This window comes from Embleya sp. NPDC050493 (genome assembly GCF_044458105.1).
Taxonomy (GTDB): domain Bacteria; phylum Actinomycetota; class Actinomycetes; order Streptomycetales; family Streptomycetaceae; genus Embleya.
Window position 1 is genome coordinate 344,566 of record NZ_JBITHP010000006.1, and the last position, 52,986, is coordinate 397,551.

Genomic DNA, 52,986 nt, shown 5'->3' on the forward strand with positions numbered 1-52,986 from the left:
CAGGGCCAGATCGACAAGGTCAGGTCCCAACTCGGCGGCTGACCCGCTCCGTACGGCCGGAGTCGGGTCGGGGGGGGGGGGGGGGCCGGGCCCCCCCCCCCCCCCCCCCCCCCCCCCCCCCCCCCGGGCCCGGGTCGTGTCCGGCGGGACACCCCTTGCGGTGCGTCGACTCAGGGTTTGCCGAGGGCCTTTCCGTGCCGTGCGGTGAGCCACGAGACCAGGTCGGCGGTGCGGTTCGTGATGATTCCGTCCACTCCGGCGTCGTCGAGTGCGGCCCACTCCTTGGGGTCGTCCGGCGTCCAGGCCAGTACCGCGATCCCGGCCGCGTGCAACTGGGCCACCAGCTGCGGGCGTTGCCGCAGGCCCTGGTAGGAGGGGTTGTAGGAGGCGAGGCGCAGCTCCCTGGCCAACGCGACCGGATCGGCGTCGAGGTGCTCCCGGAGCAGTCCGAGCGGCAGTTCGGGGGCGAGATCGCGGGTGATCCGCAGCGACTCCTGATCGAAACTCTGTACGAAAACCCGGCCGGACATGCCGGCCAGGCGCACCTCCTGCACGATCCGGGAGATCTCCTCCCGGGTGTGCGGGGTCTTGATCTCCAGGAGCAGCCGGCCGCCGTGCGTGCGCAGGTCGGCGAGTTGCTCGCGCAGGGTCATCACGCGGGTGCCGGCGAAGGACGGCTTGAACCACTTCCCGGCGTCCAGCGTGGCCAGATGAGCACTCGTCAGGTCGCGAAGGCGGCCCTTGCCGTTGGTGGTTCGGTCCACCGTGACGTCGTGCATGATGTGCGGGACGCCGTCGACGCTGGGCTGTACGTCGTTCTCGATCCAGTCCGCGCCGGAGCGGCGGGCCGCCTCGTCCGAGGGCAGCGTGTTCTCCGGGGCCAGATGCGGCGCGCCCCGGTGCCCGAACACCATCGGGCGGGCGCCGGGGGCGCGGATGTAGCTGCGGCCGTCGACGGCGGAGCCGCCCCGGCGGCTGTCGAGAGTGTCCGCGGGCGGATGTGCGGCGGCGGCCTGCGGCGGCTTGGTGGCCGGGAGGGTGGCGCTGGACAGGGACGACTTCGAGTCGTTGCTCAGGTACGTGGGCGCCAGATATTGCACGCAGCCGATCGCGATGCCCAGGCCGGCCAGGGAGCCGACGATCCGTCGTTTGACACGGCGGTATCGGGGCCGGGCTGGGCGCCCGGACGGGTCAAGGAGCATCCACGCATCGTAGAAGCAATTTAGGGCTGCCATTCGCATTTGATCATTACGATGCGTAGCCCTCGACATGCGCGGCGTGATGATCGATGTGAGAGTGGTTGACGACCGACCATCGGTTCTCCGTAGGAGGAAACGGCCATGGCCAAGCAGAAGTCGAAACCCCACCTGCAGAACAAGAACTCGCTGTTCGTCGAAGCCGAGCGTGCAGACTCCGCACCGGCACCGGCAGCGGAGGCGACGGACACCCTCGAATCCCCCAAGGCCGCCCGCCGCGGCAAGAGCGAGCGGCCCAAGAGCCGTCCGCGCCGCTGACGGCCCGGCTTCCCGGACGGGGGGGCGGGGGGGGGGGCCCGGGCCCCCCCCCCCCCCCCGCGCCGGGCCGGGGGGGGGGGGGGCGGTCCCCCCCCCCCCCCCCGCCGCCCCCCCCCCCCCCCGCGCGCCGGCGCGCGCGCCCCCCCCCCCCCCCCCCCCCCCCCGGCCCCGAACCTCGCGGATGCCCGGGGGAGGGGCGTGACGATCCCACCGCCCCGCCCGGTACGCGCCCGCAGGCCCCGTCGACTTCGTGTCGGCGGGGCCTGTGGCGTGTCGGGCCGGGGACTACGGGCGGGTCGGCCCGTACACCCGGCCGGTCCTGGTGGACACGCTGCCGAACAGGCCACGTGGGGTGAGCTTGGCGAGCCCGACCACCGCCTTGTAGCGCAGGTCCGGCACGCTGACCGTGCGGCCCACAGCCAGGTCGCGGATCGCGGCGGCGACCACCCGATCGGCGTCCAGCCACATCCAGTTGGGGATGTTGGACGTGCCCATCCCGGCTCGCAGGTGGAACTCGGTGCGCACGAATCCCGGACACAGCGCCATCAACCGCACGCCGCTGCCGTTGAGTTCGCGGGCCGCACCCTCGGTGAAGGAGACCACCCACGCCTTGCTCGCGCCGTAGGTGCCGCGCGGCAGGAAGGCCGCGACGGACGCCACGTTGATCACCCAGCCGCGGCCGCGCTCGCGCATCGCCGCACTCGCCGCACCGGTCAGCCGCAGCACCGCCTCGCAGTGCACCTTGAGCATGCGCACCTCGTCGGCCGTGGACGCGTCCAGGAAGGAACCCCGGTTGCCGAAGCCCGCGTTGTTGACCAGCACGTCCACCGGCGCGGCGCGATCGGCGAGTCGGGCCTCGACCGCCGCGATTCCCTCGTCCAGGGACAGGTCCGCGGCCAGCACCTCCACCGACACGCCGTGCTCCTCGCGCAGGTCGCGGGCGGATTCGGCCAACCGTTCCCGGTCGCGCGCGACCAGGACGAGGGCGTGCCCCTCGTGGGCGAGCCGTCGGGCGAACGCGGCGCCGAGGCCCGAGGTGGCACCGGTGATCAGTGAGGTCGTCATGCCACCCAGGGTAGTAACCGAGCGCCCGCCGGTCCGCCGGGTGCGTCCGCGGCGTCGCCGGCCGACGCGCGGGATGGACCCCGGGTTCGCGGCGGTCCGCGCCGGGGCAGGCGGCCCGATGCGCGTGCGGGCAGTGGACACGTGCCGCCCGCCCCGGGGACCCGACCGCGACCCGCCGCTGGACGCTCGCAGTCGAGCCGGCCGCGGGTGCCGTCGGGGTGGCCGGGCGGGGCGGGCGCGTTGCGTGGTGTGGTGGGTTCGTCCGAACGCGCCGCCGGGGGCGGGCCGGGTACGGATCGGGCGTGGGGGTCAGTTCGGGGGCGTCGGCTGCGGGGCCGGTTCGGTGCCGCCCAGGTGTGCGCCCAGGCGGGCGGCGATCTCCTGCATTCTGGTGGTCATCCACTCTTCTTCCATCGCCCGGATCCGGCCCTCGGGGCCGGACACGGACAGCGCGGTCGCGGTGGGTGCTCCCGGGACCACGACCGCGACGCAGCGCACGCCGAGCTCCTGCTCCTGGTCGTCGACGGCATAGCCCTGCGCCCTGATCCGCGGGAGAAGGGCGAGCAGTTCGGCCGGATCGGTGACCGTGTGCTCGGTGTGCGAGGCCAGGGGTCGGCCGCCGAGCACGCGGGCGGCGTCCGGCTCGGGCAACTGGGCGAGCAGGACCTTGCCCACCGCGGTGCAGTGCGGCTGCACCCGTCGGCCGACCTCGGTGAACATCCGCATCGAGTGCCGGCTGGGCACCTGGCCGACGTAGACCACCTCGCCCGCCTCCAGCACCGCGAGATTGGCGGTCTCGCCGGTGGTCTCCATCAGTTCGGCCAGGTACGGCCGGGCCCAGCTGCCGAGCAGCCGGCCGGCCGTCTCGCCCAGCCGGATCAGTCGCGGGCCGAGGGTGTACCGGCGGGAGGAGTCCTGACGCAGATAACCCAGCGACACGAGCGTGCGTACCAGGCGGTGGATGGTGGGCATGGGCAATCCTGAACGCGCGGCGAGTTCGCTGAGCGTCAGCACCCCGCCGGCGTCGGCGAGCAGTTCGAGGAGGTCGAACGCGCGTTCCAGGGACTGGACGCCACCGCTCGTGCCGTTGCTACCCGAGTCGCGTGCGGCCACGGCACGAACCTCCGTCGAGAACACTTCAACACGTCGTTGAACTTCCGTTTTGCGGAAACTAATGTCCACTCTACAAAAGAGCGTCGACGGCGAAGGAGAGCCATCCCATGAGTGCACCGACCATCGTGGTCAAGCACGGCACGGCGACCGGCGGCTCCGTGCCGCGCGCGGACGAGGTGCTCACCACCGGGGCGCTGGATTTCGTGGCGAGCCTGCAGCGCAGGTTCGGCGGCCGTCGCGACGCGTTGCTCGACCTGCGCCGGGCCCGACGCGAGGAGATCGCCCGCACCGGCCGGCTCGACTTCCTGCCGGAGACCGCCGAGGTGCGCGCCGCCGACTGGCGCGTCGCGGAGGCGCCGCCCGCGCTGCGCGACCGGCGGGTGGAGATCACCGGTCCGGCGGATCGCAAGATGACGATCAACGCGCTCAACTCGGGTGCCCGGATCTGGCTCGCCGACTTCGAGGACGCCTCGGCGCCCACCTGGCACAACGTGGTCGCGCATCAGCTCAACCTGATCGACGCCTACGAACGGCGGATCGACTTCTCCACCGCCGAGGGCAAGACCTACCGGCTGCGCCCGGACGACGAATTGGCCACCGTGGTGATGCGCCCGCGCGGCTGGCACCTGGACGAACGGCACGTCCTGGTGGACGGGGCGCCGGCCGCCGGGGCGCTGGTCGACTTCGGCCTGTACTTCTTCCACAACGCGGCCCGGCTGCTCGACCGGGGCCTGGGCCCGTACTTCTACCTGCCGAAGATCGAAAGCCACCTCGAAGCCCGGTTGTGGAACGACGTGTTCCGGCACGCGCAGGAGCTGCTGGACATCCCGCACGGCACGATCCGGGCCACCGTGCTGATCGAGACGGTCACGGCCGCGTTCGAGATGGACGAGATCCTGTACGAACTGCGCGAGCACGCCTCGGGCCTGAACGCGGGCCGCTGGGACTACCTGTTCAGCATCGTGAAGAACTTCCGCGACGCGGGCGGAGCGTTCGTGCTGCCGGACCGCAACGCGGTCACCATGACCGCGCCGTTCATGCGTGCGTACACCGAACTGCTCGTGCGCACCTGCCATCGGCGCGGCGCGCACGCGATCGGCGGGATGGCGGCGGTGATCCCCTCCCGGCGCGACGCGGCGGCCAACGCGGCGGCGCTGACCAAGGTGCGCGACGACAAGGACCGCGAGGCCGGCGACGGCTTCGACGGCTCGTGGGTGGCCCACCCGGACCTGGTGCCGGTCTGTCGCGAGGCCTTCGACACGGTGCTCGGCGATCGGCCGAACCAGATCGAACGCACCCGGGACGACGTCGAGGTGACGGCGGATCAGCTGCTGGACGTGGCGTCCGCGGACGGGTCGCCGACCGGCGCCGGACTGCATGCGGCGGTCGGGGTCGGACTGCGCTACCTGGAGGCGTGGTTGCGCGGATACGGCGCGGTCGCCGTCTTCGGCCTGATGGAGGACGTGGCGACCGCGGAGATCTCCCGATCCCAGGTATGGCAGTGGATCAACAACGGTGTGGTGCTCTCGGACACCGGCGAGAAGGTGACCGCGGACCTGGTCCGGCGCCTGGTCGTCGAGGAACTGGGCGCACTGCGCGGGGAGATCGGCGAAGACCGGTTCGAGGCGGGCCGCTGGGCGGACGCGCGCGACCTGTTCCTCAAGGTCGCTCTGGCCGAGGAGTTCGTCGACTTCCTCACCCTGCCGGGATGCGAACTCCTCGACTGAGTCGAGCGGTTCGCAATCCCCCGGAGACGAGGAACGGCCGGTCCCACCCCGGCGGCCGTCCGACGTGTGCGGTCGGGCGGGACCGGTCGTTCCGCACATGCGCAGGGCGCTTCGGCCGCGGGTGACGTGGCATCCGACCCCGGGTGCGGCGATGGTGTTGGCGCCGAACACGCGCATGCGTGCACACCCGCCGACACCTCGCACCCGAGGGCATCGAACAGGAGGCAGCACATGGCACGGATGTTCCTCAACGGCCAGGCGATGGAGGGTGGTCCCTTCCACCACCACCTGGAGGGGGCGCCGCTGGTCGCCAAGACCCGTACCGCGCCCGGCTATCGCTTCTTCTCCATCGACGACCGCTGCCCGGGTCTGTTGCCCGATCCGGCGAGCGAGGCGCAGATCGAGGGTGAGGTGTACGAGGTTCCGGACGAGGTGCTGCGGGACAGCCTGTTGCCCACCGAGCCGGCCGAGCTGGAGTTCGGGATCATCGAACTGGAGGACGGCTCGGCCTGCTTCTCGATGATCCTGCGGCGCGGCGAATCGCAGTCGGGCCGGCACCGGGAGATCACCGAGTTCGGTGGCTGGCGCGCCTACCTGCGGACACTGGGGCGCGAGGCTTAGGCCGTGTCCGGCGGGCCGGGCCTGGCTTGCGCCCGGTGCGGATCGGGGGCGAGGGAGCGGGCCGACGCCAGGACCGGCCCGGGGTGGGCCGCCCCCTCGCCCCGACGCCGGGCGCGGTTTCGATCGGCGGCGCCCAATCCCGACAATCGGGGCCCATATGATCATGGCATGACTGCCGCGAACCCAGCCCTGGCCGCCATCCTCGACCGTGCCGACGAGACCGAGACCGACCCCGCCGATCTGCTCGCGGAGATCGTGGCCGGCGGCGTGGTCGTCCCGATCGACGACACCGAGTCGGTGGTCTTCATCCAGGGGCAGGACGGGCTGCCGTGGCTGCCCGCGTTCGTCGACGCGGCCACCTGCGCCCGGGACGTGCCGCACGCCCGGCCGTATCTGTGCGACGCCGCGCGCCTGGTCGACATCGCCGCGCGGACCGGCGTGCGCACCATGACCGTGGCCTCCGCCACGCAGTGCGCGACCGTACCGCTGGTCCTGGTCGCCAGGGCCGCGACGGCGAACGACTGACGACCCCGCAAGGGAATCGGCGAACGCCGAACTGCGCCGGCGGCTCACTCGGCGCGCAGGCGAGCCGCCGCGTGGGCCACGTCGCGGGCGATTTCCTCCTCGTCGATCCGGGAGAGCCGGCCCTGTTCGACCACCTCGCGACCGTTCACCAGCAGCAGGGTCAGCGGTGCCGCCGCGCCCAGGACCAGGGCGGCGACCGGGTCGACGATGCCCGAGTGCAGGACGCCGTCCACCCGCCACATCGCCAGGTCGGCGAGCTTGCCGGGCTCCAGCGAGCCGATCTCGTGCTCGCGACCGAGCACCTTCGCACCGCCCATCGTGCCCAGCCGCAACGACTGACGGGCCGTCATCGCCGCCGGGCCGCCGCGCAGCCGGGCGATCAGCAGCGCGTTGCGCAGTTCCGTACCCAGTTCGCCCGACTCGTTGGAGGCGGCGCCGTCCACGCCCAGGCCGACCGGTACGCCGGCGGCCACCATCTCCGGCACGCGCGCGATGCCCGCGGCCAGCCGGGCGTTGGAGGACGGGCAGTGCGCCACGCCGGTGCCGGTGGCGGCGAACTTGGCGATGTCCGAGTTGTTCATGTGTACGCAGTGCGCCATCCACACGTCCTCGCCCAGCCAGCCCACGCTCTCCAGGTAGTCGGTGGGGCCCATGCCGAACTTCTCCCGGCAAAAGGCCTCCTCCTCCACCGTCTCCGAGCCGTGGGTGTGTAGTCGCACGCCCTTTGCGCGGGCCAACTCGGCTGCTCCGCGCAGCAGTTGCGGAGTGACCGAGAACGGCGAGCAGGGGGCGGCGGTGATCCGCACCATCGAGTCGAAGGACGCGTCGTGCCACGTGTCGATCGCCTCGGCGGTCGCGGCGAGTGCCGCGTCGGTGTCCTCGACGCACGCGTCCGGCGGCAGCCCGCCCTGCGATCGGCCCAGGTCCATCGAGCCGCGGGTGGGTTGGAAACGCATGCCCAGTTCGGCCAGCGCGCGGATCTCCGCCCCCAGGATGTCGCCGCCGTCCTTGGGGAAGACGTACGCGTGATCCGTGGAGGTGGTGCAACCCGAGCGCAGCAGCGCGGCGGCCGAGCCCTGCGCGGCGGCGTAACACATCTCGTCGTCGATCTTCGCCCAGGTGGGGTACAGCGTCACGAGCCAGTCGAAGAGGTTGCACTCCTGGGCGAGGCCGCGGGTGATCCACTGGTAGAAGTGGTGGTGCGTGTTGACCAGGCCCGGTGCGACCAGGTGGCCCGTCCCGTCGATCCGGCGCACGACGTTTTCCAGGCCGGCGGGGGCGGCCCCGGCGCCGACCGACTCGATGCGGTTGCCCGCGACCACGATGTGGCCGAAGGCGTACTCGGTGTCCCGCGCGTCCACGGTTGCGATCGCGCAGTTCTCGATGACGACGCGCCGGGGGGCGGCGGGGCCGACGGTGGTGGCCCCCGGGGAGGTTGCGGGGGAGCCGCCTGCGCAATTCCGCGCGGAGTGCGCTTCGGACTCGCCCACGGAACCCGCCTCGGAGTTCCCTACGGAGTTCGCCTCGGCCTCGGAGTTCCCTACAGACATGGGCGGTTCCTTTGCGGCAGCGGTTCGATGTGCGAACGTAACGCCGTCCGGTACTGCGGGCGTGCGTGCGTGCGTGCGGGCCCGGAGGCGGGACGGCGGACGGAGAAGCCTCCGGGGTGGATGCCCGAGGCGGCCGGCGTTCAGTCCACCGGGATTCGCGGGGTGACACCCTTGCGGTGCACCGTGCTCTCGATCGAACCGTAGGGTCGATCGGCGGCCTGTCAGCTTCCTCGATAGACGGAGTATCCGTAGGGGTTGAGCAAGAGCGGTACGTGGTAGTTCGTTTCGGGGTCGGCGGTGAAGACCACCCGGACCTCCGGGAAGAACGGCGTCTCGCCGCGGGCGCGGCGGTACGCGGCGACGTCGAAGACCAGCCGGACGTCGACCGGTCCGGCGTCCGGCCCGACCCCCAGCGGCGGCAGGTCCGGACAGCGGCCGTCGGCGTTCGTGGCGGACGTGCCGAGCACGATCCACGTTCCGTCGGCCGTGCGCCGGGACAACTCGACCGGCACGTCGGTTGCCGGTCGGCCCTCGCTGGTGTCCAGGATGTGGGTGGAGATCATGCGGAGATCAGCCCTTCCAGGCGCAGGCGGTTGATCTTCCGCAGCTCCTCGCGGGTGACCTCCCACTCGGACGCCGGGTCGTTGTCGAGACGGTGCCGCAGCTCGGCGAGCATCTCCGCGGCGCTGCGACCACTCGCGCAGATCAGGAAGACCCGGCCGAACCGGTTCTCGTACGCGATGTTCCCGGCCCGCAGGTCGGCCAACACCGCGTCACCCGCCCGGGGGACCCCCGACTGTTCGCGCGCGGACCGCGGATCGTCGGGACGCGGGCGGCCGATCACGGCGTGGCCGTCGATCGCCTCCCGGAGATCCTCGGTGGTGAGCGCCGCGACCGCCTCGTCGGAACTCGCGTACAACTCGTCCGGGTCGCCGTAGGGCCGCGCCGCGAGCACCGCACCGATCCAGGCACCACTCGTGCAGACCCCACGGAGCACCCGGATCGCCTCGTCGTCGGACGCGTGGTTGAGCCTGTCGAGTCCTGGCACCGACGACATCCCGGGAACCTCCTCACGCGGCCGCCGGACCGTCCGGAGCCGAACCCCGCACCCGAGCGGATACCCCGATCCGACGATGGCGGGCACGCTAGGCGCCCCGAATCCCCACCGTCAACAGCTTGCTGAAGCCAACCACCCCGACACCCGTTCCCCAGCCCGGAAACACACCAAACGGAATTCCTTCCTCCGGACGCTCTCGAGACGGGAGGCGCACGAGCCAATCCGCGGTGATTGGACACGCACTGTGCTAGCTTCGTCGCGATTCGTGCAACAGGCGTTCGAAGTGGGCGGGGGGCTCATGCCTGATGGGCAATTCGGGGTCGATTTCGGCTGGCTCGATCGACTCGCGGGCGACTTGCGACAGGGCACGAATGTGCTCGAACAGTCACTCGACGCACTCAAGGAAACCGGCCCGATCCGCACCGGGCACAAGGACTTGGACCACGCGTGCGCCAAGTTTCACGACAACTGGAACCACGGCCTGAAGTTCATGCGTGCGGACCTCGAACACGCCGCGGACGCAATCCGGCTGGCCCGGGCGAACTACTCGCAAACGGAGGGAGCGGTGCGATCGGCGTTCACGCCGTCGCGTGCGCCCTCTGCGTCCGGCGCGCATGATGCGCCCGACGCGTCGCAGGCCGGGCCCGATGGGTCGGGTGAGGGGCCGGTGCCGCAGGCCGTGCCCGTGGTGGCGACCGCTCCTGCGCGCAGCACGATCCGATCCGTGCTGAATCCCGAGTCATGAGCGCGGACGAGGACTACCTTCAGGCCGTCTGGCGTGCCGGTGGCGGGTTGGGCGGTCTCGGTGGATTCGTGGCCGCGGACCCGAACTTCCCCGGATTGCTGGTGAATCCGACCCCGGGTATCCCGGCAGCCGTCAGCGCGTTGGCGGGCAATGTGCAGCGCGCGGTGGACCAGTCCGCGACCATCCTGAACGCCATCGATCAGGCAGTGGGGGCCACGGCCTCCTGGACCGGCCCGGCAGCCGACGGAATGCGGGCGCGACTGATGGTGCTGCGGCCCAAGTTCGTGGGCATGGACGCCGCTTTCACGTCCACGCGAGCGGTGTTGCAGGCATGGGCCGACCAGTTGAGCCACCTGCAACAGCGGGCGGTGGGGCTGGAGATGGAGGCGCGCGCCGCCCGGGCGCGGATCGCGCAGACCAAGGAGGCGGCGGACGTCCCGATGTTCGTGTATGGGCGCTTGTCCGACGCGGACCGGCAACGTGTGGTGGCGGCCAAGGCGGAGAACGACGCGGCGAAGACGGCGCTCGACGCGATTCTCGGCCGGGCCGCACAACTGCATCGCGAGCACGAGATCGAGGCCAAGGCCGCCGCGGTGGTGATCAAGGCTGCAGCCGAGAAAGGACCGAAGGCGCCGGAGCACAAGGGTGCTCTCAGGCAGGTCGGGGATGTGCTCAACGAGATGGGGGACATCAGCGGGAAGATCGGCACGAGCGCAGGCATGCTCAGCCTCGTACTGGAAGTGATTCCGCCGGCCTCGGGGGCCGCGATGCCGGTTGCCTTCGTGGCAGCCGGATTCTCGGGCTTGTCGTTGGTATTGCACGGTTCCGCAGACTTGATGGGCTCGTCGGTACCCGGATACACGTACTTCACCGACTCCCTCGGGGCCCTGCCACTGATAGCGCTGAGCAACAACGCACCCATTCTGCTTGCCGGAGTCGTCGTTGCAGTGCCATTCGGAATCGCCACCGGGCTTGTCGACGCGTCCACGGCAACCGGATGGGTCACCAGCACCGACCCAATCGAGAAGGCATGGAACTGGGCCTTCTCCGCCGGAGGCGGCGGCAGGGAGAAGGCCGAGCCCGTACCGGTTTTGACCCAGCAGGACCGAACCTTCGTCGAGGCTCTCCAACGCGAGCAACAGCGGGTCTCACAAACTCCGAAGTTCGGGAAGTGAGGGCGGCGCGGCGCACCATGACTACGCATATCGGATCCCAAGTTCCGTCGGCTTCTCGGCTCGAATTCGAGCTCCCCGCCATATTCACGGCACTACGGCCTGACAGTGGCTACTTCCTGGTTGCCCGAGCGCTGGCTCGTGTGGAGGGCCGGGCAAGCATCACCGCTGCCCACTTGACGGGCCGGATCAGGCGAGAAGTGGTTCCCACACCGGACCTTCGGGATGCCTACGCGACCTTTCATACGTTCGAGATCCCAGCCGGGCTCTGTACTGTCCGCCTCGGTGCGTGGGAGGGGGATCCGAATCCGTTTCCAGGGGCCACGATCGAGTTGCCCAAGCTCCGAGCGCGCACGGCCTGTGCGATCTTCGAGGCCGGATCCTGTTCCGGCACTTCCGTCGAGCTGTTCCTGGGAGTGCTGAATCCCGACGATTGGGCGCACTACTGTGCCGCACTGATGCGTCTGCTGTTCGGCGCGCGGGTCGTGCACGAGACTGCCGGAGGGGGCTGACCGCCGTGTGGGTGCTGTTGCTCGTCGAGGTCGGTGTCGGGCTTGGGGGCGGCCTTTGGATGTGGCTGTACTGGCGGAGGCCGGCGGCTCGGATCTCGGATGGGCTGCGCGCGCGTTGGAGGTTGGCGAACGACCTGAGTGCGGCGGACCGGACGAGCAGTCGCATCGACCCGCGTTCGATGTCGCCCCAGGAAGTGGCGGAAAGTGCCGCGGCATACGGGTTCGCGGTCGAGGCGTGGGCTCCCGACGGCTCCGGTGCCATCACGTACCACTTCGTTCGGACGGTGGCGTTCCCTGTTCCCTGTGCCCTGCAGCGAGTGCGGGCGCGTCAGCAGAGGCTTCGGAGTCACCGGGGATGAAGAACTTGACGGTGTTTCTCGGAACCGCCGTGGTGGTCACGTTGTGGGTCGGATATTGGGTCCTGCATCGTCGTGGTTGGGCGCGGGACAAGCTCCTGCGTGATCTGGGGCGGCGCTTTCGTGGAGCCGAATGCGTGCACATTGCCATGCGGACCTATCCGGTCCATCCGGAGGAGATCATCCGCGTAGGTGCCGAGCGTGGATACGTATACGCGGGAACCGCCTCCGAGATGATGGCGTTTCGGCGGCGGGATGGGGTCGGTGTGGGTGGGGTGCCGCGGTGGCGGGATGTGTTGGTGATGCATGGATGGTCGAGGGGTGCGCGGACTCCGCGGTGATGGGGCGTCAGCCTCGGGTTTCTCGGTTGAGGTGGTTGTAGACCGTGAAGCGGCTTACGCCGAGGGCTGCGGCCACGGTTTCGACGCCGCGGCGGATGGTGAACGCGCCGCGTTGTTCGAGGGTGCGGACCACGCGTTGTTTGGCCTCGCGGTCGAGGGCGGCCAGGGGGCCGTGCCGGTGTTCGGCGTCGGCGAGGAGGCGGTCGAGGGCGGAGGTCAGGCCCGGGAGGCGGACGGCGACGACCGGCTCGGCTTCCCAGTCCAGGACGACGTCCTCGGGGCCGGCCTCGTCCGGGGTGACGAGTTCGGCGCCGAGCGCGGCCACCAGGGCTTTGATGGCGGCGGACAGCGGGTGTTCGGCGGGGCTCATGCGTGGCCTCCCGGGGTTTCCGGCACGGTGTCGACCTGTACCGAGATCCGGGTCGCGCCGACGCCGAGCGGGCCTCGAAACACCTTGTCGAGGGCCGTGAGCACGACGTCCGCCTCGCCCACGTCGGTCGAGTCGAACGGGCCGACCTCCATGTCGAGGCCCGCTTCCTCGATAACCCGTCGGGCCTCCAGGGCGTGGGCCGGCACCCCGTCCAGGTCGAACGGTTCGGTCGGGAACTCAATCCGCAATCGCACGCCCGAACCCTGGTGCCGGGCGCGGCACTGGCGTCCGAGCGTGCACCGCCAGGATCCCCGCGACGGTCGGCCCCGCGCAGGCGAGGATCGTATTCGTCGGCCTGGGCGGCCTGGGCGGCCGGCGGGTTTCGTGGCCGAAGCCGCTCCCCGTCGATCCCGTCTGCCGACGTCGACCCCGGTTCTCGGTGGTGCGGCCGCGTCGGCGGGCGGTCGCCGGCCCTGTCGATCCCCCCGAGGGCCGCAGCCGCGTAGTTGACTGAGCCCTGGACGGCCCTTCCGAGGGCGTGGACAGTGTCCCTGGACGGCCCACCCGAACGGCACGCACAGCCCACCCGAAGGAGCAGCGTATGGGACCGGTCGTCGTCGTGGCCCCCGACGGGTTCGAGGGGACCTCGGCCGGCAAGGGGGCCTTGACCGCGGCGCAGGCCGCCCTCGGGATCGCTGCCGGGATCGCTGCCGGGATCCGGCTGGTCCGTCCGGACGCGGACGTACGGAGGTCGCCGATCGCCGACGACGGCGAGGGCACCGTGGACGCGGCGGGTGCGGGGTCGCCTTCCGGCGGGGCCGCGCCGGCGCGGCTGGACCGGATCGAGCGGGGTGACCCGGCGGCCCGACCGGCGGGCGCCGAGGTGGTGATCGCCTCGGACGTGGACCATTCACTGCCCGGCCCGAAGGGGGCCGCGGCGGTGTACGGGCCACAGAAGGGCGCCCCGCCGCAGGACGTGCGCGAGGACGTGCGCGTCCTGGACGCCGCGTTCGCGCACCGGGCCGCGCGGGTCGAACTCGGTGCGGACCGTGTGACCCGCGTCGACGAACTCGTCGCGGACGCAGGTGGATTACCGGTCCGGGACCGGCCGAGCGAGCGGGCCGCGCAGGTGCACCGGGTGGACTCGGAGGATGCGTCGTGACCCATACCCCCACTCTCGTATTGCGCTCGCGCCGGGTGTTCACCCCGGCCGGCGAGCGGCCGGCCGACGTGGTCGTGGCCGGCGACCGGATCGTGGACGTGCTGCCGTACCGCACCGCTGCCGGCGCACCGGTCGAGGATCAGGGCGAACTCGCGCTGCTGCCGGGCCTGGTGGACACCCACGTACACATCAACGAACCGGGCCGCACCGCGTGGGAGGGCTTCACCAGCGCGACCCGGGCCGCGGCGGCCGGCGGCGTCACCACGCTGATCGACATGCCGCTGAACTCGATCCCGGCCACCGTCACGCTCGATGCGCTGCGGGTCAAGCAGGAGGTGGCACGCGGCCGGGTCTACGTGGATGTGGGTTTCTGGGGTGGTGCGATCCCGGGCAACACCGACCGACTGGAGCCACTGCATCGGGCCGGCGTGTACGGCTTCAAGAGCTTCCTCGCGCCGTCCGGCGTCGACGAGTTCCCGCACGTGGACGCGGCCGAACTGGACCTGGCGCTGACCGAACAGGCCCGGCTCGGCGCGCTGGCGATCATCCACGCGGAGGCGCCGCAGGTGCTGGACGCCGCGCCGCAGGTGCCCGGCCGGGCGTACGCCGACTTTCTGGCCTCGCGACCGGACGCGGCCGAGACCGTCGCGGTGGAGCAGTTGCTCGCCACCGCCGAGCGCACCGGTGCCCGGGTACACGTCCTGCACGTGTCCTCGGCGGACGTGCTGCCGCTCCTGGACGCCGCCCGCGCGGCGGGGATCGCGGTCACCGCCGAGACCTGCCCGCACTACCTGACCCTGGTCGCCGAGGGCGTCCCGGCGGGCGATACCGCGTTCAAGTGTTGCCCGCCGATTCGTTCCCGGGACAATCGCGACCGGCTCTGGCGCGCGATCGCGGCCGGTTCGTTCGCCGCCGTGGTCTCCGATCATTCGCCGTGCACCGCGGACCTCAAACGGCTGGACGTCGGCGACTTCGCCGCGGCCTGGGGCGGCATCGCGTCGCTGCAACTGGGCCTGCCCACGGTGTGGACCGAGGCCCGCGCCCGCGGCCTCGCACTGGCCGACGTGGTCGCGCTGATGTCCGCCGGCCCGGCCCGGCTGGTGGGCCTGGCCCGCAAGGGCGCGATCGCACCCGGATACGACGCCGACCTGGTCGCGTTCGACCCGGACGCGGTGTTCACCGTGGACCCGGCCGGACTGCACCACCGCAACCCGATCACCCCGTACGCGGGTCGCGTGCTCACCGGCGCGGTGCGCACCACGTGGCTCGCGGGCGCGCCCGTGGACGTGCACGGCAGCCCCCGCGGGCGGCTCCTGGACCGGACGGAGACCGCCTCGTGATCACCGCGGGGATGCGCCGGCGGCGCGGGGACGGCCTGTCCCCGCACTGTCTCGGGTCATCGCCGAGTTTCGTGAACTCCCTTTCAACACAAGGAGGTTGACCTTGAGCAGCGATTTCACCGAGTACGTCAACCTGGCCGCACGCGCCCTCGGGGCGGGCGTGCCGGTCGCCAACGACGAGTGGTTCGCCGAGAAGGAGAACCTGCTCAGAGCCGAACCGCCGGTCTTCAGCCCGCGTACGTTCGGGCCCAGGGGCCAGATCATGGACGGCTGGGAGACCCGTCGCCGGCGGGGCCCCTCGGCCGAGCATCCGCATCCCGAGGCCGATGCGCACGACTGGGCGATCGTCCGGCTCGGGGTGCCGGGTGTGCTGCGCGGGATCGTGGTGGACACCGCGTTCTTCACCGGCAACTACCCGCCGAGCGCGTCGGTGGAGGCCGCGGCCGTGCCCGGCACTCCCTCGGTGGCGGAACTGCTCGACCCCGCCGTGCGGTGGACCACGATCGTCGCGCGCACCGACCTGGAGGGCGATACGGCACACCCGTTCGCGGTCACCGCCGAGCAGCGGTTCACCCACGTGCGGCTGAACATCTTCCCCGACGGCGGGGTGGCCAGGCTGCGTGTGTACGGCGAGGCGGTACCGGACCCGGCCTGGCTGGACGGGCTCACCGTGGACCTGGCCGCGCAGGAGTACGGCGCGGTGGCTGAGGCGGCCAGCGACCGATACTTCTCCTCGCCGCACAACCTCAACGCGCCGGGTCGCTCGCGGGTGATGGGCGAGGGTTGGGAGACCCGGCGCCGGCGCGACCACGGGCACGACTGGGTGCGGGTGCGCCTGGCCGGACAGGCCGAGGTACTGGCCGCCGAGATCGACATCGACAACTACCTGGGCAACGCGCCGGGTTGGGTGGCGCTCGTCGGCTGCGACGCGGGTGTGGACCCGGACGCGTGGTTCGAATTGTTGCCCCGCACCCGGGTCCAGCCGGACACTCGGCACCGCTTCCGCCTCGCCGGTGGGCGGCCCGTCACGCACGTGCGCATCGAGGTCTTCCCGGACGGCGGGGTGGCCCGACTCCGGCTGCCGGGCCGGCTGACCGAGGCCGGCCTGACGGCCCTTCGCAACCGTTTCGACACCCCGGAACCGCCCGGCGAAGGAACCGCTCGGGACAGCTGATGCGGGTCGACTCCGTTGTCGGCCGTTCGGCGGGCGTCCGAGTGGGTGCGAACTCCACGGGCAACCGTTGTTACATAGCCACTTCCACGCCTCTTCAGTCTCACCCGTTCGGGTAATGGCCGGCTGCCTCCGCAGCGGCAACGATTGACCGCGCAGACCGGTTCAGCCAGGGGAGCGGCCGGTGCATCCAGGGGAGGCGGAATCGTTGTCGATCGATGCTGGGGCCGGCACGGGAAGTGAAGCCCAGGACACGCTGACTCGTTCGAGTCTTGCGACGGAGGCGGCGCGAAATCTCGCGACCACCACCAAGACCGTCCCGCAGATGCAGGACATCACGTCGCGGTGGTTGCTGAAGATGTTGCCGTGGGTCCAGGTGTCGGGTGGTACATATCGGGTCAACCGGCGGTTGAGTTACCGAGTGGGCGACGGGCGCGTGCAGTTCGTCCAGACCGGCTCCGAAGTCCGGGTGATCCCGGCGGAGTTGTGCGAGCTGGCGCCACTGCGCGGGTTCGAGAACGACGAGGTGCTGCGCGCATTGGCGGATCGCTTCGTGCGGAGGGAGTACGCGGCGGGGGAGTCGCTCGCGACGATGGGTGAGCCGAACGACCGGGTGGTTCTGGTCGTGCACGGCAAGGTCGCCAAGTCCGGGGTTGGTCCCTACGGCGATCGCACCTCGCTCGGATTGCACGGCGACGGCGACCACTTCGGCGAGAAGATGCTCGTCGACCGGGAGTCGTCGTGGGACTACACGGCCACGGCGGCCACTTCGGTGATCGTGCTGGAGCTGCCCAGGGACGCCTTCGACGGGCTGCATGCCGACAGCCTGCGCGAGCACCTCGCGGAGTACGCCGAGGCCAGTAGCCGCCCGCAGAACGCGAAGGGTGAGGCGGCGATCCCGATGTCCGCCGGCCACCACGGCGAGGCGGTGCTGCCGGGCAGTTTCGTGGACTACGAACTGAATCCGCGCGAGTACGAGTTGAGCGCGGCGCAGACCGTGCTGCGGGTGCACAGCCGGGTGGCCGACCTGTACAACCAGCCGATGGATCAGATCGAGCAGCAGCTGCGACTGACCATCGAGGCGTTGCGCGAGCGGCAGGAACACGAGCTGATCAACAACCCCGATTTCGGTCTGCTGCACAACGCGGACTACGAGCAGCGCATCCAGGCCCAGGCCGGCCCGCCGACGCCGGACGACATGGACGAACTGCTCAGTCGCCGGCGCGGCTCCCGGCTGTTCCTGGCCCACCCGCGCACGATCGCCGCGTTCGGCCGCGAGTGCAGCCGGCTCGGCCTGTACCCGACCACGGTCGACGTGGGCGGCAATCAGATCCCGGCCTGGCGCGGCGTGCCGATCTTCCCGTGCAACAAGATCCCGATCTCCGAGGCGCGCACCAGTTCGATCCTGGTGCTGCGTACGGGTGAGGACGACCAGGGTGTGGTGGGCCTGCACCAGACCGGTCTGCCGGACGAGTACCAGCCCGGGCTGTCGGTGCGTTTCATGGGTATCAACGAGCAGGCGCTGATCTCCTACCTGGTCACGGCGTACTACTCGGCGGCGGTCCTGGTGCCGGATGCGCTGGGTGTTCTGGAGAACGTGGAGATCTCCCGAGCCAGGTGACAAGAGTCACGAACGTCACAAAAGTGTGTCGAATGGGTCGTTTGCGGTAATAGGTCGGGCTGGACGTTGCGCGATCAACGGACGCGCACGGTCAACCGCGACAGGAGACCCGAGACATGGGCACCGACGACAACATCCGCAACAAGGCCCAGGACGTCAGCGGCCGGGCCAAGGAGAAGCTCGGCGAGGCGACCGGCAACGAGGATCTGCGCGACGAGGGTCAGCAGGATCAGGGCTCGGCCAAGGCCAAGGACACCATCGCGGGTGCCAAGGACAAGGCCAACGAGGCGATCAACAAGATCAAGGGCTCCATGAAGCGCGACTGAACCCACCTGTGACCAGCAGCGAGGCTCCCGCTGGGGGGCCTCGCTGTAGTCGTGGTGGCCTCAAGCGCACGTTGGGGCGGGCTGGTTCGCCTCAAGCGCCGGCGGGGCTGTTTGGCCTCAAGCGCCGGCCGGGCTGGTTCGCCTCAAGCGCCGGCGGGGCTGTTTGGCCTCAAGCGCCGGCCGGGCTGGTTCGCCTCAAACGCCGGCGAGGCTGGTTCGCCTCAAACGCCGGCGGGGCTGGGTGGCCTCAAGCGCCGGCCGGGCTGTTTGGCCTCAAGCGCCGGCCGGGCTACTTCGCCTCAAACGCCGGCGGGGCTGAGTGGCCTCAAACGCCGGCCGGGCTACTTCGCCTCAAGCGCCGGCGAGGCTGGGTGGCCTCAAACGCCGGCCTGGCTGGTTCGCCTCATGCGCCGGCCGGGCCGGGTGGCCTGTCGGATTGGGGCGGTGGGGTTGTGGGTCTCAGGTTGCGGTGAGATGTTCCGGTCGGATTGGTACTCGGTTCAGGGGGAGGCCGGTTGCTGCGCGGATTGCGGCGATGATGGCCGGTGTGGAGGAGAGGGTGGGGGCCTCGCCGGCTCCGCGCAGTCCGTACGGGGCGTGGGGGTCGGCCAGTTCGAGCATGTCAACCGGCATCGGCGGGGTGTCGAGGATGGTGGGGATCAGGTAGTCCGTGAAGGACGGGTTTCGGACCTTGCCGTCCTTGACGACGATCTCCTCCATCACCGCCAGACCCAACCCCTGGGTGCTGCCGCCGTGGATCTGGCCGACCACGGCCAGCGGGTTGATCGCCTTGCCCACGTCCTGCGCGGCGGCCAGTTCGACCACCTTGACCAGGCCCAGTTCCACGTCCACGTCCACGACCGCGCGGTGCGCGCAGAAGGTGTACTGGACGTGCCCGAAGCCCTGGCCGGTGACCCGGTCGAACGCCTCGGTCGGGCGGTGGCGGAACTCGGTGGTCTCGTCCACCGGTTCGTCGCCGAGCAGGTCCACCAGGTCGGCGACCACCTCGCCCGCGGCGGTGAGCACCTTGCCGCCGGACAGGCGCAGGCTCGCCGCGAACGCGGGGGCCCAGTCGTACCGGTCCCGGCCCCGGGCGAGCAGCACCGTACGCACCGCCTCGGCCGTCTGCTTCACCGCCCCGCCGGTCATGTACGTCTGCCGGGACGCGGACGTCGAACCGGCCGAGCCCACCCGGGTGTCCGCCGGCGCCATGGTCACCTGGTCCACACCCAACTCGGTGCGCACGATCTGCGCCTGCACGGTGACCCCGCCCTGGCCGACCTCGGCCATCGCGGTGTGCACCAGCGCGACCGGCGCGCCGCCGATCACCTCCAGCCGGACTCGGGCCGTCGAATAGTCGTCGAAGCCCTCGGAGAAGCCGACGTTCTTGATGCCCACCGCGTAGCCGATCCCGCGCACGACGCCCTCGCCGTGCGTGGAGTTGGACAGCCCGCCCGGCAACTCGCGCAGGTCCGGCCCGTTCGCCGTACGCCGGTTCGCCACCTCCGGCAGCGGCATCTCCTTGACCCGCCGGAGCAGTTCGGCCACCGGTGCCGGGGCGTCCACGATCTGCCCGGTGGGCAGTGCCGAACCCTGCTCCATCGCGTTGAGTCGGCGGAACTCGACCGGATCCAGGCCCAGTTCGGCGGCCAGCCGGTCCATCTGGCTCTCGTAGCCGAAGCACATCTGCACCGCGCCGAAGCCGCGCATCGCGCCGCATGGCGGGTTGTTGGTGTACACCGCCGTCGAGTCGACCACCGCGTGCGGAATCACGTACGGACCGATGCCCAGGGAGGCCGCGTTGCCGACCACCGCGGGGGACGAGGACGCGTAGGCACCGCCGTCCAGCACGATCTCGGCCTTGACGAAGACCAGCCTGCCGTCCCGGGTGGCCCCGTGCTCGAACACCATCGTCGCGGGGTGGCGGTGCACGTGGCCGAAGAACGACTCCTCGCGGTTGTAGACGATCTTGACCGGCTTGCCGGTGTGCTGCGCGAGCAGGCACGCGTGCACCTGCATCGAGATGTCCTCACGCCCGCCGAACGCACCGCCGACGCCGGCCAGGGTGAGCCGTACCTTCTCCGGCGGCAGGCCCAGCACCGGGCACATCTGCTGCTGGTCCACGTGCAGCCACTGGGTGGCGATGTACAGGTCGATGCCGCCGTCCTCGGCGGGCACCGCGAGACCGGACTCCGGGCCCAGGAACGCCTGGTCCTGCATGCCGACCTCGTACTCGCCGCGCACGATCACGTCCGCGAGCGCCCGCACCTCGGCCGAATCCCCGTCGCCGTGGTGGATGTGCTGGCTGTGCACGATGTTGCCGGACGCGTGTGCCTTGTAGTCGGCGGGCGCGTGCACGTAGCCGTACCGCTCCGGGTCCAGTGCCTGGACCGGCCCGATCGGGGGCAGCACGTCGTAGTCGACCACGATCTTGGCGATCGCGCGCCGGGCGGTCTCCGGATGGTCGGCCGCGACGATCACGATCGGCTCGCCGTGGAAGCGCACCTCGTCGATGGCCAACACCGGCTGGTCCCGGATCTCCAGGCCGTAGAACTTGCTGCCCGGGATGTCCTCGTGGGTGAGCACCGCGTACACACCCGGCTGGGCCAGTGCCGCGGCCACGTCGACGGACCGGATCCGGGCCCGGGCGTGCGGGCTGCGCAGCGCCATGCCCCACAACATGTCCTCGTGCCACAGGTCCGAGGCGTAGGCGAAGTCCCCCTTGACCTTGAGGATGCCGTCCGGGCGCATCGGCGAGGCGCCGACGCCGTCCCGGCCGGGCGCGGCCACGTCCCGGAGGTTCTGCGGCTTGGTCAAAGTGGCCACGGCTCAGCCCTCCAGGCCGGTCGGGGCCGCATCGCGCGCGTCCGCCTTGCGGGCGGCGGCCAGGCGGACCGCGTCCATGATCTTCTCGTAGCCGGTGCAGCGGCACAGGTTGCCGGAGAGCGCCTCGCGGATCTCCGGGTCCGAGGGGTGGTGCACCCGGCTCAACAGGTCGTGCGTCTGGACCACCAGGCCCGGCGTGCAGAATCCGCACTGCACGGCGCCCGTATCCACGAACGCCTGCTGGACCGGGTCCAACGTGTCGCCGTCGGCCAGGCCCTCGATCGTGCCGACCTCGCGGTCCTGCACCTGGCCGGCGGCGACCAGACACGCGCAGACCGGCTCGCCGTCCAGGTAGACCGTGCAGGAGCCGCACTCGCCCTGCTCGCACGCGTTCTTGGAACCGGGCAACCCGACCCGCTCGCGCAGCACGTAGAGCAGACTCTCGCCCTCCCACACGTCGTCCGCAACGGTCGGGCGGCCGTTCACGGTGAATGTGACCCTCATGCGGCGGCCCTCCCGGTGGCGCGGTGGTCGTTCCAGGTCCAGAGCAGTGTGCGGCGCGCCAGCACGGCCAGCGCATGCCGCCGATACGCGGCCGAGCCGCGCACGTCGTCGATCGGCGCGGCGGCCCGCGCCACCAGTTCGCCGAAGCGTTCGGCGGTGGCCGCGGGCAACTCCGCGCCGGAGGTCCACAGGCCCGTGTCGTGCAACTCGGCCCGGATGAACGCCTCGGCCTCGCTCGCCCGGCGCGGGGTGGGCGCGGCGGAGCCGATCCCGGTGCGCACGTTCCGGGTCCGCGGGTGCAGCGCGACCGCGAACGAGCAGACCGCGATCACCATCGCGTTGCGGGTGCCGATCTTGGCGAACTGCTGCGGCCCGGTCGCCGAGGGGATGTGGATCGCCCGGATCAGCTCGTCCGGCTCCAGTGCGTTGCGCTTGACCCCGAGGTAGAAGTCGTCGATCGGGATCAGCCGGGTGCCGCGCACCGAGGCGGCCTCGACCGTGGCGCCGGACGCGAGCAGCGGCGGGTGCGCGTCGCCGGCCGGCGACGCGCCGCCCAGGTTGCCGCCGACCGAGCCCCGATTGCGGATCTGCGGCGACCCGACCGTGCGCGCGCCCAGCGACAGGCCCGGGAGCCGGTCGTGCAGGGCGTCGATGATCTTCGAGTAGGGCACGGAGGCACCGAGGCGCACGGTGTCGTCGTCCTCGATCCGCCACGTGTGCAGCTCGCGGATGCGGTTGAGATCGAGCAGGGCGTCCGGACGATGCCGGTCGAAGTTCAGTTCGACCATCACGTCGGTGCCACCGGCGATCGGGACCGCGGACGGGTGCTGCGCCTTGACGGCGAGCGCCTCCTCCCACGTCGCGGGCCGCAGGAATTCCATGACGGGTGTCTCCTTCTGCCTTGCGTATGGCCCTACCGTCCTTGTACCCGTCGCGGGGGCGCTTCGCTTCGGGTCTGCCCGGTTCGCAGGGTGCGCACCAGTACACCGAGACGAGGGTCACTGCGAGTACCCACCAAAGGCACGACCCAGGCGTGTCGAGCGGGGGTGGTTCCCGTACTTTTCTCCAAGTGTTCGTCCGGTGGTCGAGCCGGTATGACGGATCCGCCGGGTGCGGCCCAGGCCGCACCCGGCCCGATCGAGAGGGGGCCGCCGATGCGATTGCGCGCGCTTCTCGGCGATGGCACGGCCGGTGCCGGCATACCCGGGATCCGGTTGTTGGTCGGCGAGGCGGAACTGGATCGGTCGGTGCGCGCCGTGATGACCACCGACCTGCACGACCCCAGTCGCTACCTGACCGCCGGCGCCCTGGTGCTGACCGGCATGGGCTGGCGGGCGGAGCCGGCGGACTCGGATCGTTTCGTCCGGGTGCTGGTCGCGGGCGGGGCCACCGCGCTGGCCGCCGGGCAGGCCGAGATCGGCGACATCCCGGCCGATCTGGTGCGCGCGTGCGAGCGGCACCATCTGCCGCTGTTCGCCGTGGCCGAGGAACTGTCCTTCGCGCATCTGACCGAATTCGTGATCCGCCGGATCTCCGCCGAACGGGCGACCGACCTGACCGCGGTGGTCGACCGGCATCGCCGGCTGGTGCAGGCCGCCGCCGGCGGGGCGGGCCTGGACGGGGTGCTCGGGCTGATCGCGGCCGACATCGACATGCACTGCTGGGTGCTCTCGCTGACCGGGCGCCAGGTCGCCGCCGGTGGGCCCGACCTGGCACCGGGGCTGCGGGTCGGGATGGCCCGCGCGCACTTCGCCGCGCGTGAGCGCAGGGCCCGGGTGCCCTCTCGCCATCGGGTCGACGGGCGCGCGTTCTCGCTGCTCCCGGTGCCCGAGGCGGGCGGCTCGGCCGACCCGGACACGTGGGGCGACTGGTTCCTCGTGGTCGAGGACGACGTCACCGACCGGCCGGACCGGCACCAGGCCCTGCTGGGCGAACTGGTCCGCCTGGTGTCGGTGGGCCGGGACCGGGTCGAGGACCGGCGCCGGCACACCCGGCGGTTGTCCGAGGACGTGCTGAACCTGCTCGCGGCCGGCGCCGACCCGGCCGAGGTGGCCGCGCGGCTGCGGGGCGCGGAACCGGACGACGCGGGCCGCACGCACTGGCAATTCGCCACCGCGACCATCCCGGACCTGCCCGCGCGCGAGGCCCGCCGGCTGGCCCGGGAGCTCCTGGAGGAGGCGTTGGCGGATCAACCGAGCGCCGCCCTGGTCTCGGAGACCGGGTCGGGCGCGGTGGCGCTGATTCCGGGCGAGGATCCGCCGAAGGGGGACGGCACCGAGTCGGACCCCACCACCCGGCTGCTGCGCGAGCGGCTGGCCGCGCCGGCGGGGACCACGGCGGGCGGCGTGCGGGTGCGGATCGGGGTGAGCGCACGGGTGGCCCGCGCGGACGGGCTGCGCGGCGCGTTGGAGGAGGCCTGGCACGCGGGCCGGATCGCGGGTACCCGGCCCGGTCGGGTCGAGGTGGTCGGACACGCCGAACTCGCCTCGCACGTGGCGCTGTTGGCGGCGGTTCCGGAGGACGTGCGGCGGGCGTTCCGCGGCCGGCTGCTGGAGCCGCTGCGTGTGTACGACGCGTGCCACCAGGCCGATCTGGTGGGCACGCTGGGGGCGTTCCTGGACTGCGACGGGTCCTGGACCCGGTGTGCGGCGCGGTTGCACGTACACGTGAACACGCTGCGCTATCGGATCGGCCGGATCGAGGAGTTGACCGGGCGCCGGCTGGCCCGACTGGAGGACAAGGTGGACTTCTTCCTGGCGCTCAAGCTGCGCTGAGCGCGCGCTCACGGCGGGCGGGGCGCGCGGTGCGGACCGCCGCGGCCGCCATGACGGCCACCGCCGTGACGGCCACCGCCGTGACGGCCGTGAGCCGCCGCGGGCCGCTGCGGGTCAGCCGAAGGAGACGCCCGAGGTGACCGGGGTGATCGTGCCGGTGATGGCCCGGGCTCCGGAGGAGGCCAGGAACGCGACCGCGTCCGCGATGTCCTCGGGTCGGGTGATCCGGCGCAGCGCCGACGACCTGGTCATCTCGGCGCGTACCGCCGCCTCGGGCACGTCCCGGCGCGCCGCGATGTCGGCGATGTACGCGGCCAGTTTGGCGTTTTCGGTGTAGCCCGCGACGACCACGTTGACCCGCACGCCGTCCGGGCCGACCTCCTTGGCCAGCACGCCGGAGGCGACCTCCATCGCGGCTTTGGTCGCGGCGTACGCGCCCAGGTTCACCAGCTTCGCGCGCGGCGCCTCCGAGCTGATCTGCACGATCGACCCGCCGCCGACCGCGCGCATGTACGGCAACGCGGCGCGCGAGACGGCCAGTACGCCGAGCACGTTGATCTCGAAGGCCCGCCGAAACTCCGCCGGATCCAAGTCCTCCAGCCTCCCGGACGGGTTGTAGGTCGCGACGTTGACCACCACGTCCACCCGACCGAGTTCATCCGCCGCGGTGTCCACCAGCGCCCGGCACGCGGCCTGTTCGGCGAGGTCGGTCGGTACCGCGATCACCCGACGGCCCGTCAGTTCGCGGATCTCGTCCGCGAGTCGGCGCAACGGCTCGGGCCGTCGCGCGGCCAGCGCCAGATCCGCGCCGGTGCGGGCCAGAGCCAGCGCGCAGGCGCGCCCGATGCCGTCGCCCGCTCCGGCGACGATTGCGACCCGTCCGTCCGGTTCCTCCGCCATCGATACCTCCGTGACGTGCCAAAACTTCGGAACTCGTCCCCCGTCCTACCGCACGGTGCTTTCAATCGCCATGATCATCCGGTTGGGTTACTGTGCGCGGCCGTTCGCCGCCGAAGCGTCAACCCGGCAAGCCCTACCGACCCCACCGGAGGCACCGATGCCCACCGTCGTACTGATCGGAACGCTCGACACCAAGGGATCCGAATACGCGTGGTTGGCCTACCGGCTGCGCGCCAGGGGAGCCGAGGTGGTGTTGATGAACGTGGGCGTGCTGGGCGAGTCGCTGGCCCAGGCCGACGTGCAGGCGGCCGACGTCGCGGCGGCGGCCGGCACCGATCTGGTCGACCTGCGCACCCGGGCCGACCGGGGCGCGGCGACCACCGCGATGGCCGAGGGGGCCGCGTCCATCCTGCGCGAGTTGTACGAGCAGGGCCGGGTGGACGGTGTGCTCGCGATGGGCGGCTCGGGCGGGTCGGCGATCGCCTCCCACGCGATGCGCGCGCTGCCGGTGGGCGTGCCCAAGCTGCTGGTCTCCACGATGGCGGCGGGCGACGTGTCGCCGTACGTCGGCGCGGTGGACGTGACGATGATGTACAGCGTCGTGGACATCGCCGGGATCAATCGACTCTCCGAGCGCATCCTGGGCAACGCGGCGGATGCCATCGCCGGCATGGCGGGCGGTTACGCCGAGGATCGCGCGGCGGTCGCGGGGGTGACCGGCGAGGGCCGCCCGCTGGTCGCCGCGTCGATGTTCGGGGTGACCACCCCGGCGGTGGACGCCGCGCGCGAGCGGCTGACCGAACTCGGCTACGAGGTGCTGGTCTTCCACGCCACCGGGGCGGGCGGCACGTCGATGGAGAATCTGGCCGAGGCGGGCTTCCTGGCCGGGATCCTCGACCTGACCACCACCGAGCTGGCGGACGACCTGGTCGGCGGAGTGCTCAGCGCGGGCCCCGAGCGGCTGACCGCGGCCGGGCGGATGGGGCTGCCACAGGTGGTCAGCGTCGGTGCGCTGGACATGGTCAACTTCGGCCCGCGCGACACCGTGCCCGCGCGGTTCGAGGAGCGCCGGCTGTACGTGCACAACCCGACGGTGACGCTGATGCGCACCACCCCCGCGGAGAACGCCGAACTGGGCCGGCGGATCGCCGCCAAGCTGGTTGCCGCGACCGGCCCCACCGCGCTCTACCTGCCCCTGCACGGGGTCTCGGCGATCGACGTCGAGGGCGCGCCCTTCTACGATTCCGTCGCCGACAAGGCGCTGTTCGACGAGCTGCGGGCCGGGCTCGCGGGCAGCTCCGTCGAGGTGCACGAGGCGGCGACGGACATCAATGATCCGAAGTTCGCCACGGCGGCGGCGGATCGACTGCACGAGATGATCACGAAGGGACGCGTGGACTGAGATGAACGGACGCGAGGCGCGGGGCCGACTGCACAGGACGGTCGAGCAGGGCGGCGTCGTGATCGGCGCGGGCGCGGGCACGGGACTGTCGGCCAAGTGCGCCGAGGCCGGCGGCGTGGACCTGATCATCATCTACAACTCGGGCCGCTACCGGATGGCCGGTCGGGGTTCGCTCGCCGGACTGCTGCCCTACGGCGACGCCAACGCGATCGTGGTCGAGATGGCGGGCGAGGTGCTGCCGGTGGTCCAGGGCACCCCGGTCCTGGCGGGCGTGTGCGGCACCGATCCGTTCCGGATCATGCCGCACTTCCTGGACCAGCTCGCCGCGATGGGCTTCGCCGGTGTGCAGAACTTCCCCACGGTCGGCCTGTTCGACGGCGTCTTCCGGCAGAACCTGGAGGAGACCGGGATGGGCTACGAGCTGGAGGTGGAGATGATCCGGCTGGCCGCCGAGCGCGGTCTGCTCACCGCCCCCTACGTCTTCGACCCCGAGCAGGCCCGCGCGATGGCCGCGGCGGGCGCCGACATCCTGGTCCCGCACCTGGGCCTGACCACCAAGGGCAGCATCGGCGCGACCACCGCGGTCACGCTCGACCAGGCGGTGGAGCGGGTGCAGCAGATGCGCGACGCGGCGGCGGAGGTGAACCCCGACGTGCTGGTGCTGTGCCACGGCGGGCCGATCGCCGAACCCGAGGACGCCGCGTACGTGCTGGCCCACACCACCGGCGTGGTGGGCTTCTTCGGCGCCTCCAGCATGGAACGGCTGCCCACCGAGGTGGCCATCACCGACCAGGCGCGGGCGTTCAAGAACATCGCCCTTCGGTAGCGCACCGCGCCGGACCCATCCGGGCACCACACGCCGGACGCACAGGCACCAACGGCAGGACGCACATCCACCACACGACCGTGAGGAGTCGGCGTGTACAAGCTGACCGTGCTGTATGGCCACCCCGAGGACCCGGCGGCGTTCGACGCCTATTACTGGGAGAAGCACGTGCCGCTCGCCCGCACCATGCCCGGGCTCACCGGCTGGACCATCGGCAAATGCGAACCGGACCCGTCCGGCGCGCAGCCGCCCTATTACCTGGTGGTCGGCCTGTACGCGCCGTCTCGCGCGGGTATCGAGGCGACCCTGGATTCGCCGGAGGGGCGGGCCACGGTGGCCGATGTCGCCAATTTCGCGACCGGCGGTGCGACGTTCCTCTGGGACGAGGAACGGGTAGTCGTACCTGTGGAGCTGCCCGCGACGGAATAGCTCGTCGCTGAAGCACGGGTGACCACGCGGCCGCGCACCGTCGACGCCGGCACCGTGACCTGCAGGGATGGCGACAAATCGGGCAAATCAGTGTTATTCCTCCCTATGGGGGACCTCACAAATCACCCGAAATGTTTGCCAACCCGGCGGAGCGGTGCGTAGCTTCGTGGTTGTTCGCACAAGCGGACTCCCCGGGCGGTACGCCGAATCCTGCCGCCGCCCGAGGGATGCAGTCGATATCGACTGGCGGCAGGAGCGGGGGAACCGAGTAAGTGCCGGCATCGGCCATGTCGATGTCTGGGGTGAAGCCATGCCTGTTCCAGGCGAGGCCGGGCCAATCGTCCGAACCCGACAGCTAACTTCGCAGGCGCCCGACGAGGTAATCAATGACCTTCCGTGCCATCACCGCTCCCGTTCGCTCGCTCTCTCGTGGCCGTCGCGCCGGCATCGCCGTCGCCGCCGGTGCGGGTCTCGTCCTCCCCCTCGTGGGCATGGCGGGCAGCGCGAACGCCGCGTCCTCGTCCACGTGGGACGCGGTCGCGCAGTGTGAGAGCACCGGCAACTGGAGCATCAACACGGGCAACGGCTTCTCCGGCGGTCTGCAGTTCACCCCGAGCACCTGGAACGCGTTCGGCGGCAGCCAGTACGCCTCCAGCGCCGCGCAGGCGACCAAGGACCAGCAGATCGCGGTCGCCGAGCGGGTCCTGGCGAGCCAGGGTCCGGGCGCCTGGCCGGTCTGCTCGCAGAAGGCCGGTCTGGGCAAGGGCGGCAACGCCTCCGCCACGGCCGACTCGTCGACCACCGGCAAGACCAAGAGCAAGGTCGAGCCGAAGGCCGCACCCAAGGCCGAGTCCGTGACCGAGAACGCGCCGAAGACCTCCGACGGCAACGCGCCGAAGGTCCGGGTGCAGCCGAAGCAGGACGCGCCGAAGTCGGCCGCGACCAAGCAGGCGTCGGGCTCCGGCACCTACACCGTCAAGGCCGGTGACACGCTGTCCGAGGTCGCCGCCAAGCTCGGCGTCAAGGGTGGCTACAAGGCCCTGTACGCCGCCAACGCGGGCGTCATCGGGGGCAACCCGAACGTGATCGGCGTGGGCACCCAGCTCGCCATCTGATCCAGCGTCACGACGTAGGCCCCGCCGAGTACTTCGGCGGGGCCTACGCCCGTGTCGCGACCGGCGTCGGGGCGGCGGGACCGGGGTCGGTCGGCGGGCCGCCGGCATGGTGCCGCGCGCATGGTGCCGCGGGCATCGGGCCAGGGACATCGGGCCGAGACATACGGGATCGCCGGATCGGGCAGTGGGAGTGGAGGCGGATCCGGGGCATCGCCGGACCGACTGTTCCACCAAGCGGAATCAGCATTCCGTTCAGCACGGCAGACCGTAGGGAACCGGCGGATCGACGGTCGATGGCCACGGGCGTGGCCGGCCGGGACGGCCGAATCTCGTGTCCTCCGGCAGGTGCGGGTCCTCGATTTCACGGGTGTGCCGATTCGGGCACCGAGATCCAGGTCTTAATCTCAACTTATTCGGGCAAAACGTACCCACGACGATAAGATTGCGTTCGAAAGGGCCTTGCGGCGTTAAAATCTTTTGACATAGGTTCGCCTGACCGTGGTTCCTGCTTTCTCCTGAGAGGGTTCCATGTCGAACATGACCCGCGTAGCCGTCCGTACCGCCGTTGATCACCCGCTGTGGCTCGAACTCAAACGATCCGTCGCCGACCTGCGTCCGTTGCAGGCCAAGGACGGTTCGATCGAGCCATCGGGGCATGCGTCCGCCCGGGCGCTGGTCGCCGAGATCACCTCCTCGATCACCGGGCTCGCTCCGCTGTTCCCGCACGACGAGGCGTACCTCGACGCGGTCGTGGCCGATTTTCGGCGTTGGTCCGCGGAGGACTTCGGCCGTCCCGACTTCCTCGACTCGCTCGTCGCGTTCCGCCCGGAACAGGATCGGCGCGACGGCCTGGAGCACCTCGTGGTGTTCCCGATGACCACCCAGAACGGCAACCCGACCCGCAATGTCGAGGCCGTGCTGCTGCGCGTGGTGTGGCCCCAGTGGCTGGCCGACCTGGAGGCCGGGCGCTACGACAACGCGATGTTCGTGCCGATCGCGTTCGTCGACTTCACCGACGGCTACGACACCGACTCGGCGGTGCTCTTCCCGGAGACCGTGGCCGTGCGCGAGGTGCCCACGTACACGTGGGGCGGCATCTTCTGCGACCGCGAGGCGGCCCGCTTCCGCCGGGTGGCAACCGCCGCATCGCAGACGCTCGGCCTGGAACTTCCGCAGGATGCCGTGGACTTGGTGGAGAGCCAGCAGCTCGCCCAGGACGCGTTCGTGTTGTGGGACCTGATCCACGACCGCAGCCACATGCGCGGTCCCATGCCGTTCGACCCGTTCATGATCAAGCAGCGGATGCCGTTCTGGATGTACGCGCTGGAGGAGCTGCGGTGCGACCTGACCGCGTTCCGCGAGGCGGTCACGCTGGCCGCCGAGGGCGTCTCGACCGCGCGTCGGGTGCAGTTCGCGGTCATCTTCGACCGGCTGTTCCGCTTCCCGGTCACCGGTGGCCGGGTGCGCAACTACGACGGCCTGGGCGGGCAGCTGCTGTTCGCCTACCTGCACCGCGCGGGTGTGGTCGAGTGGGCGGACAACCGGCTCACCGTGGACTGGGACCGGATCACCGACGCGGTGCTCGGGCTCTACGACGAGGTGGACCGGCTCTACCGCGCGGGTGTGGATCGTTCGAAGGTCGGCCACTGGCTGGCCGGCTACGCGCTGGTCGCCGCGTACGTGCCGCCGCACCCCGGTTCGGTGTGGGCCAAGGGGCCCGGTGCGCTGCCGATGGACGGGCCGCCGAAGGCGCTCGTGGATGCGGTGCTGCCGGACGAGTTCCCGCTGAGCATGTTCTACGAGGCGCTCAACCGGCGACTGCGCGACGTGATCGCCTCGACCAAGGGAATCACCGCGGACAGCCCGGTGCAGGGCCTCGCGGAGAACCCGACGGAGCGGGCGGCCGCGGCGTCGTGACCGGTACGGCGCACCCGGCTCCGGCGCGGGTGCGCGCACGACGTCGCGGGGCCCGCGGAGCGGGCACGGCGAGTTTCGGCAAGGGTGAGGCGAACAGCACGGTGAACGAGGAGTCGGTGTGATGAACGGTCTCGACGGTGCGGTGATCGCGGTCGCGGGCGCGGGTGGGCCGACCGGGCGCGCGGTGCTCGCGCGGCTGGCCCGGGCCGGTGCGCACGTGTACGGCGCGGATGCGGACGCCGGGCGGTTGCAGGAGAGCGTGGACGCCGCGCCCGGTACACACGGCGCGGTGGTGGACCTGCTCGACGCGGCCGCCACCCGGCGGTGGGCGGCGGACGTCGAGCATGAGCACGGGCGCGTGGACGGGCTCGTGCACCTGGTCGGCGGGTGGCGCGGGGGCAAGAAGTTCGGCGACAACTCGCTCGACGACTGGGCCTTCCTGCACGACCTGCTCGTGCGTACCGTGCAGCACACCAGCCTGGCCTTCCACGAGGCGCTCGCCCGCAGTCCGCGCGGGCGGTTCGTGTTGATCTCCGCCGCGGCGGCCGGGCAGCCGACCCAGGGCAACGCCGGTTACGCGGCGGCCAAGGCGGCCGCGGAGACCTGGACGCTCGCACTCGCCGACGCGTTCGCGGAGACCGAGGCGGCGGCCACCATCCTGGTGGTCAAGGCACTCGTCAACGACGCAATGCGGCAGGCTCGACCCAACGCCAAATTCACCGGCTTCACCGACGTGGTGGACCTGGCCGACGAGATCGCCGGCCTGTGGACCACCGCGGCAATCGACCTGAACGGGAAAAGACTGTGCCTGAACGTCCCCTGACCCCACGTCACGACCCCGACGTGCGCGGCTTCGCCAGCGACAACTACGCAGGCATCCACCCCGAGGTGCTGGCCGCGATCGGCGCGGCCAACGGCGGGCACCAGGTCGCGTACGGCGAGGACGTGTACACCGAGCACCTCACCGACGTCTTCCGCGCGCACTTCGGCGAACGGGCCCAGGTCTTCCCGGTGTTCAACGGCACCGGCGCCAACGTGGTCGGTCTCCAGTCGATGACCGACCGATGGGAGTCGGTGATCTGCGCGGCGTCCGCGCACATCAACGTGGACGAGTGCGGTGCGCCGGAGAAGGTGGCCGGCCTGAAACTGCTCACCGTGCCCACTCCCGACGGCAAGCTCACCCCCGAACTCGTGGACACCCACGCGTGGGGCTGGGGCGACCAGCACCGGGCGCAGCCGCGCGTGGTCTCCTTCGCGGAGAGCACCGAACTGGGCACGGTCTACACGCCGGACGAGATCGCCGCGCTCGTCGCGCACGCGCACGAGCACGGCATGCTCGTGCACCTGGACGGCTCGCGCCTGGCCAACGCGGCCGCGGCGCTGGACGTGCCGCTGCGCGCGCTGAGCACCGACGTCGGCGTGGACGTGTTGTCCTTCGGCGGCACCAAGAGCGGCCTGATGTTCGGCGAGGCCGTCGTGGTGCTCAACCCCGACGCGGCGCGGGGCGTGGGATATCTGCGCAAGGCCGCGATGCAACTGGCCTCGAAGATGCGCTTCGTATCCGTGCAGTTCGAGGCGCTGCTCGCGGGCGACCTGTGGTTGCGCAACGCGCGGCACACGAACGCGATGGCGACTCTGCTCGCGGAGCGGGTCGCCGACCTCGACGGTGTGACGCTCAGCCGGATGCCGCAGGCGAACGCGGTCTTCGCCGTGTTGCCCGCGGATGTCACCGAGCGCATGCAGAAGCGGTTCCGGTTCTACACGTGGGACGAGTCGATCGGTGAGGTGCGCTGGATGACGGCGTTCGACACCACCGAGGAGGACATCGACGCCTTCGCGACCGCGCTCGCCGAGGAGTTGGGCGCGCGGTAGGCGATCCGCACGGACGATCGGCGGGTCGGGGCTGACAAGCCCCGGCCCGCTTTCCGTCGTCCGGAGGGAACTCGTCCGAGGCCGGCGCCCGGGTCGCACGGGATGGGCCGCTTCCCGCCGGGATGCCGCCCGGCCCCGGGCCGCTTCCCGCCGGGATGGCAGGGCTCACGGGTGCGTCCCCGGGTCGAGCATGCGATCAACGATAGCGAGTATTAGTGTGCATAACGGATGCGACCGATCGTAACTCGCTGAGCGGGCGACTGCCCGGATCCGGCCGGTGCCCTCCGAATGGAGATCCTTGCGCATGAACCTCCGGATGCCGCCCCTGGGCAAGCCCTACCTCGGCGGCCATTTCGCGCCGGTCGCCGACGAGGTCACCGGGTTCGACCTCACGGTGCGGGGCACGCTGCCGGTCGAATTGAACGGTCGGTACGTCCGCAACGGGCACAACCCGAAGCCCGGCGACGTGCCCACCCACTGGTTTCTCGGCAGCGGCATGGTGCACGGGATACGGCTGCGCGCGGGGCGCGCCGAGTGGTACCGCAACCGTTGGGTGCGCACTCCGGCCCCGGACGGCGCGTCGCCGCGTGGCGAGGACGGCGCCGTGGACCCGACCGTGAGCGTCGCCGGCACCCACATCGTCGAGCACGGTGGCCGGTTGCTCGCGCTCCAGGACTCCGATGTCCCGTTCGAGATGACCGCCGAGTTGGAGACGGTCGGTCCGCACGACTTCGCCGGTCGGCTGACCACCACGATGACCGCGCACCCGAAGAGGGACCCGCTCACCGGCGAGTTGCACTTCTTCGGCCACTCGCCGTTCCCGCCGTTCCTGACCTACTACGTCGCGTCCGCCGCGGGGCGGATCACCCGGACCGAGGTGATCCCCGGCGCCGGGCCCTCGCTGATGCACGACTTCGGCCTGACGGAGCATCATGTGGTCTGGCCGGACCTGCCGGTGGTGTTCAACCCGGCCGAGCATTCCGGCGTCCCGTACCGCTGGAGCCGTTCCTACGCGCCGCGGATCGGCGTGATGCCGCGGTCCGGGCCGGCCGAGGCGACCTGGTTCGACGTGGCGCCGGGCATGGTGTTGCACGTGGCCAACGCCTACGAGGACGCGCGCGGGCGGATCGTGCTCGAAGGGTCGCGCTTCGACCGGGCCTCGTGGGAGAGCAGTTGGAAGTGGTGGGTGGGCGCGCCCGGCTACCCGGACACACCGCTGATCGGCGCGATTCGACACCGGTGGATCCTGGACCCCATCTCCGGCGTGGCCGGGGAGGAGGATCTCGACTCGCTGGTCACCGACTTCCCCACCGTCGACGCCCGCAGGCTGGGCCGACCGCATCGCTACTGCTACGCGCAGGCGTTCCCCGGCGCGGGACTGCACGAGTACGCGATCGTCAAGTACGACGCAAGCACCGGGGAGCGGCAGGTCGCCGGCCAGGGGCCGGGCCGGATGCCCGGCGAGGCGGTGTTCGTACCCGCCGCGGACGGCACCGCCGAGGACGACGGCTACCTGCTCACCGTGATCAGTGATCTGGTCCGGGACGCCTCGGAGTTGCTGGTGCTGGACGCGCGGGACGTCACCGCCGCGCCGGTCGCGACCGTCGAACTTCCGCGCCGGGTCCCGGCCGGCATGCACGGCTCCTGGTTCCCCGACCGGGTCTGACGCCCGCCCGCAGGGCGGGTCCGGGTGCCTGCACGCCTCGGCGGCACAGCGGGCGTGATCGGCTTGCCCTACAGTCCGAGCAGGTCGCCCGCCGGGGCGACGGCATTGCCGGGGTGGGGGAGTGGAGTTCGGGTGAGTGCGGCCAAGGGCCTGGGAGTTTTGCTGCTGGTCGGGACGACGGTGTTGGGCATCGTCCTGTATTTCGTCGAGGACACGTCGTTGGCCGATCTGTTGTCGCTGGGCGCGGGCGCGCTGTGCCTGTTCTGGCTGATCGCGGTGCTGACCGTGCCGTGGAATCTGTATTTCCGGGCCCGGCAGTTGATCCGGGAGATCGCGATCAGCCGGGAGAAGGGCCTCGCGGTTCCGGATGGGCGCGACCCGGAGGCGCGTCGGATCGCCCGTCGGCTGTTGTGGGGAGCGATCGGCGCGCATGTCGTCTCGGCGGCGGTGATCGCGGTGATCACCTGGGCCTCCGGCGGCGTGGTCGGCTACTGGTTCGCCGGGTTCTACCTGCTCAGCACGTTGTTCCGACCCAGCCAGGCATACCTGGAGCACCTCGGGCAACGGCTGCGGAGCATGTTGCGCGAGGTGACCCACCCGCGTGAGGACGTGCTCGCGTTGATCGACCGGGTGGCCACGCTGGAGAGCAGAGTCGAAAGTCTCGACGAGCGCACCAGGGAGCTGGTCGAGACGGTCGCGCGGCTCAGGACGGCGACCGAGCAGGACGCCGAGCGCACGACCGAGCGATTCCACGCGACCGACCACAAGATCGACGCCCTCGGGCGCCGATTCGAGGACACCATCAGCCAGTTGACCGACAACCAGGAAGTGATCTCCGGGATCAAGGCGTTCCTGCGGTTGTTGCGCACCGAACAGAGCTGACCGCCCGATTCGGTGCGCCCGCCCGGCGCCGGCGGCTCAGGCCGAGGCGGTGCGCACCGCCAACGCGCTCTCGCGTACGTCCGGGTCCGGGTGGGCGCGCAACTCGCGCAGCAGCGCGCGCCACTCGGCCGGCCAACCGGTCCGGGTGCCGAGGGCCCGGACCAGCTCGATGCCGAACAGCCCGGCCGCCGGCGCCGGATGCGCGGCGAGCGTGTGCGCGGCGGCCGACAACGCGGCGGATTCGATCGGCGCACCGGCCCGGCGCAGGCGCTCGCGCAGCACGCCGGCCGCGCCGAGCGCGGGCAACGCCCGGCCGGCGCACAGCTCGACCAGGTCGCCCAGTTCGGCCCCGACCGCGTCGCCGGTCAACGGCAGGGCGGACGCGGTCAGCGTGGCCGCCTCGGTCCGCAACTCCGGTACGCCGGCCAGCGCGGCCCGCACCGGGCGCAGCACCGCGGCCGCTTCGGCCGGACTACGGGCCGCCCAGGTGCGGGCCTGCCCGAGCAGCACGGTCAGCCGCCGCCGGGCCGGGCGATCCCGATCCGGCTCGGCGTTCGGCGCGTCCGGTGCGCCGTCCTGGGCGATCAGCGACGTGATCACGTGCAGGTAGGTCGTCGGTGCGACGCCGTCGGTGGTGAAGGTGTGCAGCGCGTCGGCCGCCTCGCGCCACGCGACCTCGTCGCTCGGGTCCAGGACCGCATCCGCGATCGCCGCGACGCCGGCGGGCGCATGCCGCGCCCAGCGCGGGAACGCCCGATAGGCGGCCCGCCGCACCTCGACGTCCGCGCTCGCACACGCCGAGGTCACCAACTGCGCGTACTCGGCCCGCCAGGCCGGTGCCAGTGCGACCGGCCGCCGGGCCACGATCGCCAAGGCGGCCTCCCGCGGCCCCTCGACCCCCGCGCGCAGCACGGCCCATGACCGTGCGTCGTCCAGCCGCGCGGTCAGCTGGGACAGGATCGCGCCGCGTACGTCGCGATGCTGATCCGGTGCCCACCACGCCTGCGCCAACAACTCCACCGCGCCCGGCAGCGCCTCGCGCAACACGATCCGGGCCGCCTCCTTGCGCGAGGTCACCTTGGCCGGCTCGAACAACACCCGGCGCAGCGCCGGTTCGAGCACACTCGGCGGCACGTACCGGGCGGCGCGCGACATCGAGTACGCGGCCACCCGGGCCCGGTCGTCGCCGACGTGCGCCAGCAGGATCGGCAGTGCCGCGCCGGGGTCGTCGGTATGGGTGAGCCCGCTCAGCGCCGCCTCGACCAACGGCACCTCGGTGGCGGTCAGGTACCGCAGCAGTGCCGGGCGGCCGAACCGCGGCACCCGGGCCAGTCGACGGATCGCGTCCGCCCGGGTGTCGCCGTGCTGGCGCACGTCGTCGGCGAGTTCGACCAGGCGTGCCGCGTAGGCGCGCTGCTGCCTGGGCAACAACCGTGCCATGGCGTCGAACGGCAGGTACGGGATCCAGCGCACGCCACGCGTGGCGAATCGGCCACGCAACGAGCGCCCGTCGAGGTAGCCGTCGAGCAGGTCGGTGCGCCGATAGGCGAGCGCGTGCAGGACCACCGGCAGGGTCGGCGTGGACTCGTCCCGACCGATCAACTCGGCGACCCGCTCGGCGCGCCGCCGCGGATCGGCCAACCACAGCGTGATCGCGGTGCTCGCGACGGCGTCCGACCCGGCCCCGGTGGCCTCGCGCAGGATCTCCTGCAACGGCTCCAGCGCCCAGGCCCGCCGGTCCAGTGTCCCGGCGAGAGCGAAGGCGAGCCACAGGTCGCCCCGGGCGACCTGGGCCCGGATCCAGGGCAGCAGTGCGTCCAGGATCTCCCGCTCGCGACCGCGGCGCAGGTTCTCGGCGAGCGCGGCGAGCCGGACCGTGCCGGACCGGCCCGCCACCCGCTCGAAGGTGGTCAGCGCCCAGCCGGTCAACTCCGGTGCTCCGCCCACGACATGGTGGGCCAGCAGGCGCCCGGCCAGGTCGGTCAGCGCGGCCCGGGTCCGATAGGAGGTGTCCCGCGCCTCCAGCGTGTCGCGCACCAACTCGGTGAGCACGTCCACCGACTCGGCGTCGAACAGGCGCGGATGCGCCTCGGCGATCGCCGACAACGCGGCGCCGCGCACCGGGTCCTGCTCGTTGCGCAACCGGGTCAGCGCGCGCAGCGTCGTGCCGAACTGCTCGGGGTCACCGGATCGGGCCGCGCACGCGATCAGCCGCCGATAGCCGTCGGCCCGGGCACCGGCGTCGGGCAGCCGGGTGCAGGCGACGAGTTCGGCCTGTGCCTCGGCGAGCGGCAGGTAGGCGAGCAGGGGCAACCGGCGCGGCTCGTCGGCCGCGATCGAGGGCAGCGCGAGCATCCGGCGCGCCTCGGCATGGCGACGTGCGTGCGGGAGCACGTCGAGCAGGGCGCCGCCGAGCAGGTCCCGGCTGCGATCGCGGTCGGCGTGTACGGCGTCGAAGAACCCGGCGCGCAGGCTCGGCGGCAGTGCCTTGAGCAGTCGGACCGTGCTCGCCTCGTCGGTGCGCACCGCCCGGCCGAGCGCGAGCAGTTCGGCGGCGTCCGGCCCGGCGGCGGCCAGTCGGCGCAGCGCGCTCGTGCTCACCCCGGACAACGTGGGACCGCGCTGCTCGGAGGCGGCGAGCAGGCGGAGCACCCGGGCCCGATCGGCGGTGACGAACGGCTGGACGCCGCCGACGAAGGCGCCGGGCAGCGGACCGCGGGTGGGATGACGCTCGATCAGGTCGAGCACCCGATGCGGGAATCGTGCACCGGCCCCGACCACCCCGGTGCCGTGCCGGGCCCACCATGCGTCCCGATCGGAGGCGGGCAGGGCGGCCAGGCGGCGCTCCGCGTCGTCGAGGCCCAGCGCCGGATACCGGCGCACGAAGCTGTCCCAGACCCGGTCGACGTGGCCGAGCACGCCGACGTACTCGGCCGCGACGGTCGGACCGCACGCCGGCAGCACCCGGGCCGCCTCGGCCGGTCCGCGCACCGCGAGCACCTGCGCGACGAGGCGATCCGCCAGCGCGCTGCGCCGGCCGGTGCGGATGGCGCGGTGGATCGAGTCGCGCAGCGCCGAGGGGGCGTCGTCCAGCAGCGCGGCCAACGCCGCGTCGGGTACCGGGAGCGAACGGGCCGCGCTCACCGCGCGCCGGGCCAGGGCGAGATCGGGATCGCGGGTGGCGCGCACCACGTGCTCGACGTCACCCGCGACGATCGCCATGGTCAATGCCAGGCCCCGCTCGTAGCCGGTGGAGCCGGCCAACTCGGCGAGGGTGGCCGACAGTTCGCCCGAGTCGCGGAGCCGCCGGGCGGTGCGCGCGGTCTCCCGCATACGTTCGCGGTGCGGCAGCGCGTCCAGGGTGGTGGTGAGTTCTTCCGCTCGGGTCGGCATGCGGGCCATTATGCGGAGCCGGCTACCCGGCCCGCGCACCGATTATTTCCCGGTACCGTCCACGGCCTGCTGCGAGGATGGGGCGGTGCACGCGACGACCGAGACCACCGAGATCAGCCGGGCCCACCGAGCCGGAGACGAGCCCCGGGCCTTCCCCGCGGACCTGGCGGGGGAATTCGAGACACACGTCACGGTGGATACGGAGGATGTGGACGCACTGGCCCGCCGAGCCGGCGGATACGGCATGGGCCTGACCCACATCGTGCTCGCACGCGGACGCACCGTGTCCCAGCCGATGCTGACCGACCGGGCCACCACGACCCTGGCTCGGGCCCGCGGACGGGCCGCGGAGTTGGCGGCGGTGCTGCGCGAGGACGGCTATCCGGTGACCCGGATCAAGATCGAGGCGGCACCGTGGCATCCCGGGGTGCCCCGCACGGACGCGGCGGCGCGCGCGCTCGGCCCCGGGCTGTACTTCGAGCATCACCTCAAGCTCGTGCTGACCGGGGACGCCGACGTGACCGTGCTGGCCGCCGAGGTGGTCGGGCACGGTGCGCACCTGTCGCACAACGCGCGCCGCATTCGGGCGGACGGGCGGTCCGAACGGTTCGTCACCCAGCGCTGCCACCGGGTCGGCGACGAGTCCGCCGCGGCTGCGACGGCGGCCCTGGTTACCGCGCTGGCCGATTACGAAATCGCCTCGGTGGAACGCGAGTTCGTGGTGTACGACGACAACGGGGCACTGGACGACGGCTGGCTCGACGGGGACGGGGACGGTTACCGCCGCGGTGACGGTGATGCCGACGGCAGCGGCGACCGCTGACGAGCGGGCGGACGGGCCCCGGTCGAGGCGGGGCGATTCGTCGATCGCCTCCCCGCCCGGTCGGTGGCGGGCGGGGAGGGCATCGCTCGGGGCGGCTGTGCGGTGGCGGGTCGGTCAGGGCAGGAGGACGTCGAGGAAGGTGTTGGAGAAGATTCGGCCCGGGTCGTACTTGTTCAACGTGGCCCGGGCGGCGTCGAAGTTGCTCGTCGCGGGCAGACCGGTGCGGAAGGAATTCGGGATCCGGCCGGTCACCGCGGCCGTGTCGGTCCACGCGCCGCCGACCCCGTAGGCCCAGCCCTTGGACCACTCCGGCCGTACGCACGCGTAGTTGCCGGTGTAGTTGCCCCAGATCCAGGCGTCCATCCGCTGGTAGAAGTCGTGGTTGTCGGGCGTTCCGGGCAGGGTCGCCACATCCAGCCAGACCACCGTGTCCCACTCGGGGTGGTCGGGGCGCGGGCGGGCGGCGGACAACGTCGGCTCGACCGCGTTCGCGGTGACCACCTCGCTCGCCCGATCGATGCCGGTCACCCGCAGCTCGATCGGACTGTTGCACGGATACCGGCCGTTGGCCTTGTACGCGCCCAACAGGCCGGTGTACGCCACGAAGAACTCGTTGAGCACCCGCTGTACGTCGGCCCGCGCGGTCAACACCGCCCAGCCGCCCTCGTGGATGCGCAGCGTGGTCGGCTCGACGAAGAGCTGGGTGTTCTTGGACCAGCCCCAGATGTCCCAGGTCCAGGTCACGATCAGGCCCGAACCCACCACCGCCATCTCGGCGTTGGTGAACACCTCGGTCGCGCCCACGTTGCCGGTGGCGATGTCGGCCAGGAAGTGCGCCTGGTCCTCGGTGACGAAGTTGGCGAACGTGTACGGATACGGATTGTCGATCCGGGTGGAGACCCACGGCTTGCTCGGTGCCACGCTCCACACCTTGAGCCAGGGCACGGTGGTGAACGGGAACCAGATCACCTCGACCCGGCCGGAATCGCGGAGGTAGTCGGCCAGTTTCTTGCCGCCGCCGCCGGGTGGGCCCAGCAGCGTGCCGATCTGGTCGTGGTAGAAGTTCTGGCAGCGCAGCCTTTGATTCGCATTGGTCTGGAGAGTGACCTCGGTGACGAAGGCGCGGCCCAGGTGTACCAGGAACGGCCCGATCTCCGGGTCGTCGCGCTGGAAGGTCTTGAGTACGTAGGCGCCCGCCGCCTGGTCCCACACCACCGCGGTCAGCGACGACACCAGGTTGCTCAGCGTGCCGTAGGTGCCGCCCTGCGGCCGGGTCTCGCCCGGCGTCGGTATCCCGCTGCCGTGCGCGCCGATGGCCAGCACACCGCCCACGCTCAGTTTGCCCGGCGCGGTGGTGGCGATCATCCCGCGCCCGGCCCGCTCCAGTTCGGTCAGCAGGCGCTCGACGCTGCACCCGGTCTGCACGGTCACCGTGGTGGGCGATCCGGGGTTGACCACCAGGGCGGTCAGATTCCGGGTGGTGTCGACCATCAGGGTGTGCGAGGTGTCCGCGCCGCCGGGGATCAGGATCGGCGACCAGTTGTGGCTCATGCCGCGCGGGCGGAGCCGATAGCCGTTGACCCGAGCCCAGTTCGCCAGCGCCACGACGTCCGAGGGGCGTGCGGGCACCGCGGTCCAGACGTCGTCGGCGCGCATTTCGCCGGACCAGTTGCGGTACTGCTGCACGCCCAGGGTGATGCCGGGCGGGAAGTTCGGCGGGGTGGGTGCGGCGCCGGCCTCGGTGGCCGGGATCAGGCCGACGGGTGTCCACTGGGTCGCGGCCAGTGCGGCGGCGCCGGCGAGGCCGCCCAGGACGGTTCGGCGCGAGGGGGCGCCGGGCACGACGTTCGAGGTGCCGGCCGCGGGGTCGGTGGGGTGGTCCGGATTCGTATCGCTCAGTCGTGGCATCAGGTCGCCTTTCGGGGCGTCCCGAGGGCCTGCAGCCCGGGGGAATTCGACATGCGGAAGCGGAGATTCCGGTTCCGGACGATCGATGTGCTGCGGTGCCGAGTCACCTGGTGGATCGCGATGTCGGTACAGCGCCGGGTCCGGTGGGTGTGCCCGGCTCCACGACGTGATGGCGTGCCTGGACGGTGCGATGCCGAGCCGGCGCCCGCCGCCGGCGGCCCGCGATGTGGCTGGCCCGAGGGTCCATCCGAGGGCCGGCCAAGTCAACACCCAAGCGCCGGTGACACGTGTCGAGGATGCGGAATCGGGCGCGGGTGGATCCGCCGGGTATCAACCGGTTTCGGGGTGTGACCCGGTGAGTACTCCCGGTGCCGATTTCGGTTCCGCTTGCGATCGTTGCCCGGCGGGCCGTTGCGCTCGACCGGCGACTCGCAGCGCCTGCGATGGGGTCGGCCGATCGTCCGCGCCCGGCGACTCGACCGGGCTCGATGCCGCGGGCCGCACCGGCGGTGCCGGGGTCGGCGTCGGCGGTTCCGTCGCCCCGGCCGACTCGGTCGGCGCGAGGGACAACCGCGCGTCCAGCGCGAAACCGCCGTCCGGCCGCGGGCCCGCGCAAAAGGTGCCGCCGGTCAGCTCGATCCGCCGAGCCAGTCCGACCAACCCGGTTCCGCCGGCGCCCAGTTCGATCTCGCGGGGGCCGGTGGCCGCGGTGTTGGTGACGGTGATCCGCAATTCGGTGGGGGCGTACCGCAGCAGGACGCGGACGAAGGCACCGGGGGCGTGCTTGTGCACATTGGTCAGCGACTCCTGGACCACTCGATACGCGGTGCGCACCACCACCGGCGAGGCGGGACGCACGGTGCCCTCCACGTCCAGTCGCACATCCACGCCCGCCGCGAGCGACTCGTCGACCAGGGCGGACAGGTCGAGCACGGCCGGTTCCACCGGGGCGCCCGCGTCGCGCTCCTCGGCGGTGCGCAACACCGCCACCAGGTCCCGCAGTTCGGCCAATGCCTGACATCCGGTCGAGCGCAGGTCCTCGGCGGCCGCACGGGTCGCCTCGTCCGGAGCCCGCGAGCGCATCGCGCCGGCCTGGAGAACCATCAGGCTGACCCGGTGCGTGACGATGTCGTGCATGTCCCCGGCGAGCCGGTTGCGCTCCTCCTCGCGTGCCTGCTCGGCGCGCAACTCCTGTTCCCGCTCCGCGCGTTCGGCGCGCTCGCCGAGCGCGGCGATGAGCCGGCGGCGGGAGGCGATGTACAGGCCGTAGCACGCCGGGGTGAGGATCGCGAGCATGTTCGCGGTGCCGTTGCCCAGATCCCGCCAGTCCCACGGGTGCCAGGTGGCCACGCACAACACCCCGACGGCCACCCACATCCTGCGCCGATCGTTCACGTACACCGCGACGGCGTAGGCCGCGAAGCAACCGCCCAGGGCCTGCTCCCGCAACAGCGTGACCGCCGCGATCCACGCACACAGCACGGGATGCCGACGCCGGATGACCAGCACCAGCCCGGCGGTCAGTTCGGCCGCGAAGGACACCCAGGCGCCGGTGTCCGTGAAGTCGCCGCCCGAGTCCCGCAGGTGCTGGGCGAAGTTGAGCCCGGCGGTGAGCATCCCGACCGAGACCGCGAGTGTGACGTCGAAGACGAGCGAGCGTCGCGTCGGGGACCAGGACGGGAACGGGCGGCGGGTCGACTCGGCGGGGCGAAAAGTCACGGATTCAACGGTAGCCGGCCCGGGCCGGTGTGCGTCAGTCCAGCGGAGGAGGGCCGAGGTGATACCTGAGGCTCGCCCCTCTGTTCGCGCCGGTCGATCGGCGGCCCCGGACATCGAGGGTGTACACACCCTCGGCGGTGTGTGCGATTCCGTGGGGCGCGGCCGACCCGCGTAGTCCCGGAGAGCTACCCGCGGGGTCCACTCCCTGGGGCGACGCAGGCTACCGACGCCGATTCCTAGCTTCGTGTCCGGTACTTCGAGGACGGGAGCGGGACATGCGTGGTCGGTTGCGAATGGGTTTGGTCGCGGCGCTGGTCGCCGGAACATTGGCCGGACCCGGCGTCGGCGTCGCGGAAGCCGCGGCCCCGAAGCCGCCGACCCTGCCCGCGATGTCCGCGGCCGGCCTGGGCGAGCGGTACGCGGCCAACCAGCGGGCCATCGCCGAGGCGGCCGGCCTGGCCCGGGACACCGGACACGCCGGGCGCGCGGACCACCTCGCCCGGATGGCCGACCCGGACCGGACCTTCCTGGCCTTCGACGGCCGCGCCGGCCGGGTCCGGGCGATCGAGGTGCTCGGCGACCTCGCCGGCGCGGATCGGATCGCGGTCCTGGTACCGGGCAGCGACAGCGACCTGGACCACTTCGACACGCGCGGGGACAAGCCGTACTCCACCCCCGCGGGCGGCGCCCGCGCGCTGTACGACGAGATCCGCACCCAGGATCCGGGCGCCCGGGTCGCGGTGATCGCCTGGCTGGGCTACTCGCCGCCGCACACGATCAGCCTCGACGTGCTGACCACCGGCCGGGCCGACGACGGCGCGCGCGAGCTGCGCCGGTTCGTCGCCGGGCTGTACGCGGTGTCGCCCGCCGCGCAGGTGTCGCTGCTGTGCCACTCGTACGGCTCGGTGGTGTGCGGGCGGGCGGTCTCCCGGATCGACGTCGCCGACCTGGCCGTGTTCGGCAGCCCCGGGCTGGGCGTGGACGACCGGGAGGAGCTGGGCACCGGCGCCCGGGTCTGGGCCGGGCGGGGCGGCTCGGACTGGATCGACCTGGTGCCCAACGTGCGCATCCCGTTCTTCGACACCACCGTCGGCTTCGGCGCCGACCCCACCGGAGGCGGCTTCGGCGCCCGCGAGTTCGCGGCCGGCGGCGGTGGCCACTCCGACTACCTGCGGCCCGGTGGGCCGGCCCTGCACAACCTCGCGCTGATCGCGCGCGGCCGCGCCACGGAGGTGACCCATGCGTGAACCGGGCGTCCTGGTCCGTCGGATCGAGAACTCGACTCCGATCGACCGCGAACGCGAGGTGGACGGCCTGCGGGCGATCGCCATCCTGGGCGTCGTGCTCGGCCATTGGATCGTCACGGGCGTGTACGCGGGCGCCGACCACTGGCAGACCGACAGCCCGCTGCGACACCTGCCCGACTACGCGCCGATCACCTGGCTGCTTCAGCCGCTGGCGGTGTTCTTCCTGGTCGGCGGGTATGTGGCCGCGCAGTCCCACGCGCGCGCGCAGCGCTACCGACCGTGGGTCCGGCGGCGGATGATCCGGCTCGGCCGGCCGATCGCGGCACTGCTCGTGGTGTGGACCGTCGCCATGGCGGTGCTCGCCGACTTCGCGTCCGGCGACACCCTGTACACGCTCGGCAGGCTCGTGTTGTCACCGCTGTGGTTCGTGCTCGTCTACGCGGGCCTGACCGCGCTCACCCCGCTCGTGGTCCGGCTCGGTCGGGCCGGACCGGTGCTCGCAATCGGGACGGTTTCGGTGGTGGACCTGATCCGCTTCGCCGCCGACGGGCCGGCGGTGGTCGGCTGGATCGACGTGCTCGCCGGGTGGCTCGTCCCGTACAGCCTCGGCGTGCTCTGGGCGGGGCCGCACCGGGCCCGGATCGAGCGGCTCGGCGGACCACTTCTGGTGGTCGGCGCGCTCGCCTGTGCCGGGCTGATTCGCTACGCCGGCTATCCGGTCTCCATGGTGGGCGTCCCGGGCGAGGCGATCTCCAACCTGAACCCGCCCACGCTCGCCGCGGTCGCCTTCGGTCTCGCCCAGTGCGGGCTCGCGCTGCTGGTCCGTGCCCCGCTGCGGCGGGCGCTGTGCCGGCATCCGCGGACGTGGGCGGTGGTCGCGCTGGTCAACCTGTCCGCGATGACGGTGTTCCTGTGGCACCAGAGCGCGATGCTCGCGGTGACCTCGCTCGGCATCGCGCTCGGCGGGCTGCCCGGCCTGGGCACGGTGCCGGACGAACTGCCCTGGATCGTGGCGCGGATCGGGTGGATGCCGGTGTTCGCGGGCGTGCTGCTCGTGGTGTGGGCGGTGTTCCATCGCTGGGAGGCCGGCGGTGGCAGCCCCGGGGACTCCCGACGTAGCTCCTGAGAGTGACACCCGGGATCACCCGGGGCGGGGATGCCGTGGACCGGTCGTGCCTCGTAGCCTGCCGTGGGTGAGTGTCGAGGCGGGCAGAGCGAAGCGAGCGGTTGATGCCGGGCAGATCGACGAGCCCGGCGGCGCAGCTCCACTTGGTCGGATGACCCGGGGGCTGACCGCGCTGCGCGAGGACCTGTTCGATGTCCGGGTGCGCACCGAGCGCCCGCCGGCCCCGTTCGGCAGCGTGGCGATCGCGCGCGCTCTGCTCTACCTCGCGGTCGTGCTCACCGTGGGCATTCAGGGTCCGGTGCTGGCGGGCTATCCCGGCGTGTCCGCCGGCCTGGCCTTCGCACTGGGCCTGGCCACGGGTGCGCCAATCCTGCTCGCGCGGCAACGGCCACTCGTCGCGTGGTGGATGTCGCTCGGCGCGACCGTGGCGTGCGCCCTCGCCGGCGAGTCCAACGGGCACGACCACGTCCAGTGGCCCTGGACGGCCGTGGGTGTCTTCGCGCAGGTCGTGGTGATGGCCTATGTGGCCTTCCATGCCCGGCTGCGCATCGTCGTGGAGACGTGGGTGATCACTGCGCTGCTCGGTCTGGTACTGGTCCGCAACGCGCAGAACGACCCTTCGCACTGGGGCACGATGCCGGTGGTCGCGATGATGACCGCGATCGTGATGGTGGTCGTGGTCGCCTTCCGCGGCCGCAGCGACGCGCGTCGCCAACTCGCGGTGCAATCCGATCTGACCGCCACCGAGCGCGAGCGCAGCGCGCTCCTGGAGGAACGCGCCCGGATCGCCCGCGAGTTGCACGACGTGGTCGCGCATCACATGTCGGTGATCGCGATCCAGGCCGAGGCGGCCCGCTACCGGGTCGCCGACCCACCGCCCGAACTGGTGCAAAGCTTTGTCACGATCCGCGCCAACGCGGTCGACGCGCTTGCCGAACTCCGGCGCGTACTGGGCCTGTTGCGCACCGAACAGGAGGGCGGGGTCGGGCTCGACGGACCGGACCGGCCGGCCCCGCTGCCCACCCTGGAGCGGCTGCCCGAGCTGATCGAGAACGTGCGCGCGGCCGGCATGACGGTCAACTGCGTCACCGTCGGCGTCCCGCGCCCGTTGCCGCAGGGCGTCGATCTGTCCGCCTACCGGATCGGCCAGGAGGCACTGAGCAACGCACTGCGGCACGCGCCCGGTGCCCGGGTGCGGGTCGAGGTCGCGTATGTCCCGACCGGGATCGGTCTGCGGGTGTACAACGAGCCCGCGCCGAACCCCGGGCCGGCCGCGCGGGAAGGCTCCGGACACGGGGTGCTGGGCATGCGCGAACGGGCGGCCATGATCGGCGGCACACTCCAAGCCGGGCATACTCCCGACGGGGGCTACCACGTGGACGTCTTCCTGCCGACCGAGGAGCAGTGACATCGATGGCCATCCGGGTACTGATCGCCGACGACCAGATGATGGTCCGCGAGGGTTTCTCCGTCCTGCTCGGCGCGCAGCCCGGGATCGACGTCGTCGGCGAGGCCGTGCACGGGCGCGACGCGGTCGAGCAGGTCGCGGTACTGCGCCCGGACGTGGTGCTGATGGACGTGCGGATGCCGGTCCTGGACGGCCTGGCCGCGACCCGCGAGATCACCGCCGATCCGGACGGCACGACCCGGGTCCTGGTGCTGACCACGTTCGACCTGGACGAGTACGTCTACGAGGCGCTGCGCGCGGGTGCGAGCGGATTCCTGCTCAAGGACGCCTCGGCGCTGCAACTCGCGCACGCGGTACGGGTGGTGGCCGCCGGCGAGGCGCTGCTCGCGCCGACCGTGACGCGCCGGCTGATCGCCGAGTTCGCCCGACTCGGGCCGGCCACCGGCGGGCCACGCGGCCGGGTCGAGCAACTCACCGAGCGGGAGACCGAGGTGCTCTCGCTGATCGCCCAGGGGTTGTCCAACGCGGAGATCGCCGTGCGGTTGGTGGTCAGCGAACAGACCGTCAAGACGCACGTGAGCCGGCTGCTGGCCAAGCTGAACCTGCGCGACCGCACCCAGGCGGCGGTGTTCGCGTACGAGAACGGTGTGGTGCGGGCGGGCGAGGTGCGCTGATCCGGGCTCGGCCGGGTCCGCGGCCTCAGGGCCTCAGCCGGCCGGCGTGGGGTTGCGCTCGTACGTGTCGATCAGCCGGGTCAGGTGGATGCCGGCCAGCAGCAGCGGTTGCTCGCTCCGGCCGACCTGCGCGGCCAGTTCGGCGCCCTCCAGGGTGCTGATCACGGTATGTGCGAGCCCGTCGGCGTCCGCCTCGGCGTGGCCGACCTCGACCAGCCTCGCGCGCACCAGCTCCCGCCAGTGCGCGAACGCCTCGGCGGCGGCGGCCCGGATGTCGGGCGCGCCGGTCGCGGTGCCGAGCGCGGTGGCGGTGACCGGGCAGCCGTCGGCCCAGTCGGACGCGCGCAGGCCCTCGGCGAGGCTGCGGGTGAGTTCGCGCACGGCCGCGCCCGGGTCCGGCTCGGCGGCCAGCACGGCGCGCAGGATGTCGGCGAACTCGCCGTCCCCGTGCCGGATCGCGGCGACCGCCAACTCCTGCTTCCCGCCCGGGAAGAAGTGGTACATCGAACCGAGCGTGGCGCCGGCCTCGGTGGAGATCTGCTTGATCCCGGTGCCGTCGTAGCCCTGCCGCTGCATCAGCCGGGAGGCCGTGCGGACGATGCGTTCGCGGGTGCCGAGCGGGGTGGTCCCGGCGGTCGGGGCCGTCGACTCGCGCTGCTGCGCCTTGGTCTTCACGCGGCGAGTTTATCGGATAGAGCGTTCGCTTCAGGCTGGATAGAGCATTCGCTCCAGAGCTGTGCTACGTTCTCGACACCGGATAGAGCGTTCGTTCCAGTCCGGTCGGGTCGGATCAATCTCGGGAGTATTCATGGGCGACAAGCAGGCGGTCACGGTCATCGGTCTCGGCCCGATGGGGCAGGCGATGACCCGGGCGTTCCTGGCCGCCGGGCATCCGGTGACGCTGTGGAACCGGACCGCGAGCAAGGCGGATGCGCTGGTGGCCGAGGGGGCGGCGCGGGCCGACACGATCGAGGCCGCGCTGGCCGCGAACGAGCTGGTGGTGCTGAGCCTGACCGACTACGACGCGATGTACGCCATCCTGGAGCCGGCCGCGCCCGCACTGGCCGGTCGGGTGCTGGTCAACCTCAGCTCGGACACCCCCGAGCGGGCCCGCGCCGCGGCCGCGTGGGCGCAAGGGCACGGCGCCCGACACCTGACCGGCGGGGTGCAGTCACCGCCGTCGGGCATCGGCTCGCCGGAGATGTCCACCTTCTACAGCGGCCCGGCCGACGTGTTCGAGGCGCATCGGGACACCCTGGCGGTGCTGACCGGGACCGACTACCAGGGCAGCGATCCGGGCCGCGCCGCGCTGCTCTACCAACTCCAGATGGACATCTTCTGGACGTCGATGCTCGGCGCCCTGCACGCCCTCGCGGTGGCCCGGGCGAACGGCATCCCGGCCGCGGACTTCCTGCCGCACGCCGCCGCCACGGCCGCTTCGGTGCCGGATTTCCTCGCCTTCTACACGCCGCGGCTGGACGCGGACGAGCACGGCGGCGACGTGGACAACCTGGACATGGCGGTGGCGAGCGTCGAACACGTCGTGCACACCACGCGCGAGTCGGGTGTGGACGCGGCGCTGCCGAGCGCGGTGCTGGAGGTGTTCCGGCGCGGGGTGCGGGCCGGGCACGGCAAGGACAGCTTCACCCGGCTGGGCGAACTCCTGCGCTCGGCCTGACGCGGCCGCGATCGGGCGGGCCGGCTCAGGCCGGGTCCGCCGGACCGGGGCCCGGGCGCAGCCTGCGGATCGGCAGCAGGCAGCGTGGGTCGGCGGTGTGCAGGGCCGTGCCGAGGGGGCGCAGGATCCCGGTGCCGGGCGTCCAGCGGAACGCGCCCACCGTGTTCGCGTCGGGCAGGGCCGCGTACAGCAGGTCGCCGACGAAGGCCAGGTCCTGCGGGTCGGCGCCGCCCGCCGGGAGGTGGGACATCGCATGCGGGGCGGCCGTGGCCAGCGTGCTGATCGTGCCGGGGCCGCGGTTGGCCGCGTACACGTGCGCGCCGTCGGGGGAGGTGACGATGGCCGAGGGCAGGCCCGGCGCGGCGAGCGGATGGCGGGTCAGGTCGGGCAACGCGAGGATCGCCGGGTCGAGTTCGCCGAGCAGCCAACGGCCGCTCAGGTGCCGCGGTCCGGTGCCGGTCGGGACGCGGTGGGTCGAGCGCAGCCGCAGTCGGCCCGCCCTCAGGTGGTAGGTGAGCAGGACGTCGCCGCCGAGGTCGACGACGGTGAGCGAGTCGTGGTCCTCGAACACGACCTGGTGCGGGTGCGGCGCGGATTGCCGCTTCGGATGCGTCTTCGAGCCCGGCCCGGGCAGGGCGACCTGCTCGCTCACGCCCGCGAGCGAGCCGTGCTCGTCGAGGCGGTGCACGATCAGGTCGCCGCTGCCGTAGTTGGCGGCGACCAGATGCCCGCCGTCGGGGGAGACCGCGAGATGACACGGGATGGAGCCGCGCGAGGAGGCCCGGTGCCGGAGCCGTGGGTGTCGGGCCGGCTCGATCACGGTGATCGTGCCGTCGAGTGCCTCGTCCACGCCGTAGACCAGGTCCAGGTGCGGATGGGCGGCGGCGTAGGCGGTGCGCACCGGGACGGGCGGGCCGGTCGCCACCAGCGCTCCGGTGTCCGGATCGGCCTCGCACACCACGGTGGTGTCGCCGCCGATCAGGATCGGTGCCCGGCTCGGCGGCACGGGGTGATTCCTCGCCGAGCCGGGCGATCTGCGGGCGTCCTGACGGTGCATCAGAACGCATCCCCCAGCCAGTGGATCGCACCGGGGGCGGTGACCGTGGCGCGCACTTGCGCCCGGTCGCTCTGGATCGGCCGGGCCAGGCCGAACGCGGTGTGGCCGGTGCTCACATCGGTCAGCAGCGGGCCGATCGCCCGGGTGAGCGCCGCATCGAGCGGCATCCGCAGCGTCACCACCGTTCCTGGGCCGCCGAGTTCGCACAGCGCCCGGCGCAACAGCGCGGGCAGTGCGTACGGACGGCCCGGGCCGCAGGCCACCTCGATCACCTCGCCGGTGTCCGGGCGCACCACCACGTAGTCGCCGTCCTCGGTGACCGACACCCGGGCGGGCGCGGCGTACCAGTGTGGGAAGCGGTGCGCCCAGTCGGCCGGCGAACGCACCGTGGTCAGCGGTCGGTTCGCGTTCGCGGCGGCGTGGGTCCGGACCATTCGGGGCAGGTCGGCGGGCTGCGCCGGACGCACCCGCAGCTCGCCCCACGCGGCTTCGGGACCGGCCACGCCGCGCAGGTACGGCGAGGGGAAGGTCTCCCACCCGGACCCGGTGTACACGCCCGGCGTGCCGCTGAACATCAGCGACCACGCGCAGCCGTACCGGGTCATGTCGTCGATCGCCATCGCGAGCAACCGGCGGATCAGACCCCGGCCGCGCGCCCGGGGCGCACTGGCCACGCTGCCGATGCAACCGACCACCTCCACCCCGCCCGTCGCACCGCGGATCGGCCGCGGCTGCCAGTGCAGGACGGCATGGATCCCGTCCTCGTCGGCCGCGACCAGGGTGCGTCGATGCCGGCCCGGGTCGTGCGCGTGCAGCGCCGGCAGGCCGGGCGCGTCCGGGAAGGCCACCGCCCACAGGGCGTGCAGCGCCGGATCGTCGGCCGGGGTGGTGGTGCGCAGTTCCATCTCAGATCGCCAGGTTCCCGGTGGTGACGATCCGTGCGCCGTCGGCAGGCAGCGCGGTTCGGGTGACGCCGTCCTCGACGCACGTGGTGTGCAGTAGCGACGACGCGCCGGCGAACGCCTCCGGGCGCAGTTCCAATCGGCCGCCGGTGAACCGGGTTCCGGTGGCCACCCAGTGGTTGACCCCGGCGTCCAGCCGGACGTGTGCACCGCCGGTGCTCGACGCCGCGTCGTGCAACTGCCAGCGGGAGACGCCCGTTCCGGCGGCCCGGGACAGCAGCGCATCGGCGCCGTTGCCGCCGCTCATCCGGGTGCCGGCACTCACGTGCACGCTCTGGTCGCGAACCGCGGAGAGCAGCACGCCCGTGTTGGTCAGCGTGCTCGCGGTCAGCCGCAGCACGGCCGAGCCGACCTCCAGCGGTGCGGCCGTGGGCGAAGCTCCCACGATCGTGCAGCCGTCGAAGTCGACCTCGCCCGAACCGCGCAGGATCGCACCGTCCACGCCGGTGAACGTGCAGTCCCGAAAGTGCACGGTGTTGCTCACCGGTGTCTGCACCAGCACCTGCTTGGCGGGCAGGTCGAACGTGCAGCCCTCGATGGTGTTCGGCCGGGCGGAGCGGGCCGAGCGCTGCCCGATCGCGAACGTGCGGGCCACACACCCGCGCAGTTGTACGCCGTCCGCGTTCACCTGGAGCGTGCCGCCCGGGTCGAACGTCGGTCGGGGGATCACCCGGACGTTCTCCAGGGTCAGGTCGGTGATCTTCGTACCCGCGACGAACCACGAGCAGACGTGGTCGCGCACGGTGATGCGCTTGGCGGAAGTACCCCACAGCACGCCGGAGTTGGCGATGTCCATCAGGCCCGAGTTGCCCTCGAAGAGCAGATCGTGTTCGTACTGGCCGTGGGTGGTGAACGGATTGCCGCCCTGGTCGTCGCCGTCGCCGTGGCAGTTGACCACGTGACAGTAGGCGGAGGCGGTCAGGTCGTTCAGGTGCCGGGCGTTGCTCGACACGCAGTCCTCGACCCGGCCGTACAGGCAGTAGATCTGCTGGGTCAGGTAGCCCGCGCCGCCGTACATCACCGTCGGCGGGTTCTTCAGCGAGGAGCGCGCGGTGTGGAAGTGCGTGCACCAACGGCGCATGATCACCGGCCAGAACGAGCCGGTGGCCTCGATCCCGCTCACGTCGCAGCGCACCGCGTACTCGTAGGCGATCGGATGCGAGCCGGTGTACTCGTCGTCGTTGGGACCGGCTCCGAAGAAGACCATGTTGCGCACGTCCGCGCGCTGGACCGGTTCGACCCGGGTCCAGGTGATGCCCCGTCCGGCGGCCAGCTCCCAGCCGTTGAGGTAGTCCACCCGGATGTGTTTGCCGTCGACGATCTGGGTGATCTCGACCAGCTTCTGCAACTCGCGCTCGTAGGTGCCGCCGCCGGCGATGGGGTCGATCTCGACCGTCCACCACTCGCCGACCTTGAACGCGCCGGAGTCGGGTACCGGGAAGGCGTCGGTGAGTTCGATGACGGTCTCGGCCAGCGGGTACTTCACCACGGACTTGGTGACGGTGCCCTTGAAGTACAGGACGGCGCCGAACGGGTTGTCGTGGGTGTTCTTCTCGATGCCGGTGGTGCGGACGGTGTGTCCGCCGAAGT

47 protein-coding genes and 1 riboswitch are annotated in these 52,986 nt (G+C 71.9%); of the genes, 28 read left to right on the forward strand and 19 right to left on the reverse strand.

The window, feature by feature from the left end; all coding sequences use genetic code 11:
• Positions 1-170 precede the first annotated feature (170 nt).
• The gene (locus ACIBM5_RS15640; RefSeq protein ID WP_396007332.1) at positions 171-1,202 is read right to left on the reverse strand and encodes a glycerophosphodiester phosphodiesterase; all 1,032 of its coding nucleotides are present in this window, start codon (positions 1,200-1,202) and stop codon (positions 171-173) included.
• A 138-nt stretch (positions 1,203-1,340) separates the two neighbouring features.
• Here ACIBM5_RS15640 and ACIBM5_RS15645 point away from each other — a divergent pair, with 138 nt between their 5' ends.
• Positions 1,341-1,514 (forward strand): hypothetical protein, encoded by a 174-nt coding sequence (locus ACIBM5_RS15645; protein ID WP_391589420.1) that lies wholly within the window; start codon positions 1,341-1,343, stop codon positions 1,512-1,514.
• A gap of 285 nt (positions 1,515-1,799) precedes the next feature.
• Here the strand turns inward: ACIBM5_RS15645 and ACIBM5_RS15650 are convergent, their stop codons facing one another.
• Positions 1,800-2,579 carry an SDR family NAD(P)-dependent oxidoreductase gene (locus ACIBM5_RS15650; RefSeq protein WP_391589421.1) on the reverse strand — a complete coding sequence of 260 codons (780 nt, stop codon included), beginning with the start codon at positions 2,577-2,579 and terminating at the stop codon, positions 1,800-1,802.
• Between the two features lie 309 nt (positions 2,580-2,888).
• Positions 2,889-3,692: an IclR family transcriptional regulator gene (locus tag ACIBM5_RS15655; protein WP_396007333.1), complete on the reverse strand. Its 804-nt coding sequence runs from the start codon at positions 3,690-3,692 to the stop codon at positions 2,889-2,891.
• 107 nt (positions 3,693-3,799) lie between these two features.
• Between ACIBM5_RS15655 and aceB the strand changes: the two genes are divergently transcribed.
• From aceB to ACIBM5_RS15670, 3 genes are all read left to right on the forward strand, one after another.
• Positions 3,800-5,419 carry a malate synthase A gene (gene aceB / locus ACIBM5_RS15660; RefSeq protein WP_396007334.1) on the forward strand — a complete coding sequence of 540 codons (1,620 nt, stop codon included), beginning with the start codon at positions 3,800-3,802 and terminating at the stop codon, positions 5,417-5,419.
• A 231-nt stretch (positions 5,420-5,650) separates the two neighbouring features.
• The gene (locus ACIBM5_RS15665) at positions 5,651-6,040 is read left to right on the forward strand and encodes a gamma-glutamylcyclotransferase (RefSeq protein WP_391589425.1); all 390 of its coding nucleotides are present in this window, start codon (positions 5,651-5,653) and stop codon (positions 6,038-6,040) included.
• A gap of 168 nt (positions 6,041-6,208) precedes the next feature.
• Entirely contained in the window at positions 6,209-6,565 is a 357-nt protein-coding gene (locus tag ACIBM5_RS15670; protein ID WP_391589426.1) for an SseB family protein, read from the forward strand.
• A 44-nt stretch (positions 6,566-6,609) separates the two neighbouring features.
• Here the strand turns inward: ACIBM5_RS15670 and ACIBM5_RS15675 are convergent, their stop codons facing one another.
• The 3 genes from ACIBM5_RS15675 to uraD all read right to left on the reverse strand — a co-directional run bounded on the left by ACIBM5_RS15675 (position 6,610) and on the right by uraD (position 9,172).
• Positions 6,610-8,115, reverse strand: a complete 1,506-nt coding sequence (locus ACIBM5_RS15675) for an 8-oxoguanine deaminase (RefSeq protein ID WP_396007335.1) — start codon at positions 8,113-8,115, stop codon at positions 6,610-6,612.
• Between the two features lie 221 nt (positions 8,116-8,336).
• The gene (gene uraH, locus ACIBM5_RS15680) at positions 8,337-8,678 is read right to left on the reverse strand and encodes a hydroxyisourate hydrolase (RefSeq protein WP_396007336.1); all 342 of its coding nucleotides are present in this window, start codon (positions 8,676-8,678) and stop codon (positions 8,337-8,339) included.
• Positions 8,675-9,172 (reverse strand): 2-oxo-4-hydroxy-4-carboxy-5-ureidoimidazoline decarboxylase, encoded by a 498-nt coding sequence (gene uraD, locus ACIBM5_RS15685; protein ID WP_396007337.1) that lies wholly within the window; start codon positions 9,170-9,172, stop codon positions 8,675-8,677. The genes uraH and uraD overlap by 4 nt, the downstream gene beginning before the upstream one ends.
• A 265-nt stretch (positions 9,173-9,437) precedes the next feature.
• Here uraD and ACIBM5_RS15690 point away from each other — a divergent pair, with 265 nt between their 5' ends.
• The 3 genes from ACIBM5_RS15690 to ACIBM5_RS15700 all read left to right on the forward strand — a co-directional run bounded on the left by ACIBM5_RS15690 (position 9,438) and on the right by ACIBM5_RS15700 (position 11,601).
• On the forward strand, positions 9,438-9,917 hold the full coding sequence (locus ACIBM5_RS15690; RefSeq protein WP_396007338.1) for a hypothetical protein: 480 nt from the start codon (positions 9,438-9,440) through the stop codon (positions 9,915-9,917).
• Positions 9,914-11,092, forward strand: coding sequence for a WXG100 family type VII secretion target (locus ACIBM5_RS15695; RefSeq protein ID WP_396007339.1), 1,179 nt, complete (start codon positions 9,914-9,916; stop codon positions 11,090-11,092). Before ACIBM5_RS15690 ends, ACIBM5_RS15695 begins: the two co-directional genes overlap by 4 nt.
• 329 nt (positions 11,093-11,421) lie before the next feature.
• Positions 11,422-11,601 (forward strand): hypothetical protein, encoded by a 180-nt coding sequence (locus tag ACIBM5_RS15700; RefSeq protein WP_391589432.1) that lies wholly within the window; start codon positions 11,422-11,424, stop codon positions 11,599-11,601.
• A 704-nt stretch (positions 11,602-12,305) separates the two neighbouring features.
• Here ACIBM5_RS15700 and ACIBM5_RS15705 read toward each other — a convergent pair.
• On the reverse strand, positions 12,306-12,668 hold the full coding sequence (locus ACIBM5_RS15705) for a helix-turn-helix domain-containing protein (RefSeq protein WP_396007340.1): 363 nt from the start codon (positions 12,666-12,668) through the stop codon (positions 12,306-12,308).
• The gene (locus tag ACIBM5_RS15710) at positions 12,665-12,922 is read right to left on the reverse strand and encodes a hypothetical protein (RefSeq protein ID WP_396007341.1); all 258 of its coding nucleotides are present in this window, start codon (positions 12,920-12,922) and stop codon (positions 12,665-12,667) included. The genes ACIBM5_RS15705 and ACIBM5_RS15710 overlap by 4 nt, the downstream gene beginning before the upstream one ends.
• 347 nt (positions 12,923-13,269) lie before the next feature.
• On the opposite strand from ACIBM5_RS15710, the gene ACIBM5_RS15715 reads away from it, so the two are divergent.
• From ACIBM5_RS15715 to ACIBM5_RS15735, 5 genes are all read left to right on the forward strand, one after another.
• Positions 13,270-13,830, forward strand: a complete 561-nt coding sequence (locus tag ACIBM5_RS15715; protein ID WP_396007342.1) for a glycerate kinase — start codon at positions 13,270-13,272, stop codon at positions 13,828-13,830.
• Positions 13,827-15,170: an allantoinase AllB gene (gene allB / locus ACIBM5_RS15720; protein ID WP_396007343.1), complete on the forward strand. Its 1,344-nt coding sequence runs from the start codon at positions 13,827-13,829 to the stop codon at positions 15,168-15,170. The genes ACIBM5_RS15715 and allB overlap by 4 nt, the downstream gene beginning before the upstream one ends.
• Positions 15,171-15,273: 103 nt before the next feature.
• A complete protein-coding gene (alc, locus tag ACIBM5_RS15725) occupies positions 15,274-16,344 on the forward strand; it encodes an allantoicase (protein WP_396007344.1) in 1,071 nt (356 codons plus the stop codon).
• A gap of 205 nt (positions 16,345-16,549) precedes the next feature.
• The gene (locus ACIBM5_RS15730) at positions 16,550-17,962 is read left to right on the forward strand and encodes a family 2B encapsulin nanocompartment shell protein (RefSeq protein ID WP_396007345.1); all 1,413 of its coding nucleotides are present in this window, start codon (positions 16,550-16,552) and stop codon (positions 17,960-17,962) included.
• 116 nt (positions 17,963-18,078) lie between these two features.
• Positions 18,079-18,288, forward strand: coding sequence for a CsbD family protein (locus ACIBM5_RS15735; RefSeq protein ID WP_391589439.1), 210 nt, complete (start codon positions 18,079-18,081; stop codon positions 18,286-18,288).
• A 459-nt stretch (positions 18,289-18,747) separates the two neighbouring features.
• On the opposite strand, the gene pucD is transcribed toward ACIBM5_RS15735, so the two are convergent.
• From pucD to ACIBM5_RS15750, 3 genes are read right to left on the reverse strand one after another with little or no spacing between them, the layout of a single operon-like run.
• Entirely contained in the window at positions 18,748-21,114 is a 2,367-nt protein-coding gene (pucD, locus tag ACIBM5_RS15740; protein WP_396007346.1) for a xanthine dehydrogenase subunit D, read from the reverse strand.
• Between the two features lie 3 nt (positions 21,115-21,117).
• On the reverse strand, positions 21,118-21,618 hold the full coding sequence (locus tag ACIBM5_RS15745; RefSeq protein ID WP_391589441.1) for a (2Fe-2S)-binding protein: 501 nt from the start codon (positions 21,616-21,618) through the stop codon (positions 21,118-21,120).
• Entirely contained in the window at positions 21,615-22,499 is an 885-nt protein-coding gene (locus tag ACIBM5_RS15750; RefSeq protein ID WP_396007347.1) for an FAD binding domain-containing protein, read from the reverse strand. The genes ACIBM5_RS15745 and ACIBM5_RS15750 overlap by 4 nt, the downstream gene beginning before the upstream one ends.
• A gap of 273 nt (positions 22,500-22,772) precedes the next feature.
• On the opposite strand from ACIBM5_RS15750, the gene ACIBM5_RS15755 reads away from it, so the two are divergent.
• A complete protein-coding gene (locus ACIBM5_RS15755; RefSeq protein ID WP_396007348.1) occupies positions 22,773-24,392 on the forward strand; it encodes a PucR family transcriptional regulator in 1,620 nt (539 codons plus the stop codon).
• Between the two features lie 114 nt (positions 24,393-24,506).
• Here the strand turns inward: ACIBM5_RS15755 and ACIBM5_RS15760 are convergent, their stop codons facing one another.
• Positions 24,507-25,292, reverse strand: a complete 786-nt coding sequence (locus tag ACIBM5_RS15760; protein ID WP_396007349.1) for an SDR family NAD(P)-dependent oxidoreductase — start codon at positions 25,290-25,292, stop codon at positions 24,507-24,509.
• A gap of 157 nt (positions 25,293-25,449) precedes the next feature.
• On the opposite strand from ACIBM5_RS15760, the gene ACIBM5_RS15765 reads away from it, so the two are divergent.
• From ACIBM5_RS15765 to ACIBM5_RS15805, 9 genes are all read left to right on the forward strand, one after another.
• A complete protein-coding gene (locus ACIBM5_RS15765; protein WP_396007350.1) occupies positions 25,450-26,694 on the forward strand; it encodes a Tm-1-like ATP-binding domain-containing protein in 1,245 nt (414 codons plus the stop codon).
• A gap of 1 nt (position 26,695) precedes the next feature.
• Positions 26,696-27,520 carry a phosphoenolpyruvate hydrolase family protein gene (locus ACIBM5_RS15770; RefSeq protein WP_396007351.1) on the forward strand — a complete coding sequence of 275 codons (825 nt, stop codon included), beginning with the start codon at positions 26,696-26,698 and terminating at the stop codon, positions 27,518-27,520.
• A gap of 93 nt (positions 27,521-27,613) precedes the next feature.
• Positions 27,614-27,949, forward strand: a complete 336-nt coding sequence (locus ACIBM5_RS15775) for an EthD family reductase (protein ID WP_391589447.1) — start codon at positions 27,614-27,616, stop codon at positions 27,947-27,949.
• A 194-nt stretch (positions 27,950-28,143) separates the two neighbouring features.
• Positions 28,144-28,335: riboswitch (cyclic di-AMP (ydaO/yuaA leader) on the forward strand.
• On the forward strand, positions 28,336-29,064 hold the full coding sequence (locus ACIBM5_RS15780) for a transglycosylase family protein (protein WP_396007352.1): 729 nt from the start codon (positions 28,336-28,338) through the stop codon (positions 29,062-29,064).
• Between the two features lie 528 nt (positions 29,065-29,592).
• Positions 29,593-30,981, forward strand: coding sequence for a DUF6421 family protein (locus tag ACIBM5_RS15785; protein WP_396007353.1), 1,389 nt, complete (start codon positions 29,593-29,595; stop codon positions 30,979-30,981).
• 121 nt (positions 30,982-31,102) lie between these two features.
• A complete protein-coding gene (locus ACIBM5_RS15790) occupies positions 31,103-31,804 on the forward strand; it encodes an SDR family NAD(P)-dependent oxidoreductase (RefSeq protein ID WP_396007354.1) in 702 nt (233 codons plus the stop codon).
• Entirely contained in the window at positions 31,786-32,853 is a 1,068-nt protein-coding gene (locus ACIBM5_RS15795; protein ID WP_396007355.1) for a threonine aldolase family protein, read from the forward strand. The genes ACIBM5_RS15790 and ACIBM5_RS15795 overlap by 19 nt, the downstream gene beginning before the upstream one ends.
• Before the next feature lie 304 nt (positions 32,854-33,157).
• On the forward strand, positions 33,158-34,519 hold the full coding sequence (locus tag ACIBM5_RS15800) for a carotenoid oxygenase family protein (protein ID WP_396007356.1): 1,362 nt from the start codon (positions 33,158-33,160) through the stop codon (positions 34,517-34,519).
• A 132-nt stretch (positions 34,520-34,651) separates the two neighbouring features.
• Positions 34,652-35,401, forward strand: coding sequence for a hypothetical protein (locus ACIBM5_RS15805; RefSeq protein WP_396007357.1), 750 nt, complete (start codon positions 34,652-34,654; stop codon positions 35,399-35,401).
• A gap of 36 nt (positions 35,402-35,437) precedes the next feature.
• Here the strand turns inward: ACIBM5_RS15805 and ACIBM5_RS15810 are convergent, their stop codons facing one another.
• The gene (locus ACIBM5_RS15810) at positions 35,438-38,794 is read right to left on the reverse strand and encodes a hypothetical protein (protein WP_396007358.1); all 3,357 of its coding nucleotides are present in this window, start codon (positions 38,792-38,794) and stop codon (positions 35,438-35,440) included.
• Positions 38,795-38,879: 85 nt separating this feature from the next.
• Here ACIBM5_RS15810 and ACIBM5_RS15815 point away from each other — a divergent pair, with 85 nt between their 5' ends.
• Positions 38,880-39,617, forward strand: coding sequence for a hypothetical protein (locus ACIBM5_RS15815; protein WP_396007359.1), 738 nt, complete (start codon positions 38,880-38,882; stop codon positions 39,615-39,617).
• Between the two features lie 114 nt (positions 39,618-39,731).
• Here ACIBM5_RS15815 and ACIBM5_RS15820 read toward each other — a convergent pair whose 3' ends face one another.
• Together ACIBM5_RS15820 and ACIBM5_RS15825 are read right to left on the reverse strand one after the other, a co-directional pair.
• A complete protein-coding gene (locus ACIBM5_RS15820; protein WP_396007360.1) occupies positions 39,732-41,525 on the reverse strand; it encodes a cholesterol oxidase substrate-binding domain-containing protein in 1,794 nt (597 codons plus the stop codon).
• A 330-nt stretch (positions 41,526-41,855) separates the two neighbouring features.
• The gene (locus tag ACIBM5_RS15825) at positions 41,856-43,244 is read right to left on the reverse strand and encodes a sensor histidine kinase (protein ID WP_396007361.1); all 1,389 of its coding nucleotides are present in this window, start codon (positions 43,242-43,244) and stop codon (positions 41,856-41,858) included.
• Between the two features lie 275 nt (positions 43,245-43,519).
• On the opposite strand from ACIBM5_RS15825, the gene ACIBM5_RS15830 reads away from it, so the two are divergent.
• From ACIBM5_RS15830 to ACIBM5_RS15845, 4 genes are all read left to right on the forward strand, one after another.
• Positions 43,520-44,491 (forward strand): alpha/beta hydrolase, encoded by a 972-nt coding sequence (locus ACIBM5_RS15830; RefSeq protein WP_396007362.1) that lies wholly within the window; start codon positions 43,520-43,522, stop codon positions 44,489-44,491.
• Positions 44,484-45,617 carry an acyltransferase gene (locus tag ACIBM5_RS15835; protein WP_396007363.1) on the forward strand — a complete coding sequence of 378 codons (1,134 nt, stop codon included), beginning with the start codon at positions 44,484-44,486 and terminating at the stop codon, positions 45,615-45,617. Before ACIBM5_RS15830 ends, ACIBM5_RS15835 begins: the two co-directional genes overlap by 8 nt.
• Before the next feature lie 151 nt (positions 45,618-45,768).
• Positions 45,769-47,025: a sensor histidine kinase gene (locus ACIBM5_RS15840; RefSeq protein ID WP_396007364.1), complete on the forward strand. Its 1,257-nt coding sequence runs from the start codon at positions 45,769-45,771 to the stop codon at positions 47,023-47,025.
• Between the two features lie 5 nt (positions 47,026-47,030).
• The gene (locus ACIBM5_RS15845) at positions 47,031-47,699 is read left to right on the forward strand and encodes a response regulator (protein WP_391589461.1); all 669 of its coding nucleotides are present in this window, start codon (positions 47,031-47,033) and stop codon (positions 47,697-47,699) included.
• Between the two features lie 33 nt (positions 47,700-47,732).
• On the opposite strand, the gene ACIBM5_RS15850 is transcribed toward ACIBM5_RS15845, so the two are convergent.
• Positions 47,733-48,374, reverse strand: a complete 642-nt coding sequence (locus tag ACIBM5_RS15850) for a TetR/AcrR family transcriptional regulator (protein ID WP_396007365.1) — start codon at positions 48,372-48,374, stop codon at positions 47,733-47,735.
• Positions 48,375-48,435: 61 nt separating this feature from the next.
• Between ACIBM5_RS15850 and ACIBM5_RS15855 the strand changes: the two genes are divergently transcribed.
• The gene (locus ACIBM5_RS15855; RefSeq protein ID WP_396007366.1) at positions 48,436-49,377 is read left to right on the forward strand and encodes an NAD(P)-dependent oxidoreductase; all 942 of its coding nucleotides are present in this window, start codon (positions 48,436-48,438) and stop codon (positions 49,375-49,377) included.
• A 25-nt stretch (positions 49,378-49,402) separates the two neighbouring features.
• Here the strand turns inward: ACIBM5_RS15855 and ACIBM5_RS15860 are convergent, their stop codons facing one another.
• The 3 genes from ACIBM5_RS15860 to ACIBM5_RS15870 form a co-directional block, all read right to left on the reverse strand.
• The gene (locus ACIBM5_RS15860) at positions 49,403-50,383 is read right to left on the reverse strand and encodes a lactonase family protein (protein WP_396007367.1); all 981 of its coding nucleotides are present in this window, start codon (positions 50,381-50,383) and stop codon (positions 49,403-49,405) included.
• Positions 50,384-50,433: 50 nt separating this feature from the next.
• Positions 50,434-51,339 (reverse strand): GNAT family N-acetyltransferase, encoded by a 906-nt coding sequence (locus ACIBM5_RS15865; RefSeq protein WP_396007368.1) that lies wholly within the window; start codon positions 51,337-51,339, stop codon positions 50,434-50,436.
• A 1-nt stretch (position 51,340) separates the two neighbouring features.
• Positions 51,341-52,986 (reverse strand): peptidase C14 (locus tag ACIBM5_RS15870; protein ID WP_396007369.1); only part of this gene is annotated, 1,646 nt, incomplete at its 5' end.

Bases quoted from the DNA above. Each gene is read 5' to 3' on its own strand.
- ACIBM5_RS15785 (WP_396007353.1), top strand. From the start codon at position 29,593: ATGTCGAACATGACCCGCGTAGCCGTCCGTACCGCCGTTGATCACCCG.
- ACIBM5_RS15790 (WP_396007354.1), top strand. From the start codon at position 31,103: ATGAACGGTCTCGACGGTGCGGTGATCGCGGTCGCGGGCGCGGGTGGG.
- ACIBM5_RS15800 (WP_396007356.1), top strand. From the start codon at position 33,158: ATGAACCTCCGGATGCCGCCCCTGGGCAAGCCCTACCTCGGCGGCCAT.
- ACIBM5_RS15640 (WP_396007332.1), bottom strand. From the start codon at position 1,202: ATGCTCCTTGACCCGTCCGGGCGCCCAGCCCGGCCCCGATACCGCCGT.
- ACIBM5_RS15845 (WP_391589461.1), top strand. From the start codon at position 47,031: ATGGCCATCCGGGTACTGATCGCCGACGACCAGATGATGGTCCGCGAG.
- ACIBM5_RS15760 (WP_396007349.1), bottom strand. From the start codon at position 25,292: ATGGCGGAGGAACCGGACGGACGGGTCGCAATCGTCGCCGGAGCGGGC.
- ACIBM5_RS15820 (WP_396007360.1), bottom strand. From the start codon at position 41,525: ATGCCACGACTGAGCGATACGAATCCGGACCACCCCACCGACCCCGCG.
- ACIBM5_RS15665 (WP_391589425.1), top strand. From the start codon at position 5,651: ATGGCACGGATGTTCCTCAACGGCCAGGCGATGGAGGGTGGTCCCTTC.
- uraH (WP_396007336.1), bottom strand. From the start codon at position 8,678: ATGATCTCCACCCACATCCTGGACACCAGCGAGGGCCGACCGGCAACC.
- ACIBM5_RS15755 (WP_396007348.1), top strand. From the start codon at position 22,773: ATGCGATTGCGCGCGCTTCTCGGCGATGGCACGGCCGGTGCCGGCATA.
- ACIBM5_RS15840 (WP_396007364.1), top strand. From the start codon at position 45,769: ATGACCCGGGGGCTGACCGCGCTGCGCGAGGACCTGTTCGATGTCCGG.
- ACIBM5_RS15670 (WP_391589426.1), top strand. From the start codon at position 6,209: ATGACTGCCGCGAACCCAGCCCTGGCCGCCATCCTCGACCGTGCCGAC.
- ACIBM5_RS15780 (WP_396007352.1), top strand. From the start codon at position 28,336: ATGACCTTCCGTGCCATCACCGCTCCCGTTCGCTCGCTCTCTCGTGGC.
- ACIBM5_RS15735 (WP_391589439.1), top strand. From the start codon at position 18,079: ATGGGCACCGACGACAACATCCGCAACAAGGCCCAGGACGTCAGCGGC.
- ACIBM5_RS15645 (WP_391589420.1), top strand. From the start codon at position 1,341: ATGGCCAAGCAGAAGTCGAAACCCCACCTGCAGAACAAGAACTCGCTG.
- aceB (WP_396007334.1), top strand. From the start codon at position 3,800: ATGAGTGCACCGACCATCGTGGTCAAGCACGGCACGGCGACCGGCGGC.
- ACIBM5_RS15835 (WP_396007363.1), top strand. From the start codon at position 44,484: ATGCGTGAACCGGGCGTCCTGGTCCGTCGGATCGAGAACTCGACTCCG.
- ACIBM5_RS15650 (WP_391589421.1), bottom strand. From the start codon at position 2,579: ATGACGACCTCACTGATCACCGGTGCCACCTCGGGCCTCGGCGCCGCG.
- ACIBM5_RS15865 (WP_396007368.1), bottom strand. From the start codon at position 51,339: ATGGAACTGCGCACCACCACCCCGGCCGACGATCCGGCGCTGCACGCC.
- ACIBM5_RS15745 (WP_391589441.1), bottom strand. From the start codon at position 21,618: ATGAGGGTCACATTCACCGTGAACGGCCGCCCGACCGTTGCGGACGAC.
- ACIBM5_RS15705 (WP_396007340.1), bottom strand. From the start codon at position 12,668: ATGAGCCCCGCCGAACACCCGCTGTCCGCCGCCATCAAAGCCCTGGTG.
- ACIBM5_RS15715 (WP_396007342.1), top strand. From the start codon at position 13,270: ATGGGACCGGTCGTCGTCGTGGCCCCCGACGGGTTCGAGGGGACCTCG.
- ACIBM5_RS15750 (WP_396007347.1), bottom strand. From the start codon at position 22,499: ATGGAATTCCTGCGGCCCGCGACGTGGGAGGAGGCGCTCGCCGTCAAG.
- ACIBM5_RS15830 (WP_396007362.1), top strand. From the start codon at position 43,520: ATGCGTGGTCGGTTGCGAATGGGTTTGGTCGCGGCGCTGGTCGCCGGA.
- ACIBM5_RS15765 (WP_396007350.1), top strand. From the start codon at position 25,450: ATGCCCACCGTCGTACTGATCGGAACGCTCGACACCAAGGGATCCGAA.
- ACIBM5_RS15810 (WP_396007358.1), bottom strand. From the start codon at position 38,794: ATGCCGACCCGAGCGGAAGAACTCACCACCACCCTGGACGCGCTGCCG.
- ACIBM5_RS15675 (WP_396007335.1), bottom strand. From the start codon at position 8,115: ATGTCTGTAGGGAACTCCGAGGCCGAGGCGAACTCCGTAGGGAACTCC.
- uraD (WP_396007337.1), bottom strand. From the start codon at position 9,172: ATGTCGTCGGTGCCAGGACTCGACAGGCTCAACCACGCGTCCGACGAC.
- ACIBM5_RS15770 (WP_396007351.1), top strand. From the start codon at position 26,696: ATGAACGGACGCGAGGCGCGGGGCCGACTGCACAGGACGGTCGAGCAG.
- ACIBM5_RS15695 (WP_396007339.1), top strand. From the start codon at position 9,914: ATGAGCGCGGACGAGGACTACCTTCAGGCCGTCTGGCGTGCCGGTGGC.